Origin of the sequence: Agrobacterium sp. FDAARGOS_525, from assembly GCF_003938925.1 — a bacterium.
Classification (GTDB): domain Bacteria; phylum Pseudomonadota; class Alphaproteobacteria; order Rhizobiales; family Rhizobiaceae; genus Agrobacterium; species Agrobacterium pusense.
The window spans coordinates 1,939,393-1,993,178 of sequence record NZ_RKIU01000003.1 but is presented as its reverse complement, the minus strand read 5'-3'; the positions used below and the strand labels follow the sequence as shown (position 1 = coordinate 1,993,178).

General features: G+C 60.6%; 60 protein-coding genes, 1 pseudogene and 1 riboswitch (2 of these 62 only partly in view). Of the genes and pseudogenes, 27 read left to right on the top strand and 34 right to left on the bottom strand.

The window, feature by feature from the left end:
• Positions 1-954 carry the 3' portion of an AI-2E family transporter gene (locus EGT36_RS11105; protein ID WP_004440617.1) on the top strand. The gene continues 207 nt to the left of window position 1, outside the view, so the window shows 954 of its 1,161 coding nt (coding positions 208-1,161); its start codon lies off the left edge, out of view; its stop codon occupies positions 952-954.
• A 71-nt stretch (positions 955-1,025) separates the two neighbouring features.
• Here EGT36_RS11105 and EGT36_RS11100 read toward each other — a convergent pair whose 3' ends face one another.
• The 4 genes from EGT36_RS11100 to EGT36_RS11085 all read right to left on the bottom strand — a co-directional run bounded on the left by EGT36_RS11100 (position 1,026) and on the right by EGT36_RS11085 (position 4,562).
• A complete protein-coding gene (locus EGT36_RS11100; protein WP_037091627.1) occupies positions 1,026-2,111 on the bottom strand; it encodes a bifunctional transcriptional activator/DNA repair enzyme AdaA in 1,086 nt (361 codons plus the stop codon).
• A gap of 249 nt (positions 2,112-2,360) precedes the next feature.
• A complete protein-coding gene (locus EGT36_RS11095; protein ID WP_035210808.1) occupies positions 2,361-3,086 on the bottom strand; it encodes a polysaccharide deacetylase family protein in 726 nt (241 codons plus the stop codon).
• 61 nt (positions 3,087-3,147) lie between these two features.
• A complete protein-coding gene (locus EGT36_RS11090; RefSeq protein WP_037091630.1) occupies positions 3,148-4,056 on the bottom strand; it encodes a dihydrodipicolinate synthase family protein in 909 nt (302 codons plus the stop codon).
• Positions 4,057-4,160: 104 nt separating this feature from the next.
• Positions 4,161-4,562: a DUF930 domain-containing protein gene (locus EGT36_RS11085; RefSeq protein WP_004440606.1), complete on the bottom strand. Its 402-nt coding sequence runs from the start codon at positions 4,560-4,562 to the stop codon at positions 4,161-4,163.
• A gap of 223 nt (positions 4,563-4,785) precedes the next feature.
• Here EGT36_RS11085 and EGT36_RS11080 point away from each other — a divergent pair, with 223 nt between their 5' ends.
• The 6 genes from EGT36_RS11080 to EGT36_RS11050 all read left to right on the top strand — a co-directional run bounded on the left by EGT36_RS11080 (position 4,786) and on the right by EGT36_RS11050 (position 11,303).
• Positions 4,786-6,885 (top strand): S9 family peptidase, encoded by a 2,100-nt coding sequence (locus EGT36_RS11080; RefSeq protein WP_125270406.1) that lies wholly within the window; start codon positions 4,786-4,788, stop codon positions 6,883-6,885.
• Positions 6,885-7,010, top strand: a complete 126-nt coding sequence (locus EGT36_RS30995; protein WP_257784218.1) for a hypothetical protein — start codon at positions 6,885-6,887, stop codon at positions 7,008-7,010. Before EGT36_RS11080 ends, EGT36_RS30995 begins: the two co-directional genes overlap by 1 nt.
• Positions 7,011-7,367: 357 nt before the next feature.
• On the top strand, positions 7,368-8,378 hold the full coding sequence (locus tag EGT36_RS11070) for an ABC transporter substrate-binding protein (RefSeq protein WP_004440603.1): 1,011 nt from the start codon (positions 7,368-7,370) through the stop codon (positions 8,376-8,378).
• A gap of 256 nt (positions 8,379-8,634) precedes the next feature.
• Complete coding sequence (locus tag EGT36_RS11060) at positions 8,635-9,543, top strand: ABC transporter permease (RefSeq protein ID WP_004440601.1); 909 nt, start codon at positions 8,635-8,637, stop codon at positions 9,541-9,543.
• Complete coding sequence (locus tag EGT36_RS11055; RefSeq protein WP_125270404.1) at positions 9,536-10,639, top strand: quaternary amine ABC transporter ATP-binding protein; 1,104 nt, start codon at positions 9,536-9,538, stop codon at positions 10,637-10,639. The genes EGT36_RS11060 and EGT36_RS11055 overlap by 8 nt, the downstream gene beginning before the upstream one ends.
• A gap of 376 nt (positions 10,640-11,015) precedes the next feature.
• Positions 11,016-11,303, top strand: a complete 288-nt coding sequence (locus EGT36_RS11050; RefSeq protein ID WP_004440595.1) for a hypothetical protein — start codon at positions 11,016-11,018, stop codon at positions 11,301-11,303.
• Positions 11,304-11,313: 10 nt separating this feature from the next.
• On the opposite strand, the gene dmeF is transcribed toward EGT36_RS11050, so the two are convergent.
• Positions 11,314-12,333 (bottom strand): CDF family Co(II)/Ni(II) efflux transporter DmeF, encoded by a 1,020-nt coding sequence (gene dmeF / locus EGT36_RS11045; protein ID WP_125270402.1) that lies wholly within the window; start codon positions 12,331-12,333, stop codon positions 11,314-11,316.
• 20 nt (positions 12,334-12,353) lie between these two features.
• Complete coding sequence (gene dmeR / locus EGT36_RS11040) at positions 12,354-12,626, bottom strand: Ni(II)/Co(II)-sensing transcriptional repressor DmeR (RefSeq protein ID WP_037091645.1); 273 nt, start codon at positions 12,624-12,626, stop codon at positions 12,354-12,356.
• 130 nt (positions 12,627-12,756) lie between these two features.
• Here dmeR and EGT36_RS30475 point away from each other — a divergent pair, with 130 nt between their 5' ends.
• The 5 genes and pseudogenes from EGT36_RS30475 (at position 12,757) to EGT36_RS11015 (ending at position 15,865) form a co-directional block, all read left to right on the top strand.
• Entirely contained in the window at positions 12,757-13,104 is a 348-nt protein-coding gene (locus EGT36_RS30475) for a hypothetical protein (RefSeq protein WP_035210801.1), read from the top strand.
• Positions 13,105-13,164: 60 nt separating this feature from the next.
• Positions 13,165-13,578, top strand: coding sequence for a MerR family transcriptional regulator (locus EGT36_RS11030; RefSeq protein ID WP_004440587.1), 414 nt, complete (start codon positions 13,165-13,167; stop codon positions 13,576-13,578).
• A gap of 76 nt (positions 13,579-13,654) precedes the next feature.
• Positions 13,655-14,595, top strand: a pseudogene (pip, locus tag EGT36_RS11025) (prolyl aminopeptidase).
• 193 nt (positions 14,596-14,788) lie between these two features.
• A complete protein-coding gene (locus tag EGT36_RS11020; protein WP_003509304.1) occupies positions 14,789-15,277 on the top strand; it encodes a GNAT family N-acetyltransferase in 489 nt (162 codons plus the stop codon).
• Between the two features lie 21 nt (positions 15,278-15,298).
• On the top strand, positions 15,299-15,865 hold the full coding sequence (locus EGT36_RS11015) for a type 1 glutamine amidotransferase family protein (RefSeq protein ID WP_125270400.1): 567 nt from the start codon (positions 15,299-15,301) through the stop codon (positions 15,863-15,865).
• A gap of 170 nt (positions 15,866-16,035) precedes the next feature.
• Here EGT36_RS11015 and EGT36_RS11010 read toward each other — a convergent pair whose 3' ends face one another.
• The 6 genes from EGT36_RS11010 to EGT36_RS10985 all read right to left on the bottom strand — a co-directional run bounded on the left by EGT36_RS11010 (position 16,036) and on the right by EGT36_RS10985 (position 19,894).
• Entirely contained in the window at positions 16,036-16,350 is a 315-nt protein-coding gene (locus EGT36_RS11010; protein ID WP_037091650.1) for a hypothetical protein, read from the bottom strand.
• Between the two features lie 3 nt (positions 16,351-16,353).
• On the bottom strand, positions 16,354-17,067 hold the full coding sequence (locus EGT36_RS11005) for a CbtA family protein (RefSeq protein ID WP_037091653.1): 714 nt from the start codon (positions 17,065-17,067) through the stop codon (positions 16,354-16,356).
• A gap of 10 nt (positions 17,068-17,077) precedes the next feature.
• Positions 17,078-17,260, bottom strand: a complete 183-nt coding sequence (locus EGT36_RS11000; protein WP_004440573.1) for a CbtB domain-containing protein — start codon at positions 17,258-17,260, stop codon at positions 17,078-17,080.
• Positions 17,261-17,419: 159 nt separating this feature from the next.
• Positions 17,420-17,657: riboswitch (cobalamin riboswitch) on the bottom strand.
• A 46-nt stretch (positions 17,658-17,703) separates the two neighbouring features.
• Positions 17,704-18,624, bottom strand: coding sequence for a c-type cytochrome (locus EGT36_RS10995; RefSeq protein ID WP_037091658.1), 921 nt, complete (start codon positions 18,622-18,624; stop codon positions 17,704-17,706).
• An 88-nt stretch (positions 18,625-18,712) separates the two neighbouring features.
• A complete protein-coding gene (locus EGT36_RS10990; RefSeq protein ID WP_004440570.1) occupies positions 18,713-19,147 on the bottom strand; it encodes a c-type cytochrome in 435 nt (144 codons plus the stop codon).
• Positions 19,148-19,264: 117 nt separating this feature from the next.
• Positions 19,265-19,894, bottom strand: a complete 630-nt coding sequence (locus EGT36_RS10985; RefSeq protein WP_037091724.1) for a LysE family translocator — start codon at positions 19,892-19,894, stop codon at positions 19,265-19,267.
• Positions 19,895-20,027: 133 nt separating this feature from the next.
• Between EGT36_RS10985 and EGT36_RS10980 the strand changes: the two genes are divergently transcribed.
• Complete coding sequence (locus EGT36_RS10980; protein WP_125270398.1) at positions 20,028-20,738, top strand: helix-turn-helix transcriptional regulator; 711 nt, start codon at positions 20,028-20,030, stop codon at positions 20,736-20,738.
• On the opposite strand, the gene EGT36_RS10975 is transcribed toward EGT36_RS10980, so the two are convergent.
• Together EGT36_RS10975 and EGT36_RS10970 are read right to left on the bottom strand one after the other, a co-directional pair.
• A complete protein-coding gene (locus EGT36_RS10975; protein WP_037091726.1) occupies positions 20,727-21,572 on the bottom strand; it encodes a metallophosphoesterase in 846 nt (281 codons plus the stop codon). The two genes, EGT36_RS10980 and EGT36_RS10975, sit on opposite strands and share 12 nt — an antisense overlap.
• Positions 21,573-21,827: 255 nt before the next feature.
• Positions 21,828-22,430, bottom strand: a complete 603-nt coding sequence (locus EGT36_RS10970) for a superoxide dismutase (protein ID WP_006700042.1) — start codon at positions 22,428-22,430, stop codon at positions 21,828-21,830.
• A gap of 221 nt (positions 22,431-22,651) precedes the next feature.
• On the opposite strand from EGT36_RS10970, the gene EGT36_RS10965 reads away from it, so the two are divergent.
• Entirely contained in the window at positions 22,652-22,996 is a 345-nt protein-coding gene (locus tag EGT36_RS10965; RefSeq protein WP_037091660.1) for a hypothetical protein, read from the top strand.
• Positions 22,997-23,002: 6 nt separating this feature from the next.
• On the opposite strand, the gene EGT36_RS10960 is transcribed toward EGT36_RS10965, so the two are convergent.
• Positions 23,003-23,545: a GNAT family N-acetyltransferase gene (locus tag EGT36_RS10960; protein WP_022555811.1), complete on the bottom strand. Its 543-nt coding sequence runs from the start codon at positions 23,543-23,545 to the stop codon at positions 23,003-23,005.
• 96 nt (positions 23,546-23,641) lie between these two features.
• Between EGT36_RS10960 and EGT36_RS10955 the strand changes: the two genes are divergently transcribed.
• The gene (locus tag EGT36_RS10955) at positions 23,642-24,529 is read left to right on the top strand and encodes a LysR family transcriptional regulator (protein WP_037091662.1); all 888 of its coding nucleotides are present in this window, start codon (positions 23,642-23,644) and stop codon (positions 24,527-24,529) included.
• A gap of 227 nt (positions 24,530-24,756) precedes the next feature.
• Here the strand turns inward: EGT36_RS10955 and EGT36_RS10950 are convergent, their stop codons facing one another.
• A complete protein-coding gene (locus EGT36_RS10950; protein WP_034495901.1) occupies positions 24,757-27,105 on the bottom strand; it encodes a methyl-accepting chemotaxis protein in 2,349 nt (782 codons plus the stop codon).
• A 167-nt stretch (positions 27,106-27,272) separates the two neighbouring features.
• Positions 27,273-28,154, bottom strand: a complete 882-nt coding sequence (locus EGT36_RS10945) for a branched-chain amino acid aminotransferase (RefSeq protein WP_004440555.1) — start codon at positions 28,152-28,154, stop codon at positions 27,273-27,275.
• Positions 28,155-28,492: 338 nt separating this feature from the next.
• Between EGT36_RS10945 and tam the strand changes: the two genes are divergently transcribed.
• Positions 28,493-29,263, top strand: coding sequence for a trans-aconitate 2-methyltransferase (gene tam, locus EGT36_RS10940; protein ID WP_004440553.1), 771 nt, complete (start codon positions 28,493-28,495; stop codon positions 29,261-29,263).
• A gap of 250 nt (positions 29,264-29,513) precedes the next feature.
• Here the strand turns inward: tam and EGT36_RS10930 are convergent, their stop codons facing one another.
• Together EGT36_RS10930 and EGT36_RS10925 are read right to left on the bottom strand one after the other, a co-directional pair.
• Positions 29,514-29,882 (bottom strand): VOC family protein, encoded by a 369-nt coding sequence (locus EGT36_RS10930; RefSeq protein ID WP_004440552.1) that lies wholly within the window; start codon positions 29,880-29,882, stop codon positions 29,514-29,516.
• A 48-nt stretch (positions 29,883-29,930) separates the two neighbouring features.
• Positions 29,931-30,638, bottom strand: a complete 708-nt coding sequence (locus tag EGT36_RS10925) for a helix-turn-helix transcriptional regulator (RefSeq protein WP_037091665.1) — start codon at positions 30,636-30,638, stop codon at positions 29,931-29,933.
• Positions 30,639-30,825: 187 nt separating this feature from the next.
• Between EGT36_RS10925 and EGT36_RS10920 the strand changes: the two genes are divergently transcribed.
• Positions 30,826-31,749: a bestrophin family protein gene (locus EGT36_RS10920; RefSeq protein WP_125270396.1), complete on the top strand. Its 924-nt coding sequence runs from the start codon at positions 30,826-30,828 to the stop codon at positions 31,747-31,749.
• A gap of 111 nt (positions 31,750-31,860) precedes the next feature.
• Positions 31,861-32,688: an aldo/keto reductase gene (locus EGT36_RS10915; RefSeq protein ID WP_037091670.1), complete on the top strand. Its 828-nt coding sequence runs from the start codon at positions 31,861-31,863 to the stop codon at positions 32,686-32,688.
• A gap of 25 nt (positions 32,689-32,713) precedes the next feature.
• Here EGT36_RS10915 and EGT36_RS10910 read toward each other — a convergent pair whose 3' ends face one another.
• From EGT36_RS10910 to EGT36_RS10900, 3 genes are all read right to left on the bottom strand, one after another.
• The gene (locus EGT36_RS10910) at positions 32,714-33,325 is read right to left on the bottom strand and encodes a LysE family translocator (protein WP_125270394.1); all 612 of its coding nucleotides are present in this window, start codon (positions 33,323-33,325) and stop codon (positions 32,714-32,716) included.
• A 186-nt stretch (positions 33,326-33,511) separates the two neighbouring features.
• Positions 33,512-34,351 carry a helix-turn-helix transcriptional regulator gene (locus tag EGT36_RS10905; protein ID WP_037091675.1) on the bottom strand — a complete coding sequence of 280 codons (840 nt, stop codon included), beginning with the start codon at positions 34,349-34,351 and terminating at the stop codon, positions 33,512-33,514.
• Between the two features lie 70 nt (positions 34,352-34,421).
• On the bottom strand, positions 34,422-35,180 hold the full coding sequence (locus EGT36_RS10900; RefSeq protein WP_037091677.1) for an SDR family oxidoreductase: 759 nt from the start codon (positions 35,178-35,180) through the stop codon (positions 34,422-34,424).
• Between the two features lie 103 nt (positions 35,181-35,283).
• Here EGT36_RS10900 and EGT36_RS10895 point away from each other — a divergent pair, with 103 nt between their 5' ends.
• Positions 35,284-35,715, top strand: coding sequence for a winged helix-turn-helix transcriptional regulator (locus EGT36_RS10895; RefSeq protein ID WP_125270392.1), 432 nt, complete (start codon positions 35,284-35,286; stop codon positions 35,713-35,715).
• 6 nt (positions 35,716-35,721) lie between these two features.
• On the opposite strand, the gene EGT36_RS10890 is transcribed toward EGT36_RS10895, so the two are convergent.
• Complete coding sequence (locus EGT36_RS10890) at positions 35,722-36,114, bottom strand: hypothetical protein (RefSeq protein ID WP_004440538.1); 393 nt, start codon at positions 36,112-36,114, stop codon at positions 35,722-35,724.
• A gap of 312 nt (positions 36,115-36,426) precedes the next feature.
• On the opposite strand from EGT36_RS10890, the gene EGT36_RS10885 reads away from it, so the two are divergent.
• Positions 36,427-37,998 carry a helicase HerA-like C-terminal domain-containing protein gene (locus tag EGT36_RS10885; protein ID WP_037091681.1) on the top strand — a complete coding sequence of 524 codons (1,572 nt, stop codon included), beginning with the start codon at positions 36,427-36,429 and terminating at the stop codon, positions 37,996-37,998.
• Positions 37,999-38,054: 56 nt separating this feature from the next.
• Here the strand turns inward: EGT36_RS10885 and EGT36_RS10880 are convergent, their stop codons facing one another.
• From EGT36_RS10880 to EGT36_RS10870, 3 genes are read right to left on the bottom strand one after another with little or no spacing between them, the layout of a single operon-like run.
• Positions 38,055-38,405 (bottom strand): Atu4866 domain-containing protein, encoded by a 351-nt coding sequence (locus tag EGT36_RS10880; RefSeq protein ID WP_004440535.1) that lies wholly within the window; start codon positions 38,403-38,405, stop codon positions 38,055-38,057.
• Positions 38,402-38,878, bottom strand: coding sequence for a carboxymuconolactone decarboxylase family protein (locus tag EGT36_RS10875; RefSeq protein WP_037091682.1), 477 nt, complete (start codon positions 38,876-38,878; stop codon positions 38,402-38,404). Before EGT36_RS10875 ends, EGT36_RS10880 begins: the two co-directional genes overlap by 4 nt.
• 10 nt (positions 38,879-38,888) lie before the next feature.
• Entirely contained in the window at positions 38,889-39,611 is a 723-nt protein-coding gene (locus EGT36_RS10870; RefSeq protein ID WP_037091684.1) for an SDR family oxidoreductase, read from the bottom strand.
• A 121-nt stretch (positions 39,612-39,732) separates the two neighbouring features.
• Between EGT36_RS10870 and EGT36_RS10865 the strand changes: the two genes are divergently transcribed.
• Complete coding sequence (locus EGT36_RS10865; RefSeq protein ID WP_037091686.1) at positions 39,733-40,629, top strand: LysR family transcriptional regulator; 897 nt, start codon at positions 39,733-39,735, stop codon at positions 40,627-40,629.
• A 39-nt stretch (positions 40,630-40,668) separates the two neighbouring features.
• On the opposite strand, the gene EGT36_RS10860 is transcribed toward EGT36_RS10865, so the two are convergent.
• The 3 genes from EGT36_RS10860 to EGT36_RS10850 form a co-directional block, all read right to left on the bottom strand.
• Positions 40,669-41,448: a VOC family protein gene (locus EGT36_RS10860; protein WP_037091688.1), complete on the bottom strand. Its 780-nt coding sequence runs from the start codon at positions 41,446-41,448 to the stop codon at positions 40,669-40,671.
• Positions 41,449-41,541: 93 nt separating this feature from the next.
• On the bottom strand, positions 41,542-42,030 hold the full coding sequence (locus EGT36_RS10855) for a DUF1579 domain-containing protein (protein WP_037091690.1): 489 nt from the start codon (positions 42,028-42,030) through the stop codon (positions 41,542-41,544).
• A 29-nt stretch (positions 42,031-42,059) separates the two neighbouring features.
• On the bottom strand, positions 42,060-42,788 hold the full coding sequence (locus EGT36_RS10850; RefSeq protein ID WP_004440526.1) for a DUF899 domain-containing protein: 729 nt from the start codon (positions 42,786-42,788) through the stop codon (positions 42,060-42,062).
• A 149-nt stretch (positions 42,789-42,937) separates the two neighbouring features.
• On the opposite strand from EGT36_RS10850, the gene EGT36_RS10845 reads away from it, so the two are divergent.
• The 3 genes from EGT36_RS10845 (at position 42,938) to EGT36_RS10830 (ending at position 45,812) form a co-directional block, all read left to right on the top strand.
• On the top strand, positions 42,938-43,384 hold the full coding sequence (locus EGT36_RS10845) for a MarR family winged helix-turn-helix transcriptional regulator (RefSeq protein WP_006700023.1): 447 nt from the start codon (positions 42,938-42,940) through the stop codon (positions 43,382-43,384).
• Positions 43,385-43,471: 87 nt separating this feature from the next.
• The gene (locus EGT36_RS10840) at positions 43,472-43,894 is read left to right on the top strand and encodes a YciI family protein (protein ID WP_004440523.1); all 423 of its coding nucleotides are present in this window, start codon (positions 43,472-43,474) and stop codon (positions 43,892-43,894) included.
• 403 nt (positions 43,895-44,297) lie between these two features.
• Positions 44,298-45,812: an ABC-F family ATP-binding cassette domain-containing protein gene (locus tag EGT36_RS10830; protein WP_037091692.1), complete on the top strand. Its 1,515-nt coding sequence runs from the start codon at positions 44,298-44,300 to the stop codon at positions 45,810-45,812.
• A gap of 40 nt (positions 45,813-45,852) precedes the next feature.
• Here EGT36_RS10830 and EGT36_RS10825 read toward each other — a convergent pair whose 3' ends face one another.
• From EGT36_RS10825 to EGT36_RS10815, 3 genes are all read right to left on the bottom strand, one after another.
• A complete protein-coding gene (locus tag EGT36_RS10825) occupies positions 45,853-46,614 on the bottom strand; it encodes an RES family NAD+ phosphorylase (protein ID WP_004440518.1) in 762 nt (253 codons plus the stop codon).
• Positions 46,574-46,957, bottom strand: a complete 384-nt coding sequence (locus EGT36_RS10820; protein WP_004440515.1) for an MbcA/ParS/Xre antitoxin family protein — start codon at positions 46,955-46,957, stop codon at positions 46,574-46,576. Before EGT36_RS10820 ends, EGT36_RS10825 begins: the two co-directional genes overlap by 41 nt.
• 300 nt (positions 46,958-47,257) lie before the next feature.
• On the bottom strand, positions 47,258-47,680 hold the full coding sequence (locus EGT36_RS10815) for an organic hydroperoxide resistance protein (protein ID WP_003509379.1): 423 nt from the start codon (positions 47,678-47,680) through the stop codon (positions 47,258-47,260).
• 192 nt (positions 47,681-47,872) lie between these two features.
• Between EGT36_RS10815 and EGT36_RS10810 the strand changes: the two genes are divergently transcribed.
• On the top strand, positions 47,873-48,331 hold the full coding sequence (locus tag EGT36_RS10810) for a MarR family winged helix-turn-helix transcriptional regulator (RefSeq protein WP_037091694.1): 459 nt from the start codon (positions 47,873-47,875) through the stop codon (positions 48,329-48,331).
• A gap of 54 nt (positions 48,332-48,385) precedes the next feature.
• Here the strand turns inward: EGT36_RS10810 and EGT36_RS10805 are convergent, their stop codons facing one another.
• On the bottom strand, positions 48,386-49,111 hold the full coding sequence (locus EGT36_RS10805; protein ID WP_004440507.1) for a L,D-transpeptidase: 726 nt from the start codon (positions 49,109-49,111) through the stop codon (positions 48,386-48,388).
• 155 nt (positions 49,112-49,266) lie between these two features.
• A complete protein-coding gene (locus tag EGT36_RS10800) occupies positions 49,267-50,184 on the bottom strand; it encodes a L,D-transpeptidase (protein WP_125270390.1) in 918 nt (305 codons plus the stop codon).
• A gap of 166 nt (positions 50,185-50,350) precedes the next feature.
• Between EGT36_RS10800 and EGT36_RS10795 the strand changes: the two genes are divergently transcribed.
• Positions 50,351-53,101, top strand: a complete 2,751-nt coding sequence (locus tag EGT36_RS10795) for a heavy metal translocating P-type ATPase (RefSeq protein ID WP_125270388.1) — start codon at positions 50,351-50,353, stop codon at positions 53,099-53,101.
• Positions 53,102-53,253: 152 nt separating this feature from the next.
• A protein-coding gene (locus tag EGT36_RS10790; protein WP_006700020.1) for a glycosyltransferase family 32 protein crosses the window boundary here: on the top strand, positions 53,254-53,786 show its 5' portion. 250 nt of this gene lie beyond the right edge of the window; only the first 533 of its 783 coding nucleotides appear in the window; it begins with the start codon at positions 53,254-53,256; its stop codon lies beyond the right edge, outside the window.

Sequence of the window (53,786 nt, the reverse complement as noted above, 5' to 3'; positions counted from 1 at the left end):
TCGATGATTCTGATGCCCGTCGTCATGGCTGTCGTCGTTGGCATGATCCTGGGCATCTCCGCCGAAAAACTGGCCTCCTACGGCATTCCGGGTGCCGGTGTCGCCATCATCCTGTCCACACTCGTCGCGGCGGTCATTTTTTTCGTGGTCAATTCCCTGATCGACCCGGTCTCACAGCTGGCATCGGAAGGCCCCGCCCTGATCGAGCGCAGCATCGACCGCTTCCTTCCTTACCTCGAAAATCTGCGGTGGCTGAATATTTCCGCGGCCACGTTCAGCATGGGCTCCATGTCGATGGAATCGCTGCTGTCGCGTAGCGGCGAAATCATTTCCCTGCTTGGCGCGAATGTGACGCCGGCCATCGTTCAGGGACTGATCTTCCTGGCGGCTCTTCTAATGTTTCTCTACAGCCGGCTGCGACTGCGCAAGGCTCTCATCATGGCCTTTCCGGCGCGCCATCAGAGGCTCAGAACCATTCGCATCATAGGCTCGGTGGAGAAGGTGCTGGGCACCTATTTTGCCACGGCAAGCCTCATCTACGCCGCGCTGGGTGTGACGATGATCGTGATCGCCTATCTCGGTGGCCTTGCCATGCCGCTTCTTTGGGGGCTGTTTGCCTTTCTTTCGAGCTTCATTCCGTTTCTCGGCATCACGTTGATGACAATATCGCTGACCGTCGCCGGTATCATCACGCATGACAACATGATCCTCGCGCTGCTGCCGGCGGGAGTGTTCTTCACCATCCACCTCTTGATGGAAAACCTCGCCTTTCCGGCGGTGGTGGGCCGCAACATGGAGATCAACCCCTTCCTCGTCTTTGTGATGATCATCTTCTGGACGTGGATGTGGGGCGCGGCCGGCGCCATGCTGGCCCTGCCGTTGTCGCTGATCGTCATGACGGTGACGCGCGAACTCTTCCCCTCCCGCCGGGTGGTGCCGAACCTGCCGGATTGAACGGCGGATACAGAGGCGGAGGGCGCGACGCGCCTCCGCCAACGGAAAATCTCCTGAAACCCTACAACCGCTCAGGAAGCGAGCGGCATCTCGCGCACCTGCCCTTGCGCCATGCGACGCTCATGCTCGATCAGCCATTTCTTGCGCCACAGGCCGCCGCCATAACCGGTCAGACTGCCATCCGCACCGAGCACCCGGTGGCACGGCACGACGATGGCGATCTGGTTGGCACCGTTGGCGCGTGCCACCGCGCGCACGGCGGATGGCCTTTCCATGGCGGTTGCGAGTGCCGAATAGCTGACGATTTCACCCACCGGGATCTGCCGCAGGCTGCGCCAGACATCGCGCTCGAAGGGCGTGCCCTGGCCGGCAAGGCGGGTTTCGAAGGAGGCTGACTGCCCGGCGAAATAGGCCTTGAGCTCGGCTTCGATCTGACCTGTTACCGCCGTTCGGCCGAGCACCATGTCCGCGCCGGTGCGGCTCTTCAGCCGCTTCAGTTCGGCCGGAAGCGCCGGCCGGTCCGCGAATTCTAGCAGATGCAGGGCATGATCGTCGGCAACGGCGAGCATCGGACCAATCGGCGTATCGATCCAGTCACCCTTCAGGAACCCCCTGCCCTTCATGGCGGCGGGAGAGGAGCCGAAGAACTGGTTGATCGCGGCGCGGAAGCCGCTGCCGGAGTCGTAACCGGCGTCGATCTGCGCGCCGATCACCGCTTCGCCGGAAGCGATGCTTTCCACCGCATCGCCCAAGCGGCGCAATCTGGCGATTTCCAGAAAGCTCATGCCGAAACGGCGCTTGAAGGTGCGGCGCACGGTGGAGGGATCATGGCCAAGCGCCACCACATCCTCCTCACGCCAGCGCCGCGCCGGTTCGTTTTCCAGCACCGTCAGCAGTTGCGTTACCGTTTCATCGGCCGTGCCATAGGAGAGCATCGGTTTGCAGCGCTTGCAGGGGCGGAACCCCGCCTCCAGGCATTCGGCGATGGTCTCGCGGAACCGGCAGTTTTCGATCTTCGGTTTGCGCGCCGTGCAGGTGAAGCGGCAGAAGATTTTGGTCGAGGTCACGCACACATAGGCCACGCCTTCATAGGCGCGGTCCTTGTTCACAAGGGCGGAATACAGGGTTTCGGTGTCGGGGCGTTTGAACAGTATCATGACGAAGATGCTAGCGCAATTTCGAACGGCACGCCGCCGAAAAACGGGCGTGGATGTGGGGGATTTGTCAGCTCGTTTCGTCCGCGCCGTTTGAAGGCCAAGCCTGCGGCATATTTCTTCTCCCCGGCGGGGAGAAGGTGGCGCGCAGCGCCGGATGAGGGGGCAAGGGCAGAGATATGCGGAAAGCTTGCCCCCTCTTCGGGCATCTTCTCCCCGCCGGGGAGAAGAAACGGGCGGCAACCTTGGAGATCAATTCCCCGGCGGCGCGAATGACGGGTCGTCCAGCCGCGTGAAAATCACGCCGCGTGCCTTGAGCGCCAACAGGCCCTTCACCACGCCCTCGCCCGCCTCGTGGGTGGGCTGGTTGATGTGGGAGATGATGACATCGCCATTCTTCGCCGCAGCGATATGTTTGGCCGTCGCGGCAGCGCCCAGCAGCGAGCCGCCATCGCCATTGACGGAGTAACCCGCCACGCGCATGCCGAGCCGGTTGATGGTGGCCATGGACGAGCTTGTATATTTGGCCGTCGCACCCCGAAACCATTGCGGCTGGATGCCTGTGGCAGCGACGATGGCCTGACGACCGCCTTCCACTTCCTGCACGACCGCAGCTTCCGATCCCGCAGCAGCGATGCCGTAAATCGAAACGGGCTTGTCCACCGCCGGGACATGGTTTTCGCCGTGATTTTCGATCTCGAACAGGTCGGGATTTGCCATCAGCACCGCGAGTGCCTCGCTGTTATGCTTCAGCCAGCGGGCGGTCACGAAGATTGTTGCGGGAATACGTTCGCGAACGAGCGTATCGAGAATGCGGTGGTCGGTCTTGCCCATGCAGGCGTCGAGCGTCATCGCCACGCGCACCTTGCCATCATGCTGCGGCGACATTTTCAAGGACGGCTCGACAAGGCCGTTCGCCGCAAAGGCGGTCGCGGCGGCAGAGGCAAACAGGGCAGCGAGGAGGAGACGACGTATCATTTCTGGTTCCGCAATTTCATGCAGTCATGGTGTGTGGCAATCCGCCCGCAAAGCGCCCGAATTATGGCGCGGTTTCCAGCGCGGAGAGCGCCTCCAGCGCCTCTTCCACCCGCTGGCGTTCCGCACTCGTAAGCGGCAGGATCGGTCGGGGCGGTTCGCTGACCGTCAGCGACAGGATATTGGCGGCGGCATACACAACCCGGATGCTGCCGAATTCCCTGAACAGCGCCCAGAGCGGCTGGAAGACCGCATCGAGCCTTTTTGCCTCCTCCGCATTGCCGGTCTGTGCCGCCCGCATCAATTGCAGCGCCGGAACCGGCAGCAGGCCGGCGATGACGCTGTACCATGTATCGCCGCCGGCGAGCGTGGCCTCGGCGCAGCCCCAGTCACCGCTATAGCCGATGGCGAAATCCTCCGACAGTTTGGGCCTGAGCCGCGCAAGCTCGCCCGCATAATCGGAATCAGCGGGCAGCGGCATCTTGATGGCGCGGATATTGGGAATATAGGCGAGCCGCACCAGAAGTTCGTCGCTGAAGGTGAAGCGGGTGGTCGTCGGGTTGTTATAGATGGCGAGCGGCAGGCCCGTCGCACCCGCCACGGCGGCGAAATGGTGATAGGCCTCTTCCTGCGTCAGCGGCGTGTAGGAGACCGGCGCGAGCAGCAGCGCATCGGCACCGGCCGCTTCCGCATCCCTTGCCAGCGCCACGGCTTCATCGGTGCGCAAGGCGCCGACGCCGGCCATCAGTGTGCGCCTGCCCTTGAGGACGGCGGCCGCCGCTTCGATGGCGCGGCGTCTCTCCTCGCGGGTGAGATACATATAGATGCCGGTGCTGCCGAGAATGCCGACCGAATCAACTGCCGCGACATCCAGCCGCTCGATCAGGGCGGAGAAGGCTTCAACATCGACCCGCCCTGCCTCATCTGCCGGCGTTATCGGAAAAGCAGAAAGTCCCTTGAATCGTCTCGCCATGTCTGTGCCCCTCACTTCGATCAGATGTCAGGGTTACAGAGCCGGTTGCGACGGGGCAACAAAGCGGCGGCTAAACGCCGGTTCGAAACCGAAAAATTCCGTGATCAGTCATAAAGATACAACTTCTTCCACTGCTCCTCGGGAATTTTGTCGCCCACACGGTAGTCAAAGGACTGGATGCTGAGACTATCGCTCTTCAGCTGACACTTGTATCTGAGCTTGTACCATTCGCCCGAACTTCTGAAGACCGCGCCCGGCGCCTTGATGGAGTTTTTTCCCACTTCCGGATCACCGAACGTATAGGCGATCACCTTGTCCGGCTTCATGCCCTTCTGCTCGGTTGCTATCCGCTCCATCGCCTCAATGTCGCAACGCTGCTCCAGACGCTCCTCGGGAGCAAGCGCGTTCAACTGCCGCATGACGCTGGCATCAATCGCAAAAGCGGGGGTAAGGGTCTGCAAGCCAAGGAAAAAGGCAGAAAGGGCAGCGGGAAGAAGCTTTCGCATGGGGTCCTGTCAGTTTTTTCGTTTGTTCTTGACGATGGATGGCGTGCCAGCGGGTGGCACGCATCATCGCTGATTTGCCGGATATTGCCAAAATGTGATCGAAAGCTGACGAAATTGTGCCCGAACGCCATTCCGCCTGTGGAGATTTGAAACTTGATCGGCCGCAAGCCCCGCTCTACATCTTGGTGCCGCTCAAGAATTTTTACAGGAAAGCGAGTTTCCATTGCCGATTTTCAAGAACCTGCCCGCCGCCCCGACCGCCGAAAAACGGCCCGTTCAGGATACGCATCACGGCATTACCCGCACCGACGATTACGCATGGTTCCGGGCCGATAACTGGCAGGCCATGTTCAAGGACACCTCCATTCTCGACCCGGCGATCCGCGCCCATCTGGAGGCGGAAAACGCCTATATGGAAGCGGCGATGGGCGACACCAAGGCGCTTCAGGAGAAGCTTTTCGAGGAGATGAAGGGCCGCATCAAGCAGGACGATTCCTCCGTGCCGGTCAATGACGGGCCTTATGCCTATGGCACGCTTTTCGTGACCGGCGGCGAGCAGCCGCATTATTTCCGCACCCCGCGCGGCGGCGGTGAGAAACAGGTGCTTTTGAACGGCGATAAAGAGGCCGAGGGCAAGGATTATTTCCGCCTGTCCGGTCTCGACCAGTCTTCCGATCACACACACGGCATCTGGGGTTATGACGACAAGGGCTCGGAATATTTCACCCTGCGCATCCGTAACCTCGAAACCGGCGAGGACCTTGCCGATATCGTCGAAAACACCGGTGGCGGCGGCGCATGGGCGCCCGATGGCAAGAGCTTCTTCTATACGCTGCAGGATGAAAACCACCGCCCTTCCAAGGTCTTCCACCATATTATCGGTGAGCCGCAATCGGCCGACCGGCTGGTCTATGAGGAGAAGGATCCCGGCTTCTTCATGGGCGTTGGTGCGTCCGTTCTCGATGATTTCATCTTCATCGACATTCACGATCATGAGACCAGCGAATATCGCATTCTCTCCACGAAAGACCTGACCGCCGAACCGGCTATCGTGGCGGAACGCGAAGAGGGCATCGAATATTCGATGTGCGAAGGCGGCGATGTCTTCTTCATCCTCACCAATGACGGCGATGCCAAGGATTTCCGCATTGTGGAAGCCCCGGTCACGGCGCCCGGCAAGGAAAACTGGAAAGAGGTGGTGCCGCATGAGCCGGGCCGGCTGATCCTCTCCGTCGATGCCTATGCCCGCCATCTGATATGGCTGGAACGCCGTGACGGCCTGCCGCGCATCGTCATCCGCGACCGCCGCACCGGCGAGGAACATTCCATCGCTTTTGCCGAAGAGGCCTATTCGCTCGGCCTGCATGGCGCGGTGGAATATGACACCGACGTCATCCGGTTCTCCTATTCCTCGATGACGACGCCGAGCCAACTGTTCGATTACGACATGGTGACGCGCGAACGCACGCTTCTGAAGACGCAGGAAGTGCCATCGGGCCACAACCCTGATGATTACATCACCCGCCGCATCATGGCCCCTGCGCATGATGGCGAGCTGGTGCCGGTCTCGCTGCTTTACCGCAAGGACGTGCCGCTCGACGGCTCCGCCCCCTGCCTGCTCTATGGCTACGGCGCTTACGGCATCACCATTCCCGCTTCCTTCTCCACCACGACGCTGTCTCTGGCGGACCGTGGTTTCATCTATGCCATCGCCCATATTCGCGGCGGCAAGGACAAGGGTTTCGAGTGGTACGAAACCGGCAAGATGGAGCACAAGCAGAACACGTTCAAAGACTTCATTGCCGCTGCCGATCATCTCGTTCAGGAAGGCTTCACGTCTTACGAGCGCATCATCGCCGAAGGTGGTTCTGCCGGCGGCATGTTGATGGGCGCCGTCGCCAACATGGCGCCGGAGAAGTTTGCCGGCATCATCGCCGCCGTTCCCTTCGTGGACGTGCTGACAACGATGCTGGACGACACGCTGCCGCTGACGCCGCCGGAATGGCCGGAATGGGGCAATCCGCTGGAATCGGCAGAGGAATATGGCTGGATCGCCGCCTACAGCCCCTATGACAATGTCGGTGCGAAGCCTTACCCGCCGATTCTGGCGCTTTCCGGCCTCACCGATCCGCGTGTGACCTATTGGGAGCCGACCAAATGGGTGGCGAAGCTGCGCGAAAAGACCACGGGTGAAGCGCCGATCCTGCTCAAGACCAACATGGCGGCCGGCCATGGTGGCAAGTCGGGCCGCTTCCAGCGGCTGGAGGAAATAGCCTTCGAATACGCCTTCGCGCTGAAGGTAGCCGGCAAGGACGCCGTCTGATGCCCGATGCGGGCGGCGTAGGCTGCCGCCCGCATCGTTTCGCACAAAAATACCTCGCGAAAAAAGATTTCAGATTATTTTTTCCACAAATTGCGGCAAAAATTTCTTATTTAAACAAAACTTGAAATTATTGGGAATTTTTATTTCGATCTACTGTATAGTCTATATTTTCTACTGAATAATAAAATACACGCCATGTATTACCCGGACAGGAAAATCGCTCCATAGATCACCTGCATGGCTGCCCTGCGCATTGCCGCGTTGCAATATCACTTTTTGGCCGTATTATGCACGGCGTTGACATATTCATGCGCCTTTTCGCCGCAGTTTCCGCGGCAATCTCGCGGCTTGTTCTGCGGATATTCTCTCGCCGGGTTTTCGGCATCTCCACGCGCCATGTCAGTTCGCCCTTGGCAATCCGGGCTTTGCAGTGCTCCCGCTTTGCCAAATGAAAACACTGCATCAGACTTGGAGGTCTCCTCATGAAGAAACTCCTGGCCTCGACCATTCTCGTAACGGGCTTTACCATCGCTGCCGGTGCAGCATCTTCCGCCAATGCCGCAGACAGCTGCGGCAGCATCACCATCGCCGAAATGAACTGGGCATCCGCCGGTGTCGCGGCCTACGTCGACAAGTTCATCATGGAAAACGGCTATGACTGCACGGTCAATGTCGTCAGCGGCGACACCACCCCCACTTTCACCTCCATGAATGAAAAGGGCCAGCCCGACATGGCGCCCGAAATGTGGGTGAACACACTTGGCACCCCCTACGAGGAAGCCGTCAAGAGCGGCAATCTCATTCAGGAAGTCAAAATCCTGAGCGAAGGCGGCGTTGAAGGCTGGTGGATTCCGAAATATCTCGCCGACGAACATCCAGACATCAAGACCGTCGAGGATGCGCTGAAGCATCCCGAACTGTTTCCCGCGCCTGAAGACGCCAGCAAGGGCGCCGTCTTCGGCTGCCCGCCGGGCTGGGGCTGCCAGCCAACCACCGCCAACCTGTTCAAGGCCCGCAAGGCTGATGAAAAGGGCTTTGCGTTGATCGATACCGGCTCCGCGGCCGGTCTGGATGGCTCTATTTCCAATGCCTACGAAAAGAAGCAGGGCTGGCTCGGCTATTATTGGGCTCCGACGGCCATTCTCGGCAAATACGATATGGTGAAGCTGGACGATGGCGTTCCGCTTGACCGGGCGGCTTACGACAATTGCATCGCCAAGGCGGACTGCGCCGATCCCAAGCCGAATGCCTATCCGGTGGCGGAGGTCTTCACCGTCGTGACCAAGGATTTCGCCGAAAAGGCGGGCCCTTCCATCGACTACATCCGCAAGCGGCAGTGGGACAACGACACCGTCGCCAAGGTTCTGGCGTGGATGGATGAAAATCAGGGCACCAATGAAGATGGGGCCGAGTATTTCCTCGAGAACCATGAGGAACTCTGGACGAAGTGGGTTTCGCCCGAGGTGGCTGAGAAGATCAAGGCTTCGATGTGACGGGATAATGGAGCGGGAAAGTTTCGGTTCTCAACCTTGGCTTACCCCCCTCTGCCCTGCCGGGCATCTCCCCCACAAGGAGGGAGATCGGCTGGGCGCGCTATCACCGCTTCATCCTCAACCATCGAGATGGGCAAGGCCGTGCCGCAGGTCGATCTCCCCCCTTGTGGGGGAGATGTCCGGCAGGACAGAGGGGGGTGATCCGCCCACTCCAACCTCGCCCGACCCCCAACAACCCAAAGGGAAAACAACAATAATGGCCCTCTGCACCTACCTGCCGGACCTGCTCTGCAAGTTCCCGGCAATCGACAACTCCACCATGCGCGTGGCTCGCAAAACCATCGATGACGGGTTTCGCGATATCGTGCGCAATTACGGCGATGCGATCGACGTCGTCGTTCACCCGCTGCAGCTTTTCCTCAATTCCTCGGAGCGTCTGTTCATCCAGACACCGTGGATCATTACCATGCTGGTCATTCTCGCCATCGTGCATCTGGCCGGACGCAGCTTCAAGATAACAGGCGGCACCGCCATTTCCCTGCTGATGATAGGCGCGGTCGGCCTCTGGCGCGATGCCATGACGACGCTCTCCATCGTCGCCATCGCTACCCTGATCGCCATCGTCATCGGCCTGCCGCTCGGCATTCTGATGGGTCGTTCCGAACGCCTGCAACGTCTCATCAATCCCGTGCTCGACGTGATGCAGACCCTGCCAAGTTTCGTTTATCTCATCCCCGTGGTGGTGATTTTCGGCATCGGCAAGGTTCCGGGCCTGATCGCAGTGGTGATCTATGCCATTCCACCCGTCATTCGCCTGACCAGCCTCGGCATCCGCCTCGTTGACCGCGAAGTGCTTGAGGCGGCAGACGCCTTCGGTTCCTCCAACGGTCAGAAGCTGTTCAACGTGCAGCTGCCGCTGGCGCTGCCCACCATCATGACCGGCATCAACCAGACCATCATGATGGCGCTCGCCATGGTCGTCGTCGCCTCCATGGTCGGTGTCGGCGGGCTTGGCAAGAATGTGCTGCAGGCCATCAACAACCAGTTCTTCACGGTGGGCTTCCTGAACGGTTTCGCTCTGGTCGCCATCGCCATCATGTTCGACCGGGCGAGCCAGGCTTTCGGCAAGCGCCTGCAGAAATACCGCGAGGTCTCCCATGGCTAAAAGCATCGAAATCAGGAATCTTTACAAGATCTTCGGCAAGCATCCCGAGAAGTACCTCGAAGCGGTGCGTAAAGGCATGGACAAGGTCGAGCTGAACGACCGGCACAACCACGTTCTCGGCCTCAACAACATCAACATCACCATGCCGGGCGGCAAGATCACCGTCGTCATGGGGCTGTCAGGCTCCGGCAAATCGACACTGATCCGCCACATCAACCGGCTGATCGACCCGACCGCCGGCGAAGTTCTTTATGACGGCGAGGATATCTGCGGCATGAGCGCCTCGGCGCTCAGGCAATTCCGCCGCCACAAGACGGCGATGGTGTTCCAGAAATTCGGCCTTCTGCCGCATCGCACGGTACTCGAAAACAGCGTCTACGGCCTCGATATCCAAGGCGTACCGCGCAGGCAAAGCGAGGAAAAGGGCCGTTACTGGCTGGAGCGTGTCGGCCTTGCCGGTTACGAGGATTATTATCCGAACCAGCTTTCCGGCGGCATGCAGCAGCGTGTGGGCCTTGCCCGGGCGCTTGCCAATGACGCCGATATTCTCCTGATGGACGAGGCCTATTCGGCGCTCGATCCACTGATCCGCGTGGATATGCAGACGATGCTGCTCGATCTGCAACAGGAACTGAAGAAGACCGTTGTATTCATCACCCATGATCTCGACGAGGCTTTGCGGCTGGGCGACCATATAGCCATCCTGAAAGACGGCGAAGTGGTGCAACAGGGCGACGGCCAGAGCATCATCCTCTCGCCGGCCGATGGTTACGTCACCGACTTCGTGCGCGACGTCAATCGTGGCCGCGTGCTGCAGGCAAACACTGTCATGGAGCCGCTGGAGAGCAAGCCCGAGGGCATGCCGGTCCCCGAGACCGCAACGCTCGAAACCATTGCCCGCGACATGTCGGAAGCCAACGAGACGCAGGCCCATGTGGTGGACGAGGACGGCAAGCCGGTCGGCAGCATCGGGCTCGACACACTGGTGGCTGCGATGGTGACGCCCGCACCGCAGGAGGTTGAGGCGGAGGTGAAGGCGGAGGAGCCGGAAAAGCTCCAGGAAACGGTTATGTCGGTGGAGAAGGAAACGGCGTAATCCGGCACCGGACGGATTGGCCGCGTCCGCGAGATTTCCTCTTTCCGTCATACCGGCCTTGAGCCGGTATCCAGCCAGCCCAAGTCCTTGGGCTGAAAGGACTCTCTCGCCGCGCAGACGCGCGTCGGCTGGATTCCGGCTCAAGGCCGGAATGACGGGAGTGAGGTATTCACGGCGCCAGAAATTTAAACTGGACTGCAATGCCGCGAGGGGACAAAGCTGGCAATTGCCTCCTGCCCCGTCTTCACTATGCCAAAACGAAGCACTACTTCGCCAGCTGTCAACCCTCGACAGTCGCTGCAGCGCAGCAAGCGCAAGTTTCGGACAAGTCGCCGCCGTTAACCATTCGTTAACTTTTGAACGCGGAATCACCGACATGCAGATCGAAAGCAATATTGGCGGATATAACTATCAGGGTCGCATCCGTGACATCGAAAAAGCTGGCAGCGCCCAAAGCGCGCCGGAGGAGCAGGCGGTAAAACGCGGCCCCGGCAACCCCACCGTTTCCAGCACCATTCTTTCCCAGTCGCTGGCCAATGTTCTATGGGCCGTAGGCAACGGCAGCGCGCCGGCCTATCAGGATGCGGCCACCGCCTCCCCCGAGGACAAGGCGGAAGCGCAGGCTGAATGGGTACGCAGCGCCTATTCGGAATATACCGAATAGGCGATTCCAATCAGCCTCTTGCCGGGCTGACTTCCACCGTCACATGCGAGAGTTCATGTATGGCGGCAAGTTTCTGCTTATAAAATGCCGGTGCTTTGGGCGCCTGCGAAACTATCGCCACGATGGCGGCGTGATGCCCCGGCCCCACCTGCCAGACATGCAGGTCGGTAATGCGATCCTCTTCCGTCTCCACGCTTTCACGGATTTCCTGCGGCAGATCCTCAGCCGGCGGCAGCGCGTCAAGCAGGGTTGTCGCCGTGGAGCGGATCAGGCCCCATGACCAGCGGGCAATCACCAGACCGCCAACGATACCCATCAACGGATCAAGGAACGACCAGCCGTTCCACTTGCCGAGCAGCAGCGCGACGATTGCCAGAACCGAGGTCAGCGCATCCGCCAGCACATGCAGATAGGCAGCGCGCAGATTATTGTCCCGGCCGCCCTTTGCCCCGTGCCCGGCATGGTGCCCGGCATGGGACCCGTGATCATGGTGGGCGTGGCTGCCGTGCCCATGGTGGGCATGTGAGCCGTGGGCATGACCGTGGCCGTGGCCATGATCGTGGTGATGGTCGTCCTTCAAAAGCACGGCGCTGAGAAGATTGACGGCAAGGCCGATGATGGCGACGAGGATGGCCTGGTTGAAATCGATCTCGACGGGACTGACGAGGCGCATCCCGCTTTCCACGGCAATCAGCAACGCCACCACCGCCAGCACGATGGCGCTGGCAAAACCCGCGAGATCGCCGAACTTGCCGGTGCCGAAGGTGAAGCGTGGGTTGCGGGCCTCGCGGCGGGCATAGAGATAAGCGAGTGCCGAAATCAGCATCGCGCCCGCATGGGTGGACATGTGCCAGCCATCCGCCGTTAGCGCCATGGAGCCGTACCAGTGACCGGCGACGATTTCCGCCACCATCATCGCCGCGGTCAGTGCGATGACCATCCAGACGCGCCTTTCATTACGCTCGTGGTTCTGACCAAGGAAAACATGGTCGTGACCGGCTGCTGCGCGGTATTCGGATGTCGTCGTCATGTCGCTTAATCCTGTCGGTTTTACCGGATGTAGGTCTTCAGCACCTGGGCCAGCTCTTCCGCCGCCCGCGCCCGTTCGTCTTCATTTTCGGCATGCACCACGTGCTCGTGCAGATGCTCCTGTATTACCTCCCCCGTCAGGCCCGAAAGCGCGCCGCGTACCGAAGCGAGCAGCTGCAGCACCTCGCCGCAGGGCTTGGCATCATCGAGCGCACGTTCGACCGCTTCCATCTGCCCTTTCAGGCGGCGGATGCGGGCGAGAAGCTTTTCCTTGTTGCGGATGGTATGGGACATGGTCGACCTCATATACTATAGGGGGGTATAGTATATTGCGGTTATTTTTTGCACAAGACGTGCATGACGCAATCTTCGGGAATGTTTCGGACCTTAAAAATACCCCATCAAAACTAGGGGACTCACAGTCATGACGACTATCGCAGCAACCAGCAGCATCAATTTCGCCTCTCCGGTCCGCGGCATCGCGCCTGCGCATAACCGGGAGAGCCAGTCCACCACCGAGGCGTTGCAGGAGCTCACGCGGGCGGCCCATCGCGCCATTTCGGTGGCGGGCAATGTCGCCACCACCGTCGCCCCGCTGGCCGGTGCCTCCGCGAGCCTGGCTGCGGCTCTCTGGAACATGGACAGCAGCGCTTCGGCCTCCACTGGCGCCAATGCTGAGGTGGCCGCTTCCGCCCAGCCGGATATGGCAAGCCTCGAATCGCAGATTCTGAAGGCACTGGCCCAGGCGCTTGGCGTCAACGAGGCCGCTTGAGGCCATTGAACCGGGGACGGAAAAGCCATATCTCTAGAGACTGGAGATATGGAGAAAGCCATGCTGTCCATCGGTGAACTGTCCAAACGCACCGGCGTCAAGGTGCCCACGATCCGCTATTACGAGCAGATGGGCCTCATCCGCGAGGCGGATCGTTCGGAGGGCAACCAGCGCCGCTACGAAAAATCCGATCTCGAACGGCTGGCCTTCATCCGCCACGCGCGCGATCTCGGCCTGAACATAGACGCCATTCGCGAGTTGATCGCGCTCAGCCAGCACCGGGAAATGCCGTGCGAGGGTGCAGACCGCATCGCCGCCGAACATCTTGCCGATGTGCGGGAAAAAATCGCCAGCCTGAAGAAGCTGGAACACGAACTGGAGCGGATCGTCTCCCATTGCCACGGCCATTCCATCGAGGATTGTTATGTCATCCGCGCGCTTTCCGATCACGGCATGTGCGAGGGTGAGCATTGAGCCGAGAAGAGGCTGACATTCGAATGTCACGTGCACCCGGTAATCGCCTCTTGCCCGCCTGAAAAAAGGACGTCAGATGGCCGAGCTCTTCCCTGAAATCACGCCATCAGACATGATTTTCCTTGATGTTTCCGAGGGCCATCGGCTGCACGTGACGATTGCCGGCAATCCGGCGGGGCGACCTGCGATCCTGCTGCATGGAGGGCCTGGTTCAGGATTGTCATCGACAGCGCGACGCTATTTCGATCCTGCCATTTTCCGCATCGTCCAGTTCGACCAGCGCGGCTGCGGTCAAAGCACGCCAAACGCCGCTGATAGCCTTGAGAATAACACCATCTGATCGATGACATTGAGGCCATTCGCTGTGCCCTCGCGGTGGAAGACTGGCTGATCTACGCCAGTTCATGGGGTTCCACGCTGGCCCTCACTTACGCACAGCGCCACACAGGACATGTTCGCGGCATGGTTCTGGCCGGCGTCACCACCACCCGGCATAGGGAAATCGACTGGCTGTACAAGGGGCTGGCAATGTTTCTGCCGCAGCAGTGGCAGCGTTTCATCGCCGCGATCCCCGATGACATGTCCAGGCAAGATCCGGTCGGCGCCTATCGCCGGCTTCTGAATGATCCCGATCCCGCCGTGCGCGCAAAGGCCGCCTTAGAGTGGCACCTGTGGGAGGCGGGCTCGATCAGCGCGGAGGGCATTTCGGCCTTTCCGGAGAAATGGCGCGACAGCGCGTATATTCTCGCCCGCGCCCGCCTCTGCGCCCATTATTTCCACCATGCGGCCTGGCTGGATGATGGCGCGCTTCTGCGCAATGCCGGAGACCTCGCCGGTATTCCCGGGATACTCATTCAGGGCATGCGCGACTTGCAGGGGCCGCCCGTCACCGCTTTCGAACTTGCCGAGGCGTGGCCGGGAAGCGAGCTTGTTACCATCGATGGCGCTGGCCATTCGACGGGCGATGCGGGCATGGAAGACGCAATCCTGTCGGCAATTGCGCGATTTGCGAATTGACCCGCTTGACAGATGGCGGATTCGGGCGCATTTCATTTTCCATGATCAACGAACGCGCACCCATCTCCTGCTCGTATTTTTGGGCCTTCCTCTAAGGGCGGCTCGACAGATCATATTGTCAACAAGCCGCCGTCAGGCGGCTTTGTTGTTTTCAAACGTCCTGACGGCACCGATAAGACCAAAGGACCGAAAAATGACCGAAGATAGCTCCCTGACACTGGAAAGACCGCCCGTCGTCATCATCCGTGGCGCGCGCAAGACGGATCTGCCCGAACTCAACGAGATGATCACGCTGCTGGCCTCCTACCACGGCGATGCGGCGGCGATCACGCCGGCGAAACTGGAGCGCGACCTGTTCGGCCCGCTGCCCTGGGTGCATGGTCTCGTGGCCGAGGCCGATGGCGCGTTGATCGGTTACGCCCTGCTTCTGCCGCTCTACAGGGCGCAGGAGGGCCGCCGCGGGCTCGAACTGCATCATCTCTTCGTGCGTGACGGCCATCGTGGCCATGGCACCGGCCAGCATCTGGTTTCCCGGGCCCGCGATATCGCCAAGCGTCTCGGCTGCGACTATCTTTCCGTCAGTGCCACGACCGGCAATGTGGCGGCGCATCGTTTCTACGAAAACATGGATTTCGCGCCTCGCCCGGTGACCGGCATGCGCTATATGCAGTCCATCGCCTGATTAAAAAACACGGAGACGACCATGACACGGATCGCCATTGCGCTCGCCCAGGATTTTGCTGACTGGGAGCCGGCGCTGCTTGCCGCCGCGGCGCGCAGCTATCTCGGTGTCGAAATCGTCTATGCCACGCCGGACGGACGGCCGGTAACCTCGATGGGCGGGCTGAAGGTGACGCCGGATACATCCTGTGACGCGCTCGATGCCGTTGACATCGATGCGCTCGTCATTCCCGGAGGTCTGAGCTGGGAAAAGGGAACAGCTGCCGATCTCGGCGAACTGGTGCGCCGGTTTCGCGAGAAGAACCGACTGGTGGCCGGCATCTGCGCGGCGGCAAGTGCGCTGGCAGGCACGGGCGTTCTGAACGCCGTTGCCCATACCGGCAATTCGCTGGCTTCGCACAGGGCCTATTTGGCCTATGGCGGCGAGACGCTTTACCGCGACCAGCCGAAAGCGGTCAACGATGGCGGCATCATTACCGCGGCCGGCAGCGCGCCGGTCAGTTTCGCGGTGGAAATTCTGAAAAGCCTCGGCCTCTTTGGTCCGGAAGCCGAGGCCGAACTTCAGGTTTTTGCGGCGGAGCATCGCTGAGGCATAGCCGCCTCGGTTGTTTGCACTCCCCTACTCCCCGTCATTCCGGCCTTGAGCCGGAATCCAGCCGACGCGCATCTGCGCGGCGAGATGACTTCTTTCAGCCCAAGGACTTGGGCTGGATGGATTTCGGCTCAGGGCCGGGATGACGGAGGTGAGAACAGCGATGATTATCGCTGATCCAGCACCCGGCACACACGTGCTGTGTGATCGCCGCCCTCCCCGGCAATCGCCCGGCGAATATCGCGGCTGTTCAGATGCAGGCTGCGGCCGGCGGGTAAATTTGCACGTTTGATCTTGGCGAGTGCCGCCGCCACAAAGGCGGCCTGATGGTGTTGGAAAAAGGCAAGAGCCGCCTCATCCGCCGGGCTCGGGCCCAGTACCGCCTTGAAGGCGAGACGATGCACGGCGCAGTAAGCGCCGTGACCGGGAACTGCAAAACGCAGCGCATCGAGTTCCTCACTCCAATCCGCTGCGTCCTCCATGATTCAGGCCGACTGGAAGCGGTTGAGGAAAAACGTGCTCAATGTTCCGAGCAAAGCCCAGAAGACGAAGCTCGTAACCGTAGCGGCGACGATGAACTGACGCTCCAGCGGCAGCGGTGCCAGTGCATGTTCGCCTTCCGGCGGCAGGGGCGCACCCACCACATGCGGCGCGACGATCAGCACCAGCGCCAGGACGATGGCCCAGGGTTCGCGACGGAAGGCGATCAGCGCGATGCCGCCGGCTGTTGCGGCAACGGTTGCGAGCCACCAGATCTGCCGTGCCTCAAGTGCTGCGGCGGGGCTGCCCGGCAGTTCCGGCGGCAGACCGATCATCGGGGCGAGCATGACGGCGGCAAATCCGGCAACGCCCCACAAAAGCCCCTCACGCCAGCCGCCATTGGTGCCGCGCAGCGAAATCAGTCCGGTCAGCACCAGCGCATAACCGATCGCGGTCAGGACATTGGCGGCAACCGTATAGGCAGTGCGTTCGAAACCATCGGCCGGAGCCCAGGCCTCTTCATTGTGCTCGTGGGCGGGAGCCACAGCACCGGGTGCCGTGGCCTCGTGGCTGTGGGCAGCTTCACCGCCCGCGCCCTCATAGGTCTCTGCCTGAAGGATGAGCGGCGTGGTGCCGAAGGCCTGCATGGCTGAAACGGCTAAGCCGCCGAGGATGCCGACGAGAACGGCGGTAAAGACGATATTGCGAAAAGACGACATGACATTCCCCTCAATGGCAGGGGAAGGCATTGGCATGACGCGTGTCATGGGCGGCATTGTGAACGGCTTCCACATGCGAGAAACCGACAAAACCGACAACGAACAGGCCAAGCACGATCGCCGTCAGCGATTGCGCGAAGCTGCCCGTTTTTGCTGAAACGGCTGAATTGGCCGTATTCTGGTGGATGGACATGGTGACCCCTCTCCGGCGCGACCCCGCGCCTCTGGATGCGGTCGAACGGCAAAGCCATGCGACCGCCTGCGATACACTTCACCACGGGGATACGAGACTGAGACAGGGGGCATCGATCTTGCCACCCTGACATTCCGCTCTTCCGGACACCCCGCCGGCATGGACATTTCCGTGATGGCAGGTCTCCTGGCTTACGGGTCAAAACCTGAAACACCTTCCCGGCATCACCTCGCCTCAACCGGAAACGCCGGTTCGGTCGAAGGGTCTGCCAGTGGCATTTCGTTTCAGGCTCTCCGCTCACAGTTGCGGGGGCAGCCACGAATGAGGATTTCTCCCTATCGTGTTCCCTTTTCACCTTCCTCAACGCCCGGAAGGAACCATCACAGGGTTGTTATCCGCCGCGTGGGGACGGGAGTCAATGGGCACGCATGCCAACGGAACCCTCAGCGCGCCGGGATCGCCTTCAGATAGGCGGCGATCGCGTCGCGGTCCTCGGCTGTCAGATGCGCCATGTTCTGCTGCACCTTCACCATGGAACCGCCGACACTGTCGAATTCCGGGGTGAAGCCGGTTTCGAGATAGCTCGAAATATCGGCCTCGGCCCAGCTTCCGATGCTTTGCGAGCCGGGGGTAATGTCCGGAATGCGGCCTTCGCCTTCCGGATTGGGGCCGCCGGCCAGCCACTTGCCCTTTAGGAAGCCACCGAGCGCATTGCGCGGCGTGTGGCATTCGCCGCAATGGCCCGGACCTTCCACCAGATATTGGCCACGCAGAAGTTCGGCATTGGCATTGGCCAGCTCGACGCGCGGCGGTGCCGAAGGGTCGAAATACAGGAACTTCCAGCCGCCGAGCGCCATGCGCATGTTGAAGGGGAACGGCAGATCGTGGTCGGGCGCATCGTTCTGGCTCGCCGGCAGGGCCTTCAGATAACCGAAGAGGTCATTGATGTCCTTCTGCGTCATCCGGGCATAAGAGGCATAGGGGAAGGAGGGATAGAGATGTTCGCCGTTCTTTCCCACACCACGCGTCATGGCATCGCCAAATTCCGCCAGCGTCCAGCCGCCGATGCCGTGCTGCGGATCAGACGAAATATTTGGAACATGAAAGGTGCCGAAGGGGCTTTTCAGTGCCTGCCCGCCTGAAAGCGTCAACAGCGCTTCACCATTAGCATCCGGCGCGGCATGACAGCTTGCGCAGCCGCCCGCCCAGAACAGCGTCTCGCCATTGGCGAGATCCGGCTCACCGAGGCTCACCCAATGGCTGGGCGCCTGACGCTGCGGCGCGGTCACCCAGGCGAAAATCCCGTAGCCCGCAACGGCCGCGACCACGATCCCGCCCACAAGCTTCGTCCAAATGGAAGACATGCCCCTCTCCCCATTCTCCCCTGACAAGGTCAGGTGTCTTTCGTGACGGAAAAACGCCGCCCGGGAGCGGCGTTTCAAACTCGTTCGATTATTTCTTCAGGCGATAGGTCTGGTGGCAGGTGCCGCAATCGGCGCCCAACGTCTGCATGGCGGTGGTTACACCCGCCTGATCGGTGGGGAGATTGGCGAGAATCTTATCCGCATCTGCGCCGAGCTTGGCGGACTTGGCCTTGAAGTCATCGAAGTTTTCCCAGATCGCGGGCGCTGCCGCGCTGCCGGTCTCGGTGCCGGCGGGGAACTGGTCGGGGAAAGCCTTGGCATTGGTGCTGATGGTCGTCACGGCGGCCTTGACGGCTTCGGCGTCGAAAGGCTTCTGGCCCTTGGAGATGGCGGCGAGCGCTCCCATGGAGCCACCGATCTGCTTCATCATGCCTTCACGTTTTTCGACTTCGCCGGCAGCATAGACCGCTCCGGCGCAAAGACAGCCGAACAGCGTGGCCGCTGCGATTGTTTTCAGTTTCATACACTCTCTCCTTGATTCCGGCGGGCGCCGGACGCTTGATGGAACGGCGCGAGGATGCCCTTTCCACATGGCGAAAAGAAGTCACATTGCGGTGAATTCCATCGTGAAAACAGAAGCCTAAGACAAGGCTTCCCACAATGTGAGAAGTGCTGCGGCAATCAGCATGAAACCGGCGATGCGGCCGATGAAGATCGTGGCGGCGGGAGAGGAAACGAGCCATGCCCGGCTTCTATCCGCCGTCAGCGCCAGCGCGCCATAAACGGTGAACTGCGTTACCGCCACCATCGCACCCATCACCAGCCCCTGCATCCAGATCGGTCCATAGGCGGGTTTGAGAAACTGTGGGTAGACGGCCATCATGAACAGGTAGGCCTTCGGGTTTGACAGGCAGGTCAACACCGCCCGCCAGAATGCCTTTTTAACCGAAGCGCTTGCCTCAGCCTCATCGCCGTTCACGACAATCGCACTGCGCACCAGGCCGATACCGATCCAAACCATGTAAGCCGCGCCGACGACAAGCAGCGGCAGGAACAGCGACGGCATCCATGCGGCAAGCATGCCGACACCCAGCGCGCCATACAGCGAATGCACGATGCCGCCGGCGCTCATGCCGACGGCGGCGGAAAGGCCGGTTCTCCTGCCACCTGTCAGCGCGCTTGCCAGCACGAAGAGCATGTCCATGCCCGGCAGGATGATGATGCCGAAGAGGACAACAAAGAAAAGCCAGAGATTTTCGGCATAAGTCATGTCAGTATCTTTCATACCGGATAGAGGTGCATTCGAGAAACCCCATGTTTCTCAATGTATTTTTCCATTTATAGGGAACGCCAACTGACAGCGTTGTGTCAGTTGCGTGGGAAAATCCATCGGGAAGACGGCAATGCGCAAGACCTCAAGACTGTTCGAGATCATCCAGATTTTGCGGCTGGCGCGCCGCCCGGTGACCGCGCAGACGATTGCCGACATGCTGGAGATAACAGTGCGCTCGGTCTATCGCGATATGGCAGCGCTTCAGACCATGCGTGTGCCCATCGCAGGGGAACGCGGCGTGGGGTATATTCTCCGGCCCGGTTTCAACCTGCCGCCACTGATGTTTTCCATCGAGGAAACCGAGGCAATCGTGCTGGCGCTCGCCATGGTCGACCGCACCGGCGATATGGAATTGCGCCGGGCCGCGAAGAAGGCGAGCGACAAGATTGCCGCGTCTCTGCCCGAACCGCTGTCAAAGACCCTTTCCGCCAATGCCCTCCACGCCTGGGGCAGCATCGCGCCGGCACCGGCAGGACTTGATCTCTCGACGGTCAGGCGTGCGGTGCGCGACGAGGAGACGCTGGAAATCATCTATCGCGATGAAGCCGGCGCGGAAACGCGGCGGCGGGTTCGGCCAATCGCGGTGATCTACTATTCCGAAACAGTGAATATTGTCGCCTGGTGCGAGCTGCGGCAGGCGATCCGTAATTTCCGCTCGGACCGGGTGCAGAGCTGCCAGGCGACCGGCAGCTTCTTTAAGCTCGAAGGCGAGAAGCTGCGGCAATTGTGGATGGCCGGCTGGCAGAGCAACCAGCCGGCCATCCCTTACTCACAGCCGTAAGAGGCGATCCTCCTCCCGCCCGAAACCGCGAATGGCGATTCGGTCGGCAAAGACATCGGCGATAGCGAAGGTGTTCTGGTCTGGCGTGTCGACCATGCCCTTGAAATTCACGAAATGTGTATTGCCCGATACGCCGTAATTGCCCTCATGGTTATGGCCGTTGAACCATGCGATGGCGCAAGGATGGGCGTTGAGAAGATCAAGGATGCGCGGTGCGTCCCACATGTTATGGGCGTTTTCCGGATAGACAGGGTAGTGGCACAGCACGATGACTCTTTCGCCCGCCGCATCCGCCTTTTGCAGAACCGCCCGCAGCCAGTCGAGCTGCTTGTCGCCAAGCGAGGCGTTCCAGTCCTGCGCGTTGATTGCGCCTACTTCCGAGAGGCGCTTCAGCCGCTCGGCAGCAAGGGTGCGACGCGGATCCCCAACCGGTGGGGCGAAAAGGCTGACGTCGTTGCCATCAAGCACGGCGAAGCGAATGCCGCCGACGGTAAAATCACGCCAGGCGGCGGCCATGCCGAGGCGGGCGTGGACGCCAGGCAAATGCTCGGCGGCGACGGCGAAATCGTGATTGCCCGGCAGCAGGAGCGAGCGGTGGCGAAGCCGGTCGTAAACGGCAAGAATCGCATCGAAATTTTCAAAACCGCGATCGATGATGTCGCCCAGCGTCACGACGAAGGCCAGATCTTCGCGATTGAAGGCATCCACCGCCTCCGCGAGCTTTTTGGGACTTTCGCGATAATGACGGCCCATCTCGGGACGCGGATCGATATCGGCATATTGGGGATCGGCGACTATGCCGAAGGAGAAGAGAGGAGTTGTTTTTTCAGTCATGATGCGCCGCGATAAACCCGGCGGATGACAGGCTTGTGACAGGAGCAGAATATGCTCCAAAGCAAAACACCCGGCCTGAGAGCCGGGTGTTCAATAGGTGGTTCCGCAAGCTTTCCGTCGCCATGCTCGGGCCTGTCCCGGCGCATCTGCTGACATCCCGTTTCAGGGAACATCCGCGGATCCTCGGCACAAGGCCGAGGATGACGTCGCGCAAGAGGTGGCTGCCTCGATCAGCAACCACGCTTGTCGCAAGCCTTACTTGGCAGCAGCTTCGTAACGCTCCAGGACGTAGTCCCAGTTGATGAGGTTATCGACGAAGGCTTCGAGGTACTTCGGACGCAGGTTGCGGTAGTCGATGTAGTAGGAGTGTTCCCATACGTCGACGCCGAGGATCGGTTCTGCACCGTGAACCAGCGGGTTTTCGCCGTTCGGGGTCTTGGAGATTTCGAGCTTGCCGTTCTTGACGGACAGCCACGCCCAGCCGGAGCCGAACTGCGTGGTGCCGGCTGCGATGAAATCGGCCTTGAACTTGTCGTAACCGCCGAGATCGGAGGCAATTGCTTGCTCGAGCTTGCCCGGCAGCTTGTTGCCGCCGCCGCCCTTCTTCATCCACTTCCAGAAATGAACGTGGTTGTAGTGCTGGGCCGCATTGTTGAAGAGACCGGCATTGGTGCCAAAGGACTTCTTCACGACTTCTTCGAGCGACAGGTCGGAAAGACCGGCTTCAGCTGCAAGCTTGTTGCCGTTGTCGACATACGCCTTGTGGTGCTTGTCGTGATGGAACTCGAGCGTCTCGCGCGACATGTAAGGTGCAAGCGCGTCGTAGTCGTAGGGGAGTTCGGGAAGTTCGAAGGCCATGGTTTTTACTCCTTTTTGCAGCGCGTTACCGCTCCTAGAAACCGTGTGAGCGGACCATAGGAGCGAAGCTCTGTTTGGGCAACCTGTGAATTATCAAAATGTTCCGCCAAAAGAGAAAATTCCTCTCGCGCCGGCCGCCACCATATTTGTTTCACATCGCTGGCGTACCGTTTTCCACCCTATCGGTTCGCTTTTGATCGAGATTGCAGGAAGGAAATTCCATGATACGCCCGATGATCCACACAGCCGCCCTTCTTGTTGCCGTCTCGTCGGCTGTCCTGCCTGTGTCCGCATCTTCGGACGATGCGTGGAAGGAATTCGTGGCTGATGTGCAGACTGCCTGTCTTGCCGCAGCCGGAGACATGATCGACGACTCCAAGGCGGTCGTCGATCCCGTTGGCAGCGAGAATTACGGTCTTGCCATCCTGACCGGCAGGGCAAAGGGCGCGGATGTGACGGTCAGCCATATCTGCGTCTATGACAAGAAGACAAAGGCCGTGGAACTCGGCAGCGAACTTGCCGGCGATACGCTGAAGGTGGAAATTCCCGGCTCCACCAAGCCCTGACGCGGGTCAGAAACGCGGCGTGGTATCGCCTTCGCCCAGTGCGCGCTGCATCAGCACCGTGTCCAGCCATTGACCGTGTTTCCAGCCGATGGATTTGAAGGTTCCGACGTGCTCGAAACCGGCGGCGCGATGTACGCCGACCGAAGCCGCATTTGCGCTGTCGCCGATGACGGCGATCATCTGCCGGAAGCCGCGCACGGTCGCCTCCTTGATGAGCGCGTCGAGCAGCTTGCGGCCAATACCCATGCCTTTCATCGAAGGGTCGATGTAAACGGAATCCTCAACCGTCGCGCCATAGGCCGGGCGGGCGCGATAAGCCCCGGCATAGGCATATCCCGCCACCTTGCCGTCACGCTCAGCGACGAGATAGGGGAAATTGCCCTCCACCAGAAGGCGGCGGCGCTCAGCCATCGTTTCCGCCGTTGGCGGATCGATCTCGAAGCTGGCGCGGCCATGCAAAACGGCGTCCCGGTAAATTTCGGTAATGGCTGGGATATCCGCCTCTTCACAGGGGCGGATCAGAAGGCTGGAAACGGTGGAAAGGGTCATTCTCTTGTCCTGCGGATCATTCACGCCGTCATTGTGCATTGCGGCGCAGCCAAAATAAAGATTATCTGACTTATACAAACGATAAGGTTTTCTTTGATGATGGATCTCGACCTTCGGCAAGTGCGAAGTTTCATGGATGTGGCCGATCTCGGCAGCTTTTCCGCCGCCGCCGACAAGGCCGGAGTGACGCAGCCGGCCATCAGCCTGCACATAAGGCTGCTTGAAAAACAGCTGGGCGTGCGGCTGATCGAGAGGGTGGGCAGGCGCGCCCAGCCGACGGCGGCGGGCCGCGACTTCCTCATTCATGCAAGGCGGATTGCAGAAGAGGTGGCGCACGCCATCGATACGGTCGCGCCGCATCGCAGCGGGGTGACGGGACGCCTGCGCATCGGCACAGGCGCCACCGCCTGCATCTATCTCCTGCCGCCGGTTCTGGGGCGTATTCGCGCAGCCATGCCCGGCATCGAGATCGTGGTGCAGACGGGCAATACCCACGATATCCTGCGGCTTCTGGAGGCCAACACGATCGACGCCGCCGTGGTGGCCCTGCCCGCCAGCGGCCGCAGCCTCGATATCAGCGATATCCATTTCGATGAGCTGGTCGCCGTCTTCCCGAAAGATATGATCGCGGACACAGGGCCGCTCACCGCAGATGTGCTCTCGACCAAGCCGCTGTTGCTCTACGAGGGCGGCAATACGCGCAGGCTGGTGGATCAATGGTTCGCTGCAAGCGGTCGTGCCGTGCAGCCGACGATGGAACTCGGCAGCGTGGAAGCCATCAAGAAACTTGCAGGCGCCGGGCTTGGCCTTGCCATCGTTCCACGCATGGCAGTGGAACAGGACGCCACTCCATCGGGGCTGCAATGGCGCTCACTCAATCCGCCGCTCGAACGCCGGATCGCTCTCGCGATGCGGCGCGACAAACACATGACTGCGCCGCTGCGGGCGCTTGCCGCAGCACTGCCGGACGTGCGGAAAAGGTGAAGTCCGCGCCGGTTGCGAGGGCCGGCTTCGACCTGTTGACGACATGGAACCGTACTCTCTCATCCGTCATGCCGGACTGGATCCGGCATCCAGCCACGGCGCGTCTGCGCCGTGAAGAGAGTTTTTCGCGATCAAGGACTTGATCGCGCTGGACCCCGGATCCAGTCCGGGGTGACGGAGCCCATAACCAAGCCTCCACCCACACATTCAGTCCACGAGTTTCGTTCTCAGAACTCCGTCCAGTCGTCACCCTTCACGGCCAGTGCCGCATTGCCGCGTGCAGCGATCGGGCGGGCTTTCGGGGCGGAGGTGACCGGCGCAGGGGCCGGGCTTGCAGCGCGCTGCATCTGCCGCGCCGTCTCCCGCAGGGCCGAGGTCTGGTGGCCGAGCTGGAACTGCGCCAGCAGCGCCTGGAGGTTGGCGCATTCCTGTGCGAGCCCCGCACCGGCCGCATTCATTTCCTCGACCATGGCGGCATTCTGCTGCGTGGCCTGATCCATGTGGTTGACGGCGGTGTTGACCTCGGAAAGGCCGGCAGACTGTTCCTGTGCTGCGGTCGCGATGGCGTCCATGTGGCTGTTGACGGAGAGCACCAGCTGCTCGATCTCGGAAAGCCCGACGCCGGTATCGGCCACCAGCTTCACGCCTTCGCCCACCGCAACGGCTGACGTATTGATGAGCTGCTTGATTTCCTTGGCCGCATTGGCGGAGCGCTGCGCCAGTTCGCGCACCTCCTGTGCAACGACGGCAAAGCCCTTGCCGGCATCGCCCGCCCTCGCCGCTTCAACGCCGGCATTCAGCGCCAGAAGGTTGGTCTGGAAGGCGATCTCATCGATCACGCCGATGATCTGACCGATCTGACGCGAGGAATGTTCGATGCGTTCCATGGCGGCAACGGCATCGCGCACCACCTTGCCGGAAAGATCGGCCTTCGTCCGCGCTTCCCGTACCGTGTCGCGCGCTTCGCCGGCGCGTTTGGACGTGGCGGACACGTTGGCGGTGATCTCTTCCAGCGCGGCGGCTGTCTCTTCCAGGGAGGCGGCCTGCTGTTCGGTGCGGCGGGAAAGATCGTCGGATGCCGACGACACCTCGTGTGCGCCGCCATTCACCGTCTGCACGGACTGGCCGACGCTGGTCAGCGCTTCGCGAAGCTGGTGCACGGAGCTGTTGAAATCGTGCCGTAGCGCCTCGAATTGCGGCGCGAATGGCGTGGCGATCTCGCAGAGCATATCGCCCGAGGCGAGGCGGCGCAGGCCGCCTGCCAGCGAACCCGTCGCCTGGTTGAGCCGTGCTTCGGCTTCGGCCTCGGCACGCTGCTGCAGCTCGATGCGGTCGCGTTCGGCCTGTTCCCGGTTTGCGACGGCATCCGCCTCCAGCTGCCGATTGCGGATGGCGGCCTCACGGAAAACTTCCACGGCCCGGGCCATCTCGCCGATCTCGTCACCGCGTTTTGCGCCAGCGATATCGATTGCGAGATTGCCACCCGACAGTGCCATCATGGCATTGGTCAGCCGGCTGATCGGCCGGGTGACGCGGCCGACGATGACGGCAAGCGAGACAATGCAGAGGGCGAGCGTGACCACGAAGACCGCGAGAAAGATCACCGCATCGGTGAAGGCTTCCTGTTTCGCCTTCTCGGCGTTGGCATCCAGCACGTCCATGGCGGCAGAAGCGATCTTGGCAATCGTGCCGAGATTTTCCGTGACGGTAGTGCGCCAGCTATCCATGGTAAAGGACGGCGTGCGGCCATTGTTCAGGTCTTCGATGAGCTTGGTTCGCTGGGCGTTGAAATCGCCCTTGAAATAGGTCTTGTCCGCAGTGGCGTAGATGTCCTTGAGCGATTGCGGCGCCGATTCATGCGCCACGAGATCGCCCGTTGCTTTCCACGCGAAAGCCGCGCCGGCATCGAAGGCGCCGAGCTGCTGCATTTCCTGGGCGGTAAGAGGACGGTTCTGCGCCACAGCAGCGTTGAGGACAACGGTGGCGCTGCCACCAAGCGCGCGGGCGGACCAGCCGTAGGATCGCAGCTGAATGAGGCCTGTCTGGCCCTGATCCAGCGAACGGACGGCGCCTTCCAACGCAGTCGAGCCGGCTTCGAGAGACGCAAGGAAATCGGCGCCCAGCGTCATCACGGTCTTGTCGAGGCCGTTTTCGCGCCGATCAAGCGGCTGGGAAATATTGGCGTCCACCTTCTTTCGCAGGTCGACGAACTGTGCGTAGACATCGCTCACGCGCTTGAGCGGCCCCTGGAGCTTCGCATCTGCAATCGACGGAGACTGCGCGATAAAGGCCGTCATGGCGGCATCCACCTTCTGACGCGCCGCCTGCACGCTGGCGACGCTGCCCGCCGATTTCGAAGGATCGACAGTGAGCGCGGTGGCGCTGTCGCCGCGCTCACTGCGGAAATTCAGAAGCGCGTTGAAGAGAAGCTTGTCGAGCGCGACAAGCTGCGCAACCTCAGAAAAGGCGCTGGCACGATTGACCGAGCGCCAGGCTTCGTTGCCGACCAAACCGGCAAGTGCAAGGCTGATAGTGAGAAAAAAACCAACAAGTACATTTCGAATGCTGAAAGACATCTGGCGGCCCCCGCTGCCCGGAAGTGAAGATGTCGCAAGCTACAATTCTGTTTTCTAAAATTGGATTAAATTACCCCCTGTTTTCAGGGTTTTTTTTGCATCGCAAAAAAATGGCCATGACCGACCGAATGTCTGTCATGGCCGTTTCACGCGAATAGATGCAGAATTCAGACGTCTGCGCCGAGACGTGCCCATTCCATGTAAAGATCAAGCGCCTTGCGGGCGACCGGGCCGGCCTGCAGCTCGCGGTCGTCGAGCTTCACGACAGGCGAAACCTTGGAATAGTTGCCGGAGCAGAAGATTTCGTCGGCCTCACGGAAATCCTCAACCGAAAGCGTCGCTTCCCGCACGTCAAAACCGGCCTGGCGCAGAAGACCGATCACGCGTGAACGGGTGATGCCGGCAAGGAAGGTACGGTTCGGGACCGGCGTGAGAACGACGCCGTCCTTGACCATGAAGATGTTGGCGGAGGCTGACTCCGCGACATTTCCGTTCATGTCCCGCATCAGGGCGTTGTCGAAACCGCGTGAGCGCGCTTCCAGAATCGCGCGGCCGCTATTCGGATAAAGGCTGCCTGCCTTCGCGTCCGTCATTGCCGTTTCCGGCGAAGGGCGGCGCAGCGGCGAGACGGTGAGCGTCAGCGGCTTGCCGGCGTCCATCGGCGCTTCGAAAAGGCAGAGCGCAAACCGGGTGGAACTGGCATCCGGTGCAACGACGCTGCCGGGCATGCCGTGTTCGGCCCAGTACATCGGCTTGATGTAGATCGCCATCTTGCCGTCGAATTTCTTCACGCCTTCGAGCGCCAGGGCCTCGATTTCCTCGGCGGTCATGGTCGGCTTCATGCCCATGTTGACGGCAGAGCGATTGACGCGCTGGCAGTGCAGATCAAGATCAGGCGCGACGCCATCGAACCAGCGTGCACCATCGAATACCGTAGAGGCCAGCCACATGGCATGCGAGGTTGGCCCGATGAGCGGCGGATTGCCAGGCAGCCATTGACCGTCAACATAGGTCCAGGTGGTTGATCGGGGTGCGGTATCGACGCTCATGATGGTCTCCTGTCTCGAGCGTTTCCGTTCGGTAAAAAACGCTCCGTCTTTTTGTTCTGATGCATTGCCGGATGAGGAACGCTGTGCGCGCGCAACCGGGCATGTGCGGGAAATCGGCCGGAGTGAATGCCTCTCCCTCAATGAGGTCAAGTTTTAATTGCCGCGATTTCTGATTTTGATGGAAAATAACAAAGCAGCGGCCCCGCCGGGATGTTTTATGAGGCGAAACAAAAGGTTGGTGAATAGATTCATCACAATAATTCATCGATTGAATGATGGCGGGGCGATTTCGCCCATGCGATGCTGACGATCTGACGGCAGTCCGCAGGAGAAAAATCATGGCATGGTCCGCACAGCAATATCTGAAATTCGAAGACGAGCGGACGCGCCCGGCGCGGGATCTCCTGGCCCAGGTGCCGCTGGAGCGGGTGCTGAACGGCTATGACCTCGGTTGCGGTCCCGGCAATTCCACCGAGCTTCTGACCGACCGTTACGGCGTCAATGTCATCACCGGTATTGATAGCGATGATGATATGCTGGCGAAGGCAGCAGACCGGCTGCCGACCACCCGATTCGGCAAGGCCGACCTCGCGCATTGGAAACCGGCGCAGAAGGCGGACCTGCTTTACGCCAATGCCGTTTTCCAGTGGGTGCCGGATCATCTCGCCATTCTTTCGCAACTGATGGACCAGCTGGAAAGCGGCGGCGTTCTGGCCGTGCAGATGCCTGACAATCTGCAGGAGCCGACGCATATCGCGATGCATGAGACAGGTGACGAAGGCCCATGGAAGCAGACTTTCTCCGATGGCCGGTTGCGGCGCAAACCCCTGCCCGCACCTTCGGATTATTTCAACGCGCTTTCACCGAAATCCGTGCGGGTGGATGTGTGGCACACGATCTATAATCACCCGATGAAAGATGCGGACAGCATTGTCGAATGGGTGAAAGGCACGGGGCTGCGCCCCTATCTCGCCGCCGCCGGCGAGGAGAACCGCGAAGCCTTTCTCGCCGACTATACGCGGCGTATCAGGGAGGCCTATCCGCCGATGGCGGATGGTCGGTTGCTTCTGCGGTTTCCCCGCCTTTTTGTCGTGGCGGTCAAGACGTAGGGCATCAGATGCGACGTGCGATTGTCACACGCGGACGCCTCCCCATCGCCCTCATTCCTGTGCCTGTCCCAGGAATCCAGCCAGCCCAAGTCCTTGGGCTGACAGGGCTCTCCCCGCCGCGCAGACGCGCGTCGACTGGATTCCTGTGACAAGCACAGGGATGAGGAGAGTGCGGAGCAGGAGCGTGCGGAATACCGCGTTCATGGACGAGGATGGCTTTATTTGACCAACCCGGCCAAGCCGCTTGTCATCAGCTCGCGAAGGCATAGACCCGGAGGCGATGGCTGTCCGGGTCGGCGGCCGTGAAGGTATAACCGAACTCCATTTTCGCTGGCTGCTGCAGCATGGCGACGCCTCTTGCCTTCCAGCTCGCGAAAGTCTCTTCCACCTGAAGGTCGTTTTCGACGCGGAAGGCGAGTTCGACGCCGCCGCCCGTAACGGATGCCTTCGGTTCCACCGTGTGCCGCGACCAGAGGCCGAGCTTCATGCCGTTGGCAAGGACGAAGAGGGAAAATGTCGGGGAGGCTTCGACGGGATCGACGCCCAGCAGGGCCTTGTAGAACTCGGTGCTGGCCGGCGGATTATCGACGTAAAGAATGGTGAAATCGGGGTGGGTCATGGTTGTTCTCCTGTGTTGCGGATGAACGGTTTCTAGACCCCGATGCTGTCAGTTTTTGTCAGCATGTTGCCGCCGCCGCTGTTTTTCCCGTTCGCGCCATTCTTTCAGCAGCACCTGGCGGCGGCGCGAATAACGGCCGTCGAGGGGACGAAAGCTTTCGATGCGGTCAGCCCGGAAACTGCGGTAGTCCTGCCGTGTCTCGCACCAGCCCAGCACCACCCGCACCAGATCGAAAAAAGCGAGTGCGAAAGGCCAGATGACCCGCTCCGTCACGTCCCCCTTTTCGTCGCGATAGGTGATGACGACCCTGCTTTCCCTGCGAATCGTATCGCGAATGGCCGCCAGATCGACATGGATGGCCGCAAGCCCCTGCCCCGGACCGACAAGCAGGGTGGAGTGATCGAGTTCCTCCCGCAGGGCTTTGGGCAGAACGGCGGCGATCTTGACGAGTGCGGCGCGCGCAGCCTCCGCCAGTCCGGCATCGGCGCGGCCCGCCACCCAGCGCGAGCCGAGCACCAGCGCCTCGATTTCGTGCTGGGAAAACATCAACGGCGGCAGCAGGAAACCGGGACGCAGCACATAACCCACGCCCGCTTCGCCCTCGATATCGGCGCCCTGCGCCTGAAGCGTTGCTATATCACGGTAAAGCGTGCGCAGGCTGACGCCGGTCTTCGCGGCAAGGGCTGCACCACTCACCGGCATGCGGTGGGAACGAAGAATCTGCAACAGATCAAGAAGCCGTTGTGAACGTGACACGCGACATTTCCTTCCACCCCGCACGGTCGGATCATCTATTGACGATGCCCGCGATAGACGCGTAGCGCTGCCAGCGGCCGTGCGCAACCACGCAAAAAAGGGTGGACAAGGCCGCGTAGCCAGCATGTAGATAGGGTCGGGCATTTTCACGCGCCCCCACCCGCCACAGGCATTTCGAGTTTCCACCATGATCGTTCGTCCAAAACCGAACCTGCTGCAGCTGTTCCTCATCGTGCGCGGCTCCATCATCGTCCGCATCTTTCCGCAGGTGCTTGCGGTTTTCCTGCTGTCGACGCTGGTGGTCTGGGCGCACAAGGATCGCCCGGATCTGGTGCAGGCGCTAAATGGAGCGCCGTTCTCGCTGCTCGGCATCGCGCTTTCGGTGTTTCTCGGTTTTCGCGCCAATGCCTGTTACGATCGCTGGTGGGAAGCCCGCAAGCAGTGGGGCGCGCTGATTACCGTGGCCCGCACGCTCTCGCGCCAGACCTTGATGCTGGAAGGCCGGCAGGATGTGGCCGATCCCGTCACCCGCAAACGGATCACCGATCTTGTCATCGCCTTCTGTCACGCGCTGGTCTCACATCTGCGTCCGGCGAATGCGACGGTCACCACCGACCTCATTCCGGAGGACCTTTCGCAGACCTATGCCCGCAGCCGCAACAGGCCGGACATGCTGCTGCGCGAAATCTCCGGCGCCATCGTCTCCGCTCATGGCAAAGGCCAGATCAGCGATATACAGTTGCAGATGCTGGATGCGACCGTGCATCAGATGGGCGCCGCACAGGCTTCGTGCGAGCGCATTCGCCACACGCCGGTTCCTTTCGGTTATTCGCTGCTGCTGCACCGGACCGCGCATCTTTTCTGCCTTCTCCTGCCGTTCGGTTTCACCGATCTGCTCGGCTGGGCGACGCCTTTCACGAGTACGTTGATCGCCTATACGTTTTTCGGCCTCGATGCGCTGTCCGACGAGCTGGAGGACCCCTTCGGCACCGGCCTCAACGCGCTGCCGATCAATGCCCTTGCCACCACAATCGAGATCAATCTGCGCGAGGCGATCGGCGATACCGACCTGCCGGCCGATCCGCGTCCGGTGGATTACGTGCTGATGTGACTGGCGTCGCCGGGTTGAAACCGATCGTGCGGATACCAGTTAATGAAAGACGGCTTCCCTGCCCCCCGGCGTCCGCGCCGGCCATGTTTCAGCAAACAGGAGAGACATTCCATGTATGACGTCAGCGCAAATGGCGCGAACATTCCCGCCCTCGGTTTCGGCACCTTCCGCATTCCGGAAGACGATGTCAGGCGCATTCTGCCGGAGGCGCTGAAGCTCGGTTTCCGCCATGTCGATACCGCGCAGATCTACAAAAACGAAGGGGCCGTGGGCGAAGTCATCGCCAAGTCGGGCATTTCCCGGCACGATATATTCCTGACCACAAAGGTCTGGGTGGACCGCTATCGCCACGACGATTTTCTCGCTTCCGTCGATGAGAGTCTTGCAAAGCTGAAGACCGACTATGTCGACCTTTTGCTGCTGCACTGGCCAAAGAGCGATGTGCCGCTTGCCGAGCGCATGGGCGCGCTGAACGCGGTGCGCAAGGCCGGAAAGGCGCGCAATATCGGCATTTCCAACTTTAACGTGGCGCTGACCGACGAGGCGGTGAAACTGTCCGACACGCCGCTTGCCACCAACCAGATCGAATATCACCCCTATCTCGACCAGACGAAGGTGATTGCGGCTGCGCGCAAGCACGGCATGTCGGTGACAGCCTATTACCTGATGGCCGACGGCAAGGTGCCGAACGACCCTGTTCTGAAGGATATCGGCGCGAGGCATGGCAAAACCGCCGCGCAGGTAACCCTTCGCTGGGCGGTGCAACAGCCGGATATCGTGGCGCTTTCCAAGACGGCGACGGAAAGCCGCCTCAAGGAGAATTTCGATATTTTCGATTTTGCGCTCTCGGAAGAAGAAATGCGGGCAATCCATGCACTGGCAAAGCCGAATGGCCGCATTGTCAGCCCCGGCCACCTCGCGCCCGACTGGGACAACTGAGACGACGGGGCCGTTTGGTCCCCCCTTATCGCTCGGTCAAGGCCAGCTTCGCCCCCAGCGCCACGAATGCGGCGGCGAAGCTGCGTCTCAGCCAGGCGAGGACCGCTGGGCGTGATATCACCTGACGCCTTACGGAGGCGGCAAAGCAGCCATAAAGCGCAAAGACCAGAAACGTCATGGCCATGAAGATCAGCCCGAGATCGACCATGCGCCATGTCGGCAAAGCTTCATCCGGCGCGATGAACTGCGGCAGGAAGGCAAAAAAGAAGATCGACAGTTTCGGGTTCAGCAGATTGATGAGGATCGCCTCACCGATGACGCGGGCGGCTTTTTGCGGCTGCCTCGTCTCATCGATCTTCAGCGCGCCATTCTCCTGCAGCGTGTTCCACGCCATGTAGAGCAGATAGGCGACCCCCAGATATTTGACCACGCTAAAGGCCAGCGCACTGGTGTGCAGGATCGCGGCAAGACCGGTGATGGCGGCGAGCAGATGCGGCACGATACCGAGCGTGCAGCCGAAGGCCGCAATGACGCTCGCCCGCGCCCCCTGCGAAAGGCCGGCAGCCAGCGTGTAAACCACGCCGGTGCCCGGAGAGGCAGCGACGATGAAGGATGTGATGAGGAATTCGGGTGTCATGATGCGGTGTCCTGTGGGTGAAGGACGAGAGCATGGTGATGACTGGGGCGGGTGTCTTGGATGAAATTGCAGGGCCAAATCCGCACACCGTCACCCCGGCCCCCGAGCCGGGGTCCAGCGTGGTCAAGTCCTTGACCACGAAAGACTTCTTTCACGGCGCAGACGCGCCATGGCTGGATGCCGGATCTAGTCCGGCATGACGGAAGAGAGCGACGATCCGCCGCCCGTCGCCGCCCGGTAAACCGCCGGCGTCACCCCGAACTGGCGCACGAAAACCCGGTTCAGATGGCTCTGGTCGGCAAAACCGGCAAGGAAGGCAACCTCGGCCGGCGGCTTACCTCCGGCCAGCGCGTGCCGGGCCAGATGGACGCGCCGCTGGAGAAGATAGCTGTGCGGCGTCAGGCCGGTTGCTTTTGCGAAGGCGCGCAGGAAACGGAATTGGCTGATGCCGGCTTCCGCGGCCAGATCGGCAAGGCGGAACGGGTGGGCAGGGTCGTCATCGATGCTGCTTTTCGCGCGCCTGATGGTGTCGGGCGAGGTCACCACGGGCGGTTTAGCCGCCGTCTCCATCGCAGCCGCCAGAAGCATCAGCAAGGTCTCGTCGCTGTGCAGGGTTTCGCCCGGTCGTTCCTTCGCAGTGACGGCGGAAAAGACAGCGTTGAACCGCTCCGCCAAAGGCCTTGCATCAACAGGATAGGCGAATTCGAAAAAGCCGCGATCCTTCTCACAGACATCGGCAATGACATCGCGCACGATATCGATGTCGAGATAGAGCATCCGCCAGGCGCGGCCGCCCTCCCCGAGCGGGATACCGTCATGTATCTCGCCGGGATTGACGGTGATGACCTGACCGGCGGCCGCTTCCACCATGCCACGGCCGGAAAGCGATTTCTGCGCGCCGCGTTCGATGACGCCGATACCGAATTGATCATGCATATGGCGTGGGAAAGAACGATCGCTATCCGCCACTACGGCGACGACACCGGGCATGCTGGTTTTCGGCATCAGGAACCGGCCTTGGGCCATGAAAGCGCGCACTCCTCAGATAGGAGCGCGACGCTATCACAGGATGTCCCCATGCGACAGACGCTGCCGCTCAAGGATGCATATGGTTGATCATGGCGAAGACCTGATCGAAATTACCGTTCTGCGCGGCAAACCGCAGCGGCTTGCAGCGTTCCACCACCACTTCCTTCTCGTCCGGACGATTTTCGAGGATATCCATGACCTCGGCAATGAAGGCATCAAGCGGCATGGCTCTTTCATCCTTCGCCTGCCCCTCACCCATCAGCGTCGTCTGCACGTAAGGCGGCACGATTTCGATGACTTCCACCGGCGTCTCTTCAAGCTGCTCGCGCAGAGCGACCGAATAGGCATGAATGGCGGATTTGGTGGCGCTGTAGGTGGGGGTCAGCACCATCGGCACGAAGGCGAGGCCGGAGGAGACCGTCAGCACCGTCGCAGCGGGTTGCTTGAGGAAATGCGGCAAAAGCGCCGCCGTCAGGCGGATGGGTGCAAGAAGATTGGTGGCGATGGTTTCTTCGGCCGTGTCCAGATAATCCGGGGCTGCGGCGATGTCTTCCGGCCGCATGATGCCGGCATTGTTGATGACGGCGTTGAGAGTGGGATGGGCCTTTACCAGAGCCTCTGCGAAAGCGCGGATGCCTGCCGCGTCCGTCGCATCCATCACCATCGAGGCCATGCCGGGATTGGCGGCCGTCACCTCGTCGAGTACGGCCTGGCGCCGGCCGGAAATGATGACCCTGTTGCCGGCCTTGTGAAAGGCCTCCGCCAGAGCACGACCGATGCCGGAACCGCCGCCGGTGATGAGAATGGTATTGCCAGAGATTTTCATGGGAACATCCTTTGCTTGTTGGCTGAAAGGAAGTTAGCTATGATACTCTCCAATCGAAAGTAGGCACCCAAAAGATTTATACTTACCAAATGGAGAGTGTAAGATGAAGCGGCATGCAGCCGACCCGGCCATCGAGAACCGGCGCAAGGTTCCGCCACCCACGGATACAGATCCGGCAATAGAGGCGCTGGTTCAGGACATCATTGCCAAGGTGGCCGACAAATGGACGATGCTCATTCTCGAAGTGCTGGAAGAGCACGGCACGCTGCGCTTTACGCAGATTGGCAAACATGTGGGCAATATCAGCCAGAAGATGCTGACGAAGACGCTGCGGCAGATGGAAAGCGACGGGCTGGTGCGCCGCACGGTGCATCCCGTCATTCCCCCACATGTGGATTATGGCCTGACGAACCTTGGCCGCACGCTGGGCAGCGCTTTTTGCGGGGTGTGGATATGGGCGGAAACGCACCATGCCGAAATAGAAGAGGCGCGGCGCCTGTTCAACGAACAGCCGCCACGCCCCGCGATAGAATAGTCCGGCTCAGGCGAACTGGCTGAGGCCCGGGACCGAGGCGATCACCTGATCGACGGTTTCATCGCCGGCATGCTGACGGGCAGCGGCGATGGTTTCCTTGGCGAGGGTGGAAATCTCGCTCATGCCAAGGCCCTGGCTCATCAGCTGCTGGCCAAGCCCCATGATGCCGCCGCCGCCGATGGCGCTCATCAGGCCACCAAGCAGACCGCCGCCGCCGGCACCTTCGCCATTATACTGCGCCACCAGATCGCTCGCGCCGGGAATGGCTTCGATCATCCGCGCGATCGGGCCGTCTGCAGCCTCGCGCTGGAGAAAACCGAGAATCATGCCAATGGCCTTTTCAGCCAGTTCAGGGTCGATCCCCGCCTTTGCGGCGATCTGATCCACGACTTCGTTCATTCTTGCCTCCTGTTGAAAAACGACGTCAACTTCTACGAACTGACGTTAACGTCAACGTAAAACAATCTCATGTGGCATTCAAGCGGCCATGAGCGGTGCGGCAACTTTCATCAAGCGCTTTTTCTTCATCGCCATCAAGCAGTTGTTGCGCCTTGAAACTGTCCTTATAAGATCATCGCAACCAAACTATGAAAGGGCTGCTCCCCGCCGGAGTCTCCCTATCATGCCGGAACACTTTTAATTCGGACATGACTTTTGCAAAATCCGCCGCGATTTTAGGGGTCGTGTTTCAGCCGCAGGAGAAATTGGTCGATGTTGCAGGACGGACAGCTCTATATCGGCACCAGCCGCAATCCGGATGACAGCCTGAACAAGGGCGAATATCTGGAACTGAAATTCGGCAACCGGCACGGCCTCATCACCGGCGCGACAGGCACGGGCAAGACCGTGACGTTGCAGGTTCTGGCAGAAGGTTTTTCGAAGGCCGGCGTTCCGGTCTTCTGCGCCGATATCAAGGGTGACCTTTCCGGAATCGCAGCCGAAGGCGAAGCGAAGGACTGGGTGCAGAAGCGCGCCGAACAGATCGGCTTTACCGATTTTTCCTACGGCAAATCGCCTGTCATCTTCTGGGATCTCTATGGCGAAAAAGGCCATCGCGTGCGTGCCACCATCGCCGAAATGGGGCCGCTGCTGCTCGCCCGGCTGATGGATGCTTCCGAGGCGCAGGAAGGCGTTCTCAACATCGCCTTCAAGATCGCCGATCAGGGCGGGCTGCCGCTGCTCGATCTGAAAGACCTGCAATCGCTCCTCAACTATATGGGCGAAAACGCAACGGAACTCTCCAACCAGTTCGGCCTGATTTCCAAGGCTTCGGTCGGTTCGCTGCAGCGCGGGCTGCTGGTTCTCGAACAGCAGGGCGCTGCCAATTTCTTCGGCGAGCCGGCGTTGAAGATCGCCGACATCATGCGTGTGGGCACCGATGGGCGCGGCACGGTTTCGGTTCTCGCCGCCGACAAGCTGATGATGAACCCGCGCCTTTACGCCACCTTCCTGCTCTGGATGCTCTCCGAACTCTTCGAAGAGCTTCCCGAGGTCGGCGATCCGGAAACGCCGCGTCTGGTGTTCTTCTTCGATGAAGCGCATCTGCTGTTCAACGATGCGCCGCGCGTGTTGGTGGAGCGTGTGGAGCAGGTCGTGCGCCTCATCCGCTCCAAGGGCGTTGGCGTTTATTTCGTGACGCAGAACCCGCTCGACGTGCCGGAGACCGTGCTTGCCCAGCTCGGCAACCGCGTGCAGCATGCGCTGCGCGCCTATACGCCGCGCGAACAGAAAGCCGTGCGCACGGCAGCCGATACGTTTCGACAGAACCCGGCCTTCAACACGGCAGATACCATCACCACGCTCGGCACGGGTGAAGCGCTGATTTCCACCCTGCACGACAAGGGTGCGCCCTCCATCGTCGAGCGCACGCTCGTCAGGCCACCATCCGGCCGCGTCGGACCGCTGACGGATGCGGAACGCAAATCGCTGATCGATCTCAGCCCCGTCTCCGGCCAATACGACAAGGATATAGACCGGGAATCGGCTTTCGAGATTCTTGCCGCCCGTGCCCAGAAGGCGGCGGAGGCCGAGGCTGCGAAGCGTGCTGAAGAAGAAAATGCCCAAAACCAGTCCGACAACGCCTCCGGCCGCTGGCGCCTGCCCGGTTTCGGTGATGACGAACCTGCGCAAAATTCCAGCGGCTCACGCAACGGCGGCACGCGCCGTTCCGGCTACCAGCGCGAAACGGTGATCGAGGCCGCGATGAAAAGTGCTGCCCGTTCGGTCGCGACTTCGGTAGGCCGCGCCATCGTGCGCGGGATTTTGGGTAGTTTGAAGCGATAGCAACAAGCGCGCCGCCCGCTCGCGATGGAGCGGGCGGCGCTTGATTGGCGTGGTTATCACTTCTCGCGGTAGAAGATCATGCCGCCGTGGTAGAGAATGTCGTCGACGAACTCGCCATCGGCCGTAAAGCCGGTGTCGTCCCAATAGTCGATGTGGTTGCCCTTCACCTCATACCGTCCCTGATAGGCGCTCTTGCGGTTACCCCGCGCCTCGTCATAGCGGCCATTGGGCAGAAGTTCCTGACGAACGTGGCCATCGCCGGTGACCCACATGCCGACATACGGATGGTTCTGGATCTCCGCGTTTTCGGTCATGTTCACTTCCGTGGCGTTGCTAGATTTGCGGTTCTCCCCTTCGGCCGAAGCCGCCGCAAGCAGAAGCGCAACCGATGTCGATACGATGTTCATTGTCTCTCCACTCCCGTTGCGGCATTGGCGCGGCGTTCCTCGAACAGTTCCGCAAGCGTGCGTGACGCTGCGATGGCTTTTGGGAAACCGGCCGGGACGGTGATCAGATAGATCATCTCCTTCAGTTCCTCGTCGGTTGCGCCCACATTCAGCGCATAACCGGCATGGACTTTCATCAGATCGCGCTCGCCAAGGGCCGCCATGACAGCGACGGCGGCCAGCTGGCGGGTGCGGTTGTCCAGACCCGGCCGCGACCAGACCTCACCCAGGGCATATCCCTCCGTTGCCTGCGCCAGGAACGGAAACTCCTGCCGCATGCGCTCCAGATTGGCTTGCGGCTGGCCATTATTGAGACTGCGGACGACATCATCGCCACGTTTCAACCGGTCATCCGGATGCTGCGTATTTGCGAGCGCGACGGCATTTCCCGCGAGCATTGCAATCGCAAGTGCACTTGAAAAAATGGCTTTCATCTCAATCTCCTCAGGCAGCGGTTGGGCGGACGACGATTTCGTTGACGTCCACATCGTCAGGCTGTTCGATGGCGTAGCGCACCGCGCGGCCGATCGCGTCCGGCTTCAGGGCTATGGCCCTGTAGCTCTGCATCAGTTCGGCGGCGGCCGGGTCGGTGATGGTATGGGCGAGTTCGCTTTCCACCACGCCGGGGTGAATGCAGGTGACACGCAGGTCGCGGTTTTCCTGCCGCAGCCCGTCCGAAATCGCCCGCACGGCAAATTTCGTGGCGCAATAAACGGCCGCCGTTGGCGAGACCGCGAGCGCGCCAATGGAAGCGATGTTGATGATATGGCCCGAGGCGCGCGCGGTCATCTCGGGCAGAACGGCCGCGACGCCATAAAGCACGCCCTTGATGTTGACGTCGATCATGCGGTCCCATTCATCGACCTTGAGCGACGACATCAGCGACAGCGGCATGATGCCGGCATTGTTGACGATGACGTCGATCTCACCGAAAGCCTTGCGGCCTGCCTCTGCGAAGGCTTCGACGCTGTGCCTGTCGATGACGTCAAGCGGATGGACGACGACCTCAGCCCCTGTCTCGCGCAGTTCTTCGGCCAGCGCCTCAAGGCGATCCAGCCGGCGCGCGCCGAGCACCAGTTTTGCGCCGGCGGCGGCCAGCTCTCGCGCAATGCCTTCACCGATCCCGCTCGATGCACCCGTGATGAGAACAACTTTGTTCAATGTCATGGCTATCTCCTTGCTGTTACGGTCGGCTTTTTCGAAATCGACCGTTGCAGGGAAGATAGCGCTCAGGCATTGTCGCGATAACCGTCTTAATATTTACCTCAATGGATAGAATTTCTAACCAATGAACATTGATCTCAATGCTGTTTCGACGTTCTGCCTTGTTGCCGAGGAACGGAATTTTCGCGCCGTCGCGGACAGGCTGGGCGTCACCCGCTCCGCCGTCAGCCAGACCATCCGCAAGCTTGAGGAGACAATGGGAGTTGCGCTGGTCCAACGAACCACCCGCAGCGTGAGCCTGACGGAAGCGGGGCAGCAGCTTTACGCTGATGTCTCCTCTTCCATAGGCGCGATCTCGCAGGCGGCGCAGGCAGCCTCATCGCTTGGCGGCACGGTGCGCGGTCAGCTTCGGCTGGCGGTGTCGTCCATTGCAGAACGTTTCTTGTCGGGACCTCTGCTCGCAAGCTTTGCCGAGGCACATCCCGAAGTGCAGCTCGACATCGTCGTGACGGATGAAGAATTCGATATTGTCGCCGAGCATTACGATGCCGGCGTGCGTCTGGGAGAGCTTATCGAACAGGATATGATTGCCGTTCCGGTATCAGTTCCCCAGCGGCAGCTTGCCGTCTGTTCTCCTTCCTACCGGGACCGATTCGGCCTGCCCGGCCAGCCACGCGAGTTGATCGAGCACAGGTGTATCGGCTGGCGGCCTCGTCCGGGTATTGCGCCATATAGATGGGAATTTGCCGAAAGCGGCCGGGAGTTTGCGGTGGCGGTGGAGCCTGCTTTCACCACCAACGACATGCAGCTGATGATCAAGCTCGCCTGTGCCGGTGCAGGCATTACCTTTGGCATGGAAGAGACATTCCGGCCCTATCTGGAGCGCGGAGAGCTTGTTTCCATGTTGGAAGACTATTCGCCCAGCTTCGCAGGGTTTTATCTTTATTATCCCAGCCGTCGCAACCTTGCGCCGAAGCTGCGGGCCTTTATCGATCACGTTCGCCTGTCGAGAGAGCGATGATCTGCCGGACGTTGCCCCGGCAGATCATCAGCAACAGACTTATTTCTTCTGCGAGACCAGCGAGAAATAGGCACCCTGCGGATCGACGCAGTTAACGATCCAGCTGTCGCCGGGCACTTCCATCGGGCCGTTGACGACCTGTCCGCCGCCGGTACTGACGCGAGTGATGGCGTCATCGATGCCATCCACATTGAAGTAATAACCCCAATGGCAGACGGGAACCTGCGGCATGCGTTTCATGATGCCGCCAACGGCTTTGCCGTTATGGGCGAAGATGCGGTACGGGCCCATTTCGCCCATGTCGAAATCATGGTCCTTGGTCCAGCCGAAGACATCGCCGTAGAAGGCCATCGCTTCATCGACATTGTCGGTGAAGAGTTCGTACCAGCCGACATGGCCCTGTTTCGCCTGCGTATCCTCAGGGAAACCGCCGGTTTCCATTGGCTGCGGCGTCATGATGCAGAGCACGGCGCCATAGGGATCGGCCACCACGGCAAAGCGGCCGATTTCCGGGATATCCTGCGGCGGACGTCGGATCGCGCCACCTTTTTCGGCAAAACGTTTTGCCGTCGCGTCCACATCGTCGACATCGACATAGGCCGTCCAGTTCGGAGGAATGCCCTGGCCCTTGTGCTCGTCGGTCAGTTCCATGACGCCGCCCATGCCCTTGCCGTCGGCTTCCAGCACGAGATAGGGCATTTCCGGCGAGCCGAAATCCTTGGTCTGCCAGCCAACGACATGACCATAAAAGCGGGCGGCCGCTTCCATGTCGGGTGTCATCAGCTCGACCCAGATGAATTTTCCATGCGTATCGGACATTGTCGTCTCCTATGGAGGGTTTGGCGGGTGTTTCGGCAAGCGCCCGCCGCAGGGCGCGGCGGCACGTTCGTTCAGATCAAGTCCGGGCGAGCTTTACGACTTGCGCCGGAACTCCGATGTCATGAAGGTCTTGAATGTGCCGTCCGGCTGCCTGACGCTGCCGGAGAAACTGCGGTGATTGTCATCATGCAGCACCAGCACGTCGTGATAGGTCGCGGTGCCGCCAGAACCGTCGAAAGCGGGGCCTTCCGCTTCCAGCGTCAGGGTCTTCCCGTCCTCTTCCAGCCAGCCCTTGTAGACCCAGAGATGCGTCATCATCGACCCTACCCAGGTGCCGACAAAATTGCCCTTGGCCGGATCGAAGCCGACCGTTATGACGGCCGTCATCCGGTCGCCGTCAGGCATCCTGCCGGAGCTTTCGCCGATGATCCATAACCCGCCGATGGAACGGACGGTCTCCGTAAAACGCTGGTCCGGATCATCAGGATCGTATCCTTCATGGCCGGCAACCATTACCCAGTCGCCGACGAGCCTAGACAGGAATTCGTGTTCCTTCTGCGGCTTGACGCTTTCCATTTCCATTGTCGTCTCCTCCTCTCGTCTTGCCGTTTTCAGTGGCAGCAGGATGCGGCTTTCGGCGCGTCCTCATATTGGTCGTGGCGGCGCACCCAATCCATTACACCCTCTTCATTACGGCCTTTTGGCACCAGATCGAGCAGCATCAATGTGCCGAGCGTCTGCTCCGCGCCGCGGGCATAAGTGGAATAGGTGTGATAGATCTTGCCGTCCTCGCCCCTGGCGAAAACGCTGATGCCGTGCAGGTCCTTCAGGTCGCCATAGGGCGCCATGTCACGGTAATTGTAGGTGATTTCGCCGCTTGCCATATCCTCGTCGCGAAACGAGGCCTGATAATCGTAATTGAAATCCGTGCCTGCGGCTGAAACCCAGGGGAATTTCCATCCCATGCGGTTTTTGTAGCTTTCGATCTTTTCAAGCGGTGCCCGCGACACCGCGACGAAGCCAGCATCGCCATGCTTGAGATGGATCAGCGCGCCATCGACGTGGTCGGCGAAGAAGGAGCAGCCAACGCAGCCCTCCTCCCAGTCCGGCGCCAGCATGAAGTGGTAGACGATCAGCTGACTGCAATCACCGAACAGCTCCTGCAGCGATTTGGGGCCGGAGGGCGCGTCGAAGATATAATCCTTCGTCACCTCCTCCCACGGCAATGCGCGACGGGCTTCGTTCAGCCTGTCACGGGCACGGGTCAATTCCTTTTCCTTCACCAGCAGATCGCGGCGGGCCGCAAGCCACTCCTCTTTTGAAACGACGGGATGAGACATGATCTTTCCTCCTTGGATCCGTCCTTCACCTCGGCGCCGCTCCGTCCCAACGGCCGGCACCGCCTATTTCTGTGCTGAAAGGCAACAAACAGTCTGCAGAGCACCAAGTTCCGCTTGACTAATTAGGTTGATATCAACATATTTAGCGCATGTCAAACGTCAGCGTGATTCCTTTTGCGACAACCATTCTCGTGCGTGATTCCTGCCTGTGCCTGCATGCACAGCGTGCGGCACGGGCGCTGGCACGGCTGTTCGACAATGCGTTGAAGCCGGTGGGCATCAACAATGGTCAATTTTCGCTGCTGATGTCGCTGAACCGCCCGGAGCCACCGCCGATGGGGCCGGTCGCCAATCTTCTGGCGATGGACCGCACGACGTTGACGGCGGCGCTGAAGCCGCTGGAGCGGCGCGGGCTGGTCAGCATCGAACAGGACCCGAAGGACAAGCGCGGCAAACGGCTGCGGCTGACGGCTGAGGGGATGGCCGTACTCGCCGCCGCGTTCCCGATATGGGAGCAGACCCATGCGGAAATCGAAGCAAAGATTGGAAGCGGTGACCCTGAAAGACTGCGCCGCGACCTCATCGATCTTGGCTGACAGGGGCGGAGCGCCCCGGCAAGACTGTCATCCGGTTGTCGCGCCGGAGAGCGAAACTGAACGAAACCCAATTCAGGAGGAATGATCATGCGTGCAATCGTTTTTGTAAAAGCCACAAAAAGCAGCGAAGACGGCGTGATGCCGACGACGGAACTGATGGAGGCAATGGGGAAATTCAACGAAGAACTGGTCAATGCCGGCATCATGCAGTCCGGCGACGGCCTGCACCCCTCCTCCAAGGGTAAGCGCGTGATCTTCGACGGCGACAGCCGCACCGTGATCGACGGTCCCTTCCCGCACACCAACGAGTTGGTCGCCGGTTTCTGGATCTGGAACGTGAAGGACATGGACGAGGCGGTAGAATGGGTAAAACGCTGCCCGAACCCGATGTTGGAGCGCAGCGAAATCGAAATCCGCCCCATGTTTGAAATGGAAGACTTCGGCGACGCGGTGACACCTGAAATCGCCGCTCATGTCGAAGAACTGCGGGCGCGTGTCGGCAACCAATGACGCCAGCGGGCCGAACGAGCCCGGCTGAAAGGATCAGGTGCGGCATCGACTACCTCTCCCACCGGGTAGGCCTTGCCGCATCGCCCCTTCCCACCCTTCTCAAAGTGGGTTGCAACGGATCGCCGCCGCTGTTAATGGTCGGGCGGTTCAACCCGTTTCAAGAAAGGAGGCTTCGCATGGATATTTCCTGCTTCTGGCGCAATCGTCAGCTCTGCCACCTTTTTGCCCTGCGGACACGTTTGCAGGGCTGACCGGAACACCACCCTCTGGTTTGCCTAAAAGGCCGCGCAGGACGCAGTTCGTCTGCCATTGCGCATAGTTTCACGACGGATCACCGATAACCGAACCCACGTCCTGCACGCGCAGGCAACGGTGCGGGTCCGTCTTCGCCAGAGACGACATCATGACCATCATTACGCTGCGCAACCTCGGTATCATCCTTGGCAAACCGCTTTTTTCCAATCTCAGCCTCACCGTGAATGCGGGCGACCGCATCGGCATCGTCGCCGCCAATGGTTGCGGCAAGTCCACCCTGCTCAATTGCCTGGTGGGCGACATGGAGCCCAGTAGCGGCGACATCACCCGGCTGCGCGGGCTCACCCAGTCCATCGTGCGCCAAAATCCGCCTGCCGCCCTGATGGAGCTGACCATGCGGGATGCCGTGCTTTCCGCCCTGCCGGCGGATACGATCGATAGCGAAAGCTGGCGCGCAGACATCATCTTCGATGACATGCTGGTGCCGGAGCCGTTCCGCGAGCGTCGCCTGAAAGAACTGAGCGGCGGCTGGCAGAGGCTTGCCATGCTGGCCAAGGCCTGGATCACAGAGCCTGACGTGCTGCTGCTCGACGAGCCGACCAACCATCTCGACCTTGAAAAGATCAACGTGCTGGAAAGCTGGCTGGGCGCCCTGCCGCGCGACACGGCCGTCATCATCGTCAGCCACGACCGCGCCTTTCTCGACAATGTCACGCGGACGACGCTTTTCCTGCGGCCTGAGAACTCGGCGCTGTTTCGCCTGCCCTATGGCCGTGCGCGCGCGGCGCTGGAGGAGGAGGACGCCGCCGATGAGCGGCGTTTCCAGCGCGACATGAAAACCGCACAGCAGTTGCGCCGGCAGGCGGCCAAGCTCAATAATATCGGCATCAATTCCGGCAGCGATCTCCTGACCGTTAAAACCAAGCAATTGCGCGAGCGTGCGGAAAGGATCGAGGAGAAAGCGCGCCCTGCCCATATCGAACGATCCGCCGGCAAAATCCAGCTCGCCAATCGCGGCACCCATGCCAAGGTTCTGGTCACTCTGGAGGATGTTCCCGTCTCGACGCCGGATGGAACAGTGCTGTTCCGCACCGGCCGGCAATTCATCCGCCAGGGCGACCGCATCGTCATTCTCGGTCGCAACGGTGTCGGCAAGACACGGCTGATGTCACTGCTGCAGGCGGCGGTGACGGGTGATGGCCATATTCAGGAGGGCATCAAGGCCACGCCCTCGCTAGTAGCCGGATATGTCGACCAGTCGCTTGCCGACATCGATGACGACAGCACGCCGGCGACGCTTCTCTCGCATCGCTTCGACATTGGCGACCAGCGCATCCACGGACTGCTCGCCGGCGCCGGCATCGACATGGAAATGCAGAAACGCCGGATCGCCACGCTTTCAGGCGGGCAGAAGGCGCGACTTGCCATGCTGGCGCTCAGGCTGGCGGAGCCGAATTTCTACCTGCTGGACGAGCCGACGAACCATCTGGATATCGAGGGACAGGAAGCGCTGGAGGCGGAAATCATCAGCCGTGAAGCCAGCTGCGTCTTCGTTTCGCATGACAGGAGTTTTGTGCGAACGGTAGGAAACCGCTTCTGGCTGATCGACAAGCGCAGGCTGTTGGAAGTTGACGATCCGGAAGCGTTTTTCGCTTCCGCCTGACATTGTCGGCCCGCCAAGAGGATGAAACAGAGAACGCCCGTCAGCCTAGCAGGCTGGCGAGGCGTGGATCACCGGCAAAATCCGCGGCCGAAAAACCGGTCCGCCGCATCGGGAATTCGCACAGCGCCTGCACCCCGGTTTTCGAAAGATGGATGCGCCAGCTCATCCGCTCCACCGGCGATTTTTCGGCGAAGGCCTTCGGCGACAGGATGGCAATGTTGAGGCCGCCTGCCGGATCGCGCACCGAGCGGTAGAGGATGGCCTCGATCCGGGCGAGACGCGCCTGATCCGCCAGTGTCTGACAAGCTTCGTAATTCGTGGGATCAGTCCACAGGGCCTCGTCGCGGTTGAGTGCCGGTTCGGTCAGATCCAGCGCGGCATCGGTGGCGACGCGGGCGGCAAAGGCGGAATAATCGGCTGGATTGGCAGGCAGCGGCGTACCGGGCGATTCGGCGTAAAACAGCAGCCGGTAAAAGGCCATTTCAGCAAGCGCCGTTTCCACCTTCGCGGCGGCGTAATAAACGCCTTCGGTATAACCCGCGCGGCGGAACCGCGAGCCATGCGGATAGGCTGCGCCATAACGGAAGGGCGTCGCGAGAAGATAATCAAAACCGGCGCATTCGGGTGGAAACGGCCGCTTGCTCGCCTCCAGAATATCTTCCAGCAGCGATTGCTCTTCCACCGTATCCACCAGCTTCATGGTGGAAACCTGGTGCTGCGCCTCCACCAACCGCCAGTATTTTCCCGCCGCAGCGCGTTTTTCAGACAGGAGCGCGTCGGGCGTCCAGATAGGAGAGGACATCGATCAATCCGGTAATGGTAGTCAGCTTGTCGGCAGGTACGGCGCCGAGCGCCGTGTTATGATTGCGCAGCCAGCTTTTCGCCACGGCCTCGTCGCCGCCGGCAATCGCATCCAGCGAACGGAAAACCCGGATCAGCAACACAGCCAGTTCAAAGGATTTGGCACCCGGCTCCAGCAGGAAATCAAGCCGCTTCATACGCGACACCGTGGGCGCGGAAACGCCAAGAATATCCGCCGTGCGGGCGGCATTCAGGCCGAGCCGCTCCGCGGCGGCGATGACAGCCTTGGTGACGACCCTGCCTTGCGATGCGGGGTCCGCGGTGGCCTTGGTGTGAATATTCATGGGTCTACCCTTTCCTTGGAAAGAATATAGCACATTTCTTTCTGCAAACAAGAAGGCCGGGATGAACCCAGGAATGACGATCCGTGCGTAAGCCTGATATGTATCGTGTGCAGGGAGCCCCGCCCCGTCACCCCGGACTAGATCCGGGGTCCAGCGCGATCAAGTCCTTGATCGCGATAGACTCCTTTCAAGGCGCAGACGCGCCGGGGCTGGATGCCGGATCTAGTCCGGCATGCGGAGGAGACGTCGCGGTCCACTTCAGGCCGGGATGAACCCGCCACACATTTCAGACCTGAAAAATCAGGCTACCGAGACCGGCACTTCCGTGGAGGTGCGCATGGCGTGGCTGTAGGGGCAGACGATGTGCGCAGCAGCAACCAGTTTTTCAGCAACTTCGCGCTCGACACCAGGAATATTGGCCTTCAGCGAGACTTCGATGCCGAAGCCGCCGCCATCCTCACGCGGGCCGATACCGACGGTTGCCGTCACAGTGGTGTCTTCAGGAATCTTTACCTTTTCCTTGCCGGCGACGAATTTCAGCGCGCCGAGGAAGCAGGCGGAATAACCGGCTGCAAAAAGCTGTTCCGGATTGGTGCCGCGGGCGCCATCACCGCCCAGTTCCTTGGGAACAGTGAGTGTGACGTCGAGAACGCCGTCTTCCGACTTGGCGTTACCGGCGCGGCCACCGGTGGCAGATGCTTTGGTCGTGTAGAGAATTGGCATGACATTTACTCCTTCGGGTTGGCGTTGAGGCTCTTATAGCGAACAATTGAATTGTGCGCAATATAATTTTGCACATTGAATGCGAATTCGTTTTTTGCGATAATTTTCACGAAATTTCGCCGCGCATCCATGCGGCAGGAACCGAAAGCGGGGGCCGATTGTTCCCTCCCCGGTTGATTTTGGAGCAGGAAAATGGGTGCAGAGGGCGACGACAAGAAGATGGAAAGCCTGCTGAGGCTGGACCAGCAGATATGTTTTGCGCTTTACGGCGCGGCGCATGCCTTCACAAGGGCCTACAAACCGCTGCTCGACCCAATCGGGCTGACTTATCCGCAATATCTGGTCATGATGGCGCTATGGGAGAAAGAGACCTCCACCGTCAAGGCGCTCGGCGAAATGCTGGGGCTCGATTCCGGCACCCTTTCCCCGCTGCTGAAAAGGCTGGAGCATGCGGGGTTGATCACCCGCAAGCGCGGGACGGTGGACGAACGACAGGTGCTGGTGGCCCTGACGCCAAAGGGTGCGAACCTTAAAAAAGAGGGCGTGAAGATCATGGCGGCAATCGGCAATGCCACTGGTTGCGGGCTGGAAGAGCTGGTGCAGATCCGCGACCGTGTTAATGCGCTGAAGGACACCCTCACCCGACCCTGACGTAACAAAAAAGGCGGCACGGAGCCGCCTTTTTTCATATGAAGAAGTCGCGGCTCACTGCCAGACCACGACACGCGCCTTCTGCGGCACGCGGTCGTAGAGATCGATGACGTCCTGGTTCATCAGGCGCACGCAGCCGGAGGAGACCGCCTTGCCGATGGAGTTCCATTCCGGCGAACCGTGCAGGCGGTAAAGTGTGTCCTTGCCATTCTGGAAGATATAGAGCGCGCGGGCGCCGAGCGGGTTCTTCAGGCCCGGCGGCATGCCGCCGTTCTTGGAGGAATATTTGGTGAGTTCCGGCTGGCGGGCGACCATTTCGTCCGGCGGTGTCCACTTCGGCCATTTCTGACGCCACTGGATGACGCCCTCGCCCGACCAGGCGAAACCTTCGCGGCCAATGCCGACGCCATAACGCATGGCGCTGCCGCCCGGCTCCACCACGTAAAGGAAGCGCGAACGCGTATCGACAACCACGGTGCCTGGACGTTCGCCCGTCGGATCAACGACCCGCTGGCGGTAATAACGCCGGTCGATTTTCTGATACGGCACAGCAGGAATGACGTAACCGCCATCCTCGACCGAGCCGTACATGACGGCCAGTTCCGCGTCGCTGACGCCGGACGAGAACATCTGGCGGAAATCGCTGCCAATGGCACTTGCCTGCTGGCGGATGGCGTCTCCCGTGCCCGATGAGGCGCAGCCTGCGAGAAGCGAAGCGGAAGAAAGGCCAAGAAGGGAAAGAAAGGTGCGTCTGGAAAGATCTGTGTCGGTGCTTGTCATAAGGCCGGTTTGTCCCACATTTCGAACGGCTAGATCGCCGTTGTACGTCATTTGTTCCGTATCATGCGTATTGCGAAAATAGTTAACCGACCGCTAAAAGCCAGTCACAAGCTGCTGGCGGAATGGGTCCCCTATCTCTTTCTTTTAGAACGTGTTCAGATAACCACAATCTTCGCACCCTGCGGCACGCGCTCATAGAGATCGATCACATCCTGATTGAGCATGCGCACGCAGCCGGAGGACGTCGCTTTACCGACAGACTGCCAGTCCGGCGTGCCATGCACGCGGTACAGCGTGTCCTTGCCATCCTTGAAGATATAAAGCGCGCGTGCGCCGAGCGGATTGTTCAGACCCGGTGTCATGCCGCCATTGGCGGCGGAGATGGAGGCGAGTTCCGGCTGGCGCTTGACCATTTCATCGGGCGGCGTCCAGCGCGGCCACTTGGCCTTCCACTGGATCTTGCCACGGCCCGACCAGGCGTAACCGTCACGTCCCAGCCCGACGCCATAGCGGATGGCCTTGCCGCCGGATTGCACGAGATAAAGGAAATGCTGCTTCGTATCGACCACGATGGTGCCGGGCGCTTCCGCCGTCTGGTAGCTGACTTCCTGCCGGAGATAACGCGGATCGATGCGGCCATAGGGAATGGCCGGCAAGGAGCGATCCTCATCGCGGATCGGGCCATACATGACACGGTGCAGCGGATTGGAGACCGGCAGGCCATAGGCCACCGCCTGGCCTTGGCTCTGACCCTGGGGCACATTATAGCCCTGCACCTGCGGGGCCTGCAGCCCCTGGCCGCGCACCGGCGGGCCATATTCCTGATGGAAGCGGGTTCGGAACAGATCCGGCGGGCGCGTCGAAAGCTGGCCCGGCTGCGGCGGCAGTTCCGGCTGGCGATTGGAGCTGACGGAATTGAAATTGAACACCGGCGCCGTTTCCCTGACGAAGACGTCCGGGTCCATCCGGGTCGTATCCGTCACGAAAAGGCAGCCGCTCATCAGGGGCAGCAGGGCAAGCCCGACCAGAGAGGCCGCCCGGCGACCGTTTTTCGATAAAAGGAGTGCTATCATCTGAACCGCTTCATGGAATCCAATCTGAGGCCATGATGGACCGCGCGGCTGGCGCGAAGCTGGCGTCGGTTTTTCAAAAAAAATCGAAGAATCGCATTTTTCCTCTTGAAGCTCTAGTTGCTAGAGGTGCCAGATTGGCTGTCGAGTGGAATTCAGGAGCGAAACCATGAATATTTCGACACGCGGCAGTTTGAACGGGGAACCGGAGGCCCTGACCTTTTCGGTTGGTGGCATGGATTGCGGCAGCTGCGCGGCCAAGATCGAAACCGCGCTGTCGCGCCTGCCGGGCGTTGCCGACGTCAAGGTGTCGGTGGCCCGCGAGCGGCTGAACCTTTCGCTTGCCGAAAACAAAACCCCGGTGGAAAAAATCGAGGATACGTTGCGCAAGCTCGGCTTCAAACCCGCTCTGCTGCCGCGCGAAAAAGCGCCCGCAGCAAAGGTGGAGGCCGATCAGCACGACCATTCCTCCTGCGGCGGTCACCATCATGACACGCCCCAAACGGCTATTGAAAACAACAATGCGCTGACCTTTTCGGTCGGCGGCATGGATTGCGGCAGCTGCGCGGCCAAGATCGAAACCGCACTGTCCCGCCTGCCCGGCGTTGCTGACGTCAAGGTGTCGGTGGCCCGCGAGCGGCTGAACCTTTCGCTTGCCGAAAACAAAACCCCGGTGGAAAAGATCGAGGATACGTTGCGCAAGCTCGGCTTCAAGCCGGCCCTGCTGCCGCAGGAGAAGGCCGCGCGCGAAAAAACGCCGGATCAAAAGCACGAACACGATCATGATCACGCGACATGCGGTGGCCATCACGATCATGATCATTCCGGTCATGATCACTCCGGGCATGATCATTCCGGCCACGACCACGCGGCGCATGACCATTCGGGAGACGAGCAGCATTCCTGCAACGGGCATGACCACGATCACTCCGGCCATGATCATTCAGGTCACGATCACGGACACGACCATGCGGGCCATTCCCACGCTGCCGCACCTGCCGCCGCAAACCAGAGCGCCGAGATAGGGCACGCCCATGGCGCGGACGAAAAAGGTGCATGGTGGCGCACCGCCAAGGCGCGCAACACCTTCACCGGCACCATTCTGGTCGCGATTGCCTATGCGGCGGAACTGACCTTCCCGGCCTGGGGTAGTTACGCCTTCATCGTCGCCACGCTGGTCACGCTCTTCCCGATCGCACGCAATGCCTTTAATGCTGCCCGTTTCGGCGCTGTCTTCACCATCGAGATGCTGATGACCATTGCCGCCATCGGCGCGATCATCATCGGCGAGGCGGAAGAGGCGGCTATCGTCGTGCTGCTGTTCTCCGTCGGCGAATTGCTGGAAGGCTTTGCCGCCGCCCGCGCCCGCTCCGGCATCAAGGCGCTCGGTTCACTGCTACCGAAAACGGCGATGGTGGAGGAAAACGGCGCGCTTCGGCAGGTCTCCGCCGATCAGGTTCGCATCGGCCAGGTGGTCGTGGCGCGCCCCGGCGACCGTATCGCCGCCGATGGTGTTGTCATCGACGGCCAGTCCAGCGTCGACGAATCGCCGATGACGGGTGAGAGCATTCCCGTCGCCAAGGACAAGGGCGACCGCGTCTTTGCCGGCTCGATCAACCATGACGGTTCGCTGCGCATCCGCGTCGACCGTGCGCCGGAAGACAACACCATTGCCCGCATCATTACGCTGGTCGAAGAAGCACAGGATTCCCGCGCCCCGACCGAACGTTTCATCCAGAGCTTCTCACGATATTACATGCCGCTCATCGTCGCGATCTCGGTGCTGACCATCATCGTACCGCCCCTCGCCGGCCTTGGCGACTGGGATACCTGGATTTACCGTGGTCTCGCGCTGCTCCTGATCGGTTGCCCCTGCGCGCTGGTCATCTCGGTTCCCGCCGCCATCGCCTCCAGCCTTTCGGCTGCGGCACGCCACGGCATGCTCGTAAAGGGCGGCGCGGTCATCGAAATGCTGGCGCGCACCGAAACCGTCGCCTTCGACAAGACCGGCACGCTGACGCTTGGTGAGCCTGTCGTGACGGATGTGATCGCTCTCGACGGCAACGAGGCCGAGCTGATTGCGCAGGCCGCGACCATCGAAAACGAGTCGAGCCACCCGCTCGCCCGCGCCATCGTCAATCATGCCGAAAAGGCTGGCGTGAAGCCCCTGCCCGGCTCCAACATCAAGGCGATTTCCGGTCGCGGCATGCAGGGCAATGTCGGCGGCAAGGACCTGTTTATCGGCGCACCGCGCTTTGCGACTGAGGTCGGCACGCTCTCGAAGGATCTTGCCGACCGTATTTCCGCGCTGGAAAGCGAAGGCAAGACGGTGGCCGTGGTCATGGCCGGCGGCGCGGCAAGCGGCCTCTTCGCCATGCGCGACGAGCCGCGCAAGGACGCGGCCGAAGGCGTCAAGGCGCTCAAGGACATGGGCATTTCCTCGCTGATGCTGTCGGGTGACAATGCCCGCACCGCGCGTGCCATCGGTAACAAGCTTGGACTTAAGGCGCGCGGTGAACTCCTGCCGCAGAACAAGGTTGAGGAAATCCGCAAGCTTGCCGAAAAGAAGACCGTTGTCATGGTGGGTGACGGCATTAACGATGCGCCGGCCCTTGCGGCGGCCAGCGTCGGTGTTGCCATCGGCTCGGGCACGGACGTGGCGATGGAAGCGGCGGATGCGACGCTGATGCGCAACAATGTCGGCGACGCCGCCCGCCTCATCGGCCTTTCGCGCGCCACCATGAACAATATCCGACAGAACGTGACGATTGCGCTCGGCCTGAAGGCGGTGTTCCTGGTCACAACAGTTACCGGCCTTTCCGGCCTGTGGCTTGCCGTCTTCGCCGATACGGGCGCCACGGTTCTGGTGACCGCCAATGCCATGCGGCTGCTTGGATATTTCAACCGTAACAAAGCCTGATCGCAGCCCCTCCCCAACCGGCCGGGCCCCGTTAATCCGGGCTCGGCCGGTCTCATTTTCAGCGTATTGACAAACTAATTGCGTCCAATAAATACCGCGTACCGCCGTTTCCACGTGCGTGACAATCGATTCCACGCGCAGGAGCGCTGAACTTGGCAAAGCATGGCTATAACCGCATCGCGTACCGCGCGATCAAGATCGGTGGAAACATCGCCAAGGTCATTTTTTCCATCGATTTGTTCATCCGGCCCGGCAGAAGAAAAACGCTTCCGCAGCATCAGCCTGCCAGACGCAGCCCGAAATCGGAAAAGGCCATTCCCCGCATCATCTGGCAGACGAATTACTCCAATCGGGTCACGACGCCAATCTATGCGAATTTCCTGTTCAACCGTTGGCTGACGCCGGAATTCGAATATCGCTACCATGATGACGAGGCGTGCCAGGCCTATATCGACCGGCATTTTCCCGGACGTTACGCCGACGCCTTCCGTCGCCTGCAGGTGGGCGCCGCCAAAGCGGATTTCTGGCGCATTCTCGTTCTTCTGCAGGAAGGCGGCATCTATCTGGATATTGATTCCAATTTTGCGGCCCGGCCCGAAGATGTGATCGATACGGATGAAGAAGCCGTTTTCATTGCCATGAAGGACGGCGAAATCACCAACTATTTCATGGCGTCGAAACCCGG

Excerpts from the sequence above, each read along its gene's own strand:
- EGT36_RS11100 (WP_037091627.1), bottom strand. The coding sequence starts at position 2,111 with ATGATACTGTTCAAACGCCCCGACACCGAAACCCTGTATTCCGCCCTT.
- EGT36_RS11095 (WP_035210808.1), bottom strand. The coding sequence starts at position 3,086 with ATGATACGTCGTCTCCTCCTCGCTGCCCTGTTTGCCTCTGCCGCCGCG.
- EGT36_RS11090 (WP_037091630.1), bottom strand. The coding sequence starts at position 4,056 with ATGGCGAGACGATTCAAGGGACTTTCTGCTTTTCCGATAACGCCGGCA.
- EGT36_RS11085 (WP_004440606.1), bottom strand. The coding sequence starts at position 4,562 with ATGCGAAAGCTTCTTCCCGCTGCCCTTTCTGCCTTTTTCCTTGGCTTG.
- EGT36_RS30995 (WP_257784218.1), top strand. The coding sequence starts at position 6,885 with ATGCCCGATGCGGGCGGCGTAGGCTGCCGCCCGCATCGTTTCGCACAA.
- EGT36_RS11070 (WP_004440603.1), top strand. The coding sequence starts at position 7,368 with ATGAAGAAACTCCTGGCCTCGACCATTCTCGTAACGGGCTTTACCATC.
- EGT36_RS11060 (WP_004440601.1), top strand. The coding sequence starts at position 8,635 with ATGGCCCTCTGCACCTACCTGCCGGACCTGCTCTGCAAGTTCCCGGCA.
- EGT36_RS11055 (WP_125270404.1), top strand. The coding sequence starts at position 9,536 with ATGGCTAAAAGCATCGAAATCAGGAATCTTTACAAGATCTTCGGCAAG.
- EGT36_RS11050 (WP_004440595.1), top strand. The coding sequence starts at position 11,016 with ATGCAGATCGAAAGCAATATTGGCGGATATAACTATCAGGGTCGCATC.
- dmeF (WP_125270402.1), bottom strand. The coding sequence starts at position 12,333 with ATGACGACGACATCCGAATACCGCGCAGCAGCCGGTCACGACCATGTT.
- dmeR (WP_037091645.1), bottom strand. The coding sequence starts at position 12,626 with ATGTCCCATACCATCCGCAACAAGGAAAAGCTTCTCGCCCGCATCCGC.
- EGT36_RS30475 (WP_035210801.1), top strand. The coding sequence starts at position 12,757 with ATGACGACTATCGCAGCAACCAGCAGCATCAATTTCGCCTCTCCGGTC.
- EGT36_RS11030 (WP_004440587.1), top strand. The coding sequence starts at position 13,165 with ATGCTGTCCATCGGTGAACTGTCCAAACGCACCGGCGTCAAGGTGCCC.
- EGT36_RS11020 (WP_003509304.1), top strand. The coding sequence starts at position 14,789 with ATGACCGAAGATAGCTCCCTGACACTGGAAAGACCGCCCGTCGTCATC.
- EGT36_RS11015 (WP_125270400.1), top strand. The coding sequence starts at position 15,299 with ATGACACGGATCGCCATTGCGCTCGCCCAGGATTTTGCTGACTGGGAG.
- EGT36_RS11010 (WP_037091650.1), bottom strand. The coding sequence starts at position 16,350 with ATGGAGGACGCAGCGGATTGGAGTGAGGAACTCGATGCGCTGCGTTTT.
- EGT36_RS11005 (WP_037091653.1), bottom strand. The coding sequence starts at position 17,067 with ATGTCGTCTTTTCGCAATATCGTCTTTACCGCCGTTCTCGTCGGCATC.
- EGT36_RS11000 (WP_004440573.1), bottom strand. The coding sequence starts at position 17,260 with ATGTCCATCCACCAGAATACGGCCAATTCAGCCGTTTCAGCAAAAACG.
- EGT36_RS10995 (WP_037091658.1), bottom strand. The coding sequence starts at position 18,624 with ATGTCTTCCATTTGGACGAAGCTTGTGGGCGGGATCGTGGTCGCGGCC.
- EGT36_RS10990 (WP_004440570.1), bottom strand. The coding sequence starts at position 19,147 with ATGAAACTGAAAACAATCGCAGCGGCCACGCTGTTCGGCTGTCTTTGC.
- EGT36_RS10985 (WP_037091724.1), bottom strand. The coding sequence starts at position 19,894 with ATGACTTATGCCGAAAATCTCTGGCTTTTCTTTGTTGTCCTCTTCGGC.
- EGT36_RS10980 (WP_125270398.1), top strand. The coding sequence starts at position 20,028 with ATGCGCAAGACCTCAAGACTGTTCGAGATCATCCAGATTTTGCGGCTG.
- EGT36_RS10975 (WP_037091726.1), bottom strand. The coding sequence starts at position 21,572 with ATGACTGAAAAAACAACTCCTCTCTTCTCCTTCGGCATAGTCGCCGAT.
- EGT36_RS10970 (WP_006700042.1), bottom strand. The coding sequence starts at position 22,430 with ATGGCCTTCGAACTTCCCGAACTCCCCTACGACTACGACGCGCTTGCA.
- EGT36_RS10965 (WP_037091660.1), top strand. The coding sequence starts at position 22,652 with ATGATACGCCCGATGATCCACACAGCCGCCCTTCTTGTTGCCGTCTCG.
- EGT36_RS10960 (WP_022555811.1), bottom strand. The coding sequence starts at position 23,545 with ATGACCCTTTCCACCGTTTCCAGCCTTCTGATCCGCCCCTGTGAAGAG.
- EGT36_RS10955 (WP_037091662.1), top strand. The coding sequence starts at position 23,642 with ATGATGGATCTCGACCTTCGGCAAGTGCGAAGTTTCATGGATGTGGCC.
- EGT36_RS10950 (WP_034495901.1), bottom strand. The coding sequence starts at position 27,105 with ATGTCTTTCAGCATTCGAAATGTACTTGTTGGTTTTTTTCTCACTATC.
- EGT36_RS10945 (WP_004440555.1), bottom strand. The coding sequence starts at position 28,154 with ATGAGCGTCGATACCGCACCCCGATCAACCACCTGGACCTATGTTGAC.
- tam (WP_004440553.1), top strand. The coding sequence starts at position 28,493 with ATGGCATGGTCCGCACAGCAATATCTGAAATTCGAAGACGAGCGGACG.
- EGT36_RS10930 (WP_004440552.1), bottom strand. The coding sequence starts at position 29,882 with ATGACCCACCCCGATTTCACCATTCTTTACGTCGATAATCCGCCGGCC.
- EGT36_RS10920 (WP_125270396.1), top strand. The coding sequence starts at position 30,826 with ATGATCGTTCGTCCAAAACCGAACCTGCTGCAGCTGTTCCTCATCGTG.
- EGT36_RS10915 (WP_037091670.1), top strand. The coding sequence starts at position 31,861 with ATGTATGACGTCAGCGCAAATGGCGCGAACATTCCCGCCCTCGGTTTC.
- EGT36_RS10910 (WP_125270394.1), bottom strand. The coding sequence starts at position 33,325 with ATGACACCCGAATTCCTCATCACATCCTTCATCGTCGCTGCCTCTCCG.
- EGT36_RS10905 (WP_037091675.1), bottom strand. The coding sequence starts at position 34,351 with ATGGCCCAAGGCCGGTTCCTGATGCCGAAAACCAGCATGCCCGGTGTC.
- EGT36_RS10900 (WP_037091677.1), bottom strand. The coding sequence starts at position 35,180 with ATGAAAATCTCTGGCAATACCATTCTCATCACCGGCGGCGGTTCCGGC.
- EGT36_RS10895 (WP_125270392.1), top strand. The coding sequence starts at position 35,284 with ATGAAGCGGCATGCAGCCGACCCGGCCATCGAGAACCGGCGCAAGGTT.
- EGT36_RS10890 (WP_004440538.1), bottom strand. The coding sequence starts at position 36,114 with ATGAACGAAGTCGTGGATCAGATCGCCGCAAAGGCGGGGATCGACCCT.
- EGT36_RS10885 (WP_037091681.1), top strand. The coding sequence starts at position 36,427 with ATGTTGCAGGACGGACAGCTCTATATCGGCACCAGCCGCAATCCGGAT.
- EGT36_RS10880 (WP_004440535.1), bottom strand. The coding sequence starts at position 38,405 with ATGAACATCGTATCGACATCGGTTGCGCTTCTGCTTGCGGCGGCTTCG.
- EGT36_RS10875 (WP_037091682.1), bottom strand. The coding sequence starts at position 38,878 with ATGAAAGCCATTTTTTCAAGTGCACTTGCGATTGCAATGCTCGCGGGA.
- EGT36_RS10870 (WP_037091684.1), bottom strand. The coding sequence starts at position 39,611 with ATGACATTGAACAAAGTTGTTCTCATCACGGGTGCATCGAGCGGGATC.
- EGT36_RS10865 (WP_037091686.1), top strand. The coding sequence starts at position 39,733 with ATGAACATTGATCTCAATGCTGTTTCGACGTTCTGCCTTGTTGCCGAG.
- EGT36_RS10860 (WP_037091688.1), bottom strand. The coding sequence starts at position 41,448 with ATGTCCGATACGCATGGAAAATTCATCTGGGTCGAGCTGATGACACCC.
- EGT36_RS10855 (WP_037091690.1), bottom strand. The coding sequence starts at position 42,030 with ATGGAAATGGAAAGCGTCAAGCCGCAGAAGGAACACGAATTCCTGTCT.
- EGT36_RS10850 (WP_004440526.1), bottom strand. The coding sequence starts at position 42,788 with ATGTCTCATCCCGTCGTTTCAAAAGAGGAGTGGCTTGCGGCCCGCCGC.
- EGT36_RS10845 (WP_006700023.1), top strand. The coding sequence starts at position 42,938 with ATGTCAAACGTCAGCGTGATTCCTTTTGCGACAACCATTCTCGTGCGT.
- EGT36_RS10840 (WP_004440523.1), top strand. The coding sequence starts at position 43,472 with ATGCGTGCAATCGTTTTTGTAAAAGCCACAAAAAGCAGCGAAGACGGC.
- EGT36_RS10830 (WP_037091692.1), top strand. The coding sequence starts at position 44,298 with ATGACCATCATTACGCTGCGCAACCTCGGTATCATCCTTGGCAAACCG.
- EGT36_RS10825 (WP_004440518.1), bottom strand. The coding sequence starts at position 46,614 with ATGTCCTCTCCTATCTGGACGCCCGACGCGCTCCTGTCTGAAAAACGC.
- EGT36_RS10820 (WP_004440515.1), bottom strand. The coding sequence starts at position 46,957 with ATGAATATTCACACCAAGGCCACCGCGGACCCCGCATCGCAAGGCAGG.
- EGT36_RS10815 (WP_003509379.1), bottom strand. The coding sequence starts at position 47,680 with ATGCCAATTCTCTACACGACCAAAGCATCTGCCACCGGTGGCCGCGCC.
- EGT36_RS10810 (WP_037091694.1), top strand. The coding sequence starts at position 47,873 with ATGGGTGCAGAGGGCGACGACAAGAAGATGGAAAGCCTGCTGAGGCTG.
- EGT36_RS10805 (WP_004440507.1), bottom strand. The coding sequence starts at position 49,111 with ATGACAAGCACCGACACAGATCTTTCCAGACGCACCTTTCTTTCCCTT.
- EGT36_RS10800 (WP_125270390.1), bottom strand. The coding sequence starts at position 50,184 with ATGATAGCACTCCTTTTATCGAAAAACGGTCGCCGGGCGGCCTCTCTG.
- EGT36_RS10795 (WP_125270388.1), top strand. The coding sequence starts at position 50,351 with ATGAATATTTCGACACGCGGCAGTTTGAACGGGGAACCGGAGGCCCTG.